The following is a 41,954-nucleotide window of genomic DNA, read 5'->3' as shown; positions in this document are numbered from 1 at the left end:
ATCGTGGATAGCGTCAAAAAAATCTGGGCGGATGGTGGTTATAGAGGTGAAAAGTTTGTTCAATGGGTCAAGGAACAGTTTGACTGCATTTTTGAAGTTGTTGAAAAAAAAGAAAACGGATAAGGGATTTCAGGTTTTACCTCGGCGATGGGTTGTAGAGCGAACCTTTGCTTGGCTCGGGCGATCTCGCCGCTTAAGCAAAGATTACGAACGGAAACCCACATCGAGTACGGGCCATGTTTATATGGCCTCAATTCGACTCATGCTGCGAAGAATTTGTAAAGAACGAGTATTATTACAAGGGACTGCTTTAGAGGTAGCTTAGGTAATTGAGTTTTTGTACAGCTTCTTAGATTCGATATAAGCGATTTATTCCGTAAAGTTTCTCATGATAAGTTAATGGCAGATTTTACTGGCGGCGGATAGCGAAGGGATAGGGATAGAGACGATGCGAACAAACAACAAATCGAATGCAACCCGATGGGCGCTTCTGTACGTGATTTTGACTCTGGCGCTGGGCTGGGTAGGACCGTTGGCTGCGGCGCCAACGTATCAATCGAAAGCAGAGGCGTCTAGCACTACCAGTTCGCTCGCCATTGGCAAGCCGACCGGCACGGTCCAGAGCGATTTCTTGTTGGCGACTATATCTGCACGGGGCAACACAATCATCACCCCGCCAACTGGGTGGACCCAGGTTCTGCGTCAAAACAACGGGATAAACGTGACCCTCGCGGTCTTCTACCGCGTGGTCGGCGCCACCGACGGTTCCAGTTATTCGTTCGGCTTGAACCAGTCCGTTAAAGTGGCGGGAGCCATTCTGCGCTACACGGGCGCGGACCCGTCAGCGCCGATCAACGTATCAGGCTTCACTACCGGTGATAACAACTCGCCTACAGCCCCCGCCGTGACGACGACCGTAGCCGATACGATGGTCGTCCGGATTGCGGGGATCGACAATAACTCGCTCGCTTCGGTGCCGGGGACAGAGCTGGTTCTCGTCAATGTTGGTGGCAGTGGCGCCGATGTGGCCCTCGGTGTTGGCCAAGGCACGCAAACGGCCGCCGATACCACGGGAACAGCGGCGTTTGCATCTAACAATGACGCATGGGTCACCGCCACCATCGCACTTCGGTCACCAACCATCGCCGTCTGCGCCGTGCCCGGTCGCGATGGCAGCCCCACAAGCCTAAGCGGAGTTGTCAATACCTATTACCCTGGTACGGCCACCGCCAACGCCGGTGCTGCGAGTATCTCGGTTGGGGCCTCGCAGGGGGCCACGACTCCCATCGCCTCCGGCGATCTGCTGCTGGTGATTCAGATGCAGGACGCGGCAATCGACTACACCAATACCAGCAGCTATGGCAATGGTAGTTCTGGCAGCGGCGCCACCAACTACAACAGTGCTGGTCTGTATGAATTTGTCAGGGCCACCGGGCCAGTGAGCGGTGGTTCCGTGCCGATCCAGGGCACGGGTACGGGCTTGGGCTTGCGTAATACCTACACCAACGATAACGCCACCGCTATCCAGGGTCAGCGCCGCTTCCAGGTGGTGCGAGTGCCGCAGTACGACAGCGCTACGGTTACTGGCCAGATCACCGCCCAAGCCTGGAACGGCAGCACAGGCGGTATCGTCGTGATGGACGTGGCGGGTACGCTGACCTTCTCCGGTGGCGGCATCAATGTCGATGCCAAGGGCTTCCGGGGCGGCGGCGGACAACAACTCTCGGGCCAGACAGGCGGTTCGAACACCGCTTATCGCACCCGGGCTACGCCACCGTCGGGTACGCCTCTCTACAACGGCAACAAGGCCGAGGGTGTGGCCGGATCGCCCAACTATATGTACGACGGTACCGCAACGCTGGCTTCGGGCAGTGGTTATCCTGATGGGACCAATGCCGACGCCAGCCGCGCCCGCGGCGCGCCGGGTAACGCCGGTGGCGGTGGGACCGATGGCAATCCCAGTGCCAACGATCAAAACAGCGGCGGTGGCGGCGGTGCGGGCGGCAGCGTACTGGTGTTTGCCAGAACCGGCGTACTGACCAGTCTGACCATCAACGCCAAGGGTGCCAATGGCACGAATGCCGACCCGACTGGCTCCGCGCATGGCCCCGGTGGCGGCGGTGCGGGCGGCGTGATCTATCTTTCCAGCGCCGCCGTTTCCACCAGCGTCACTGGCGGCGCTAACGGTACCACGACGGCGGCAGCGAACGCTTATGGCGCCACCTCCGGCACGGCTGGTGTGACCAATACCAACCTCACCGAAAGCCAGATCCCCGGAGTTACGTCCGGCGCGACCTGCAAGGCCACTCTGGCCAGCGTCGCGGAATTTGGGGCGACGGTCGAAGGCGGGCGGGTGGTGCTGTACTGGGAAACCGCCTTCGAACTGGGCACGGCGGGTTTCCACATCGAACGGCTTGAACCCATCAGTGGCGATTACGACCGCCTTAACGATACGCTGTTGCCGGCGCTGATTACCTCGCCGCAGGGCGGTCGATATACCTTCGTGGATCTGGATGCTTGGCCCGACCAAAGTTATACCTACCGGTTGGTGGAGCAGGAAGTCTGGGGAAGTACACGCGTTCACGGTCCTTTTACCGTGACGCCGGTCGAATCGGCCCAGCAAGTCGCGAAGGTGGCATTCGTGGCCGAATCGTCAACGGATTCCGGCGCAGGCTACGACGACCCGGCGCAAGGCTATCAAGCCATTCCTCATGCGCTCGATAACCGAAACGTTGAGCGGAGCGCGCAAGTGGCCATTTCGACGGTGAGCAAGAAAAAGAAGGTGACGGACACGGCGCAAATCCCGGTGCGGCAGGATGGGCTGTTCTACGCTAGCGTCGCCCGGCTCGCCGAGGCGTTGGGTAACACGGAAGAGAACGTGCGCAAGTGGCTGCGCAACGAAAAATTGGAGTTGACCACGGCGGGCAAGGACGTGGCCTGGCTGCCGGCGGCGGACGAGGCCGGAATTCTGTTCTACGGCGAAGCCATCGATAGCCTCTATACGCTGGACAACATCTACCGGCTGCGGTCGAACCAGAAGGGTAAGGTAATGGAAGAGTCATCCGCCAAGGATAAAGCCCCGGACCCGGTGGCAGCGGGCGACTTCGACGACACGATCACGGCGGAGCAGGATATCTTTGCCGCCACCGTCGTTTCTACCGACCCCGAAAGCGACTACTGGTATTGGGAGGGTTTCATCGGCGGCGGCGATCCCATCTGCAGCAGCAAAAACTGGAACACCAAGTGCTTTACCGTTCGCCTGCCCGACGTGGCCGACGGCGGCAAGCTCAAGGTTTTCCTGAAAGGCGCTGTTTCTGGAACACACTCGGTGCAAGTGTCGATCAACGGTCAGACACTCGGCGAGGGAACGTGGAGCGATCTGGCGGACTACGAATTGCGGTTGTCGGTAACGGGCGCACAACTTCAAAGTGGCGACAACGATATAAAAATCCGTGCCTTGGGCGATTCTGCGAATATTTTCTACGTCGATCGCATCGAGATGAAATACCGCCGCTTGGCGCGAGCTACCGACGATCGGCTGACTTTGAAAGCCGAAAGCGACGGTCCGCTGGCGGTAGATGGCTTCAGCACGGCCGACATTTACGTCTTCGATATCGGCAACCTGAGAAAACCGGTCTACATCACCCACACGACCGTGACACCCGGCACGGTGGGCCAGAGCGTCACTTTCACCGCTGAGCAGGGCCGGCGCTACCTGGTGTTGACCGGCGCGGCGATTACGTCGGCCACGCCCGCGCCGATGACCGCCGCCGACCTCCAGTCTTCCAGCGACCCAGTGGATTATTTGATCATCGTTCCGCCTGCGTTGGTGGATGCAGCCCAAACGCTGGCCGACTATCGCCAAGGTAAGGGCCTGTCCAGCCGGGTAGTGGGTACTGACGAAATCTACGATAGTTATAATTGGGGCGTCGCCAGTCCTCACGCTGTGCGCGACTTCCTCCGTGATGCCTTCCACAACTGGGGCGTGCGCTACGTGGTGCTTGTGGGTATCGGCAGCTTCGATTATCGCGATCTGGGCGGTAAGGGCGAACCGCAGGCACCCACCCTCATGACGTCCACGCCTAACGGCCTATTCGGTTGCGACAACTGCTTGGTGGACTTCGATGGAGACGGTGCGCCCGACATGGCTATTGGTCGCATCCCGGCGGCAAGTGTGGTCGATCTTCAGACCTACTTGGCCAAGGTCGAAGCTTACGAAAAAGGGACGGTTTCGCTATACCAGGCCGGGGCGATGCTACTGGCCGACAAGCCAGACTCCGCCGCCGGTTATTTTCCCCAAGACAGCGACTGGGTAGCGGAGTTGCTGCCGTCCGGGATTGCCGTGACTCGGATCTATCTCGACCAGCAGGCCATTGGCGCCGCGCGGTCGCTGCTGTTCGAAGGTATGAACCGAGGCACGGGCTGGGTCAACTACCTTGGCCACGGTGGAGCGGATCGTTTCAGCGCGGCTGGCCTGCTCACCTGGGACGACATGGGTACGCTGAACAGCGTCGGCCCACTGCCGGTGGTCAGTGCCCTGACCTGCGCGGCAAACCGGTTCGAGGTTCCCCGCTATGCATCCCTGGGCGAGCAGTTGATCCTGGACGCTGACGGCGGTGCCATCGCTGTCTGGGCACCCACCGGAATGTCGCTGAACGAACCGGCATTGCGACTCAACCGGAGCTTGTTCGCGGCGGTGTTCCAGCAGCAGATGCCGACACTGGGCGAGGCGATCCAGCAGGCCTTGCAGGACAATATACGCCGTCAAGACATGCCGACGTATATGCTGCGTATCTACAGCTTGCTCGGTGACTCCGCCTTGCAGTTACACCATTGAGCGAAACCGGTATCCTCCGCCCCTCCGGTCGAGGAGTGGTAGGGGATGCCGGCGGGTACTATCCAGAGACCGACACAAGCGAGAACACCATGCCTGATCCAACCCAAGCTATCCGCGACACTGCCGACAAGCCAGCGAAGAAATCCTACGAGTCACCCCGCATCCTATCCCGCGAACGCCTGGAAGCTATCGCTGGCGGATGTAGTACGGGCAAGCAGCAAACAAATGGCTGCCCCGCCGATGGCCCATTTTCCTCCTAAAATGCCCATCCGGCGGTGCAGGAACTGGCGTTTTTGGCACGCCGACTTGTGGCGTAGTGGTGTCCCTCTTGTTGTAGGAGCCAGGCGATTCGCGGCTGAAGCGCCCGGATCGCCGATGCATTCGCAAACTTTTGAATCGCGATCGTGATCGATGGCCAGCTCATTGGCGAGCCGATAAAATGCCTCCATGGGCCAAAAAGACATCATCTCCAAGGGCATTCTCAAGCGTCTGCTGCTGGACATGGCGGTCTACTTGTTCCGGCTGGACCTAATCGACGCCGAGTTGCTCGCCACCGAGGAGCAGCGGATTGAAGACCGCCGCGCCGACTTGGTCGCCAAAGTCATCCCCGCACAGGGCGAGCCCTTCATCCTGCATCTGGAAATTCAGAACGCCAACGACGGTCAAATGGCGGTACGGATGCTGCGCTACCTGACCGACATCCACTTGGCGTATCCGGGTTACCGCATCCATCAATGTCTGGTCTACATCGGCGCCGAGCGACTGACCATGGCTACCGGGTTGGATAGCCCGCAACTGAGCTACCACTATGACGTGGTCGACATGCGGACGATCGACTACCGCACCCTGTACGCCAGCGACCAGCCTGACGCCCTGGTGTTGGCCATCCTGGGCGACTTTGGCGATGATGATCCGCAAACGGTATTGATGCGCTTATTGGAGAAACTGCGACGGCTGACCGACCCCGACGAAGGCCGGCTGCGCGAATACCTGTCCATGCTGGAGATTCTGGCGGACAATCGCCATCTCACCATCAACCTTCAGGAAGCCTACGCCATGTTGCAAATCAACCTCGAACGGCTGCCCAGCTATCAGAAGGGAATGGAAAAGGGAATGGAAAAGGGAATGGAAGAAGGTGCGCATCGCAAGGCGTTGGCGGTGGCTCGGGAACTCCTGGCGATGAATTTTTCACCGGAGCAGATCGCCGCCATCACCCAATTGCCCTTGGCCGAAATTCCAAGGAAGTAGGGTCCGCCGGTCTGGCCCGCGCCCAGCCCCGGCTCAACCCACGCGATCGCTCCGCCAACTGCGTCGTTTTGCCCGCATCTCGGCAGTCTCATCCGAAAAACCGATCTTGCAATACCCACAAGTGAAGTTTGGTAATCGGTCGTCAATAATCTCACAATGGGAGTGACCGGACGCTGATTGGAGGCCTCCCGTGGAAAAAGTGTGGTTGAAACGTTATCTACCCCAGGTGCCGGCGGACATCAACCCCGATGAATACCGCTCACTGGTCGAAGTATTCGATCGGAGTTGCTGTCAGTTCGGACGGCGCAATGCCTTCGTCAACATGGGTTGCGGCATGACCTATGCCGAACTGGAGCAGATGAGTCGGGCGTTCGCCGCCTGGTTGCAACAGGAATTGGGGCTGGAAAAGGGTGAGCGGGTGGCGATCATGCTGCCCAACCTGCTGCAATATCCGGTGGCGTTGTTCGGTGCGTTGCGCGCCGGATTGGTGGTGGTCAACGTCAATCCGCTGCATACCCCGCGCGAGCTGGAGCACCAACTCAGGGACTCCGGAGCCAAGGCGATTCTGATTCTCGCCAACTTCGCCCATGTGTTGGCCGAGGTCGTCGAGCGGACCGAGATCAGAACCGCCATCGTTACCGAGATCGGCGACCTGTTGTCGTTCTGGAAGGCCAAGGTGGTCAATCTGGTGGCCCGGCACATCAAGAAGAGGGTGCATTACGCGCTGCCGAATACGGTTGGGTTCAGGGAAGCGCTGGCTGGCGGTGCCCGCCTTGTCCTGCGGCCGGTCGCGGTCACCGGCGAGGATCTGGCCTTCCTGCAATACACCGGCGGTACCGCCGGACTGCCCATGGGTGTGATGCTGACCCACCGTAACCTGTTGGCCAACATACGGCAGATCGTTGCCTGGGTGGGTTCGACGATCCATGAGGGCGAGGAGATCGTCATCACCGCGCTGCCGCTGCACCACATCTTCTGCCTGACGGTGAATTGTCTGTGCTTTCTCTATTTTGGCGGCTTGAACGTGCTGGTCACCAACCCCCGCGACCTTCCGCTGTTCGTGCGGGAGATCCGTCCGTGGAAGTTCACGGTGATTACCGGAGTCAACGCGTTGTTCAACGCGCTGGTCAACAATGACAAGTTTGCCACGTTGGATTTTTCCTCGCTGCGGTTGACGGTCGGCGGCGGCGCACCGATGTGGCGGACCGTGGCCGATCGCTGGCGGACCCTGACCGGAGTGCCGATCCTGGCGGGCTACGGTTTGACCGAGGCCGCGCCGGCGATCTGCGTCAACCCGGTCGATATCGAGGATTTCACCGGTAGCATCGGTTTGCCGTTGCCGTCCACCGAGGTGCAGGTCCGCGACGAGGAAGGCAGGGAAGTACCGTCGGGGGCGCGCGGAGAATTGTGTGCCCGCGGCCCGCAGGTGATGCGCGGCTATTGGCGTCGGCCCGAGGAAACCGCCCGCATCCTCCGCGATGGCTGGTTGCTGACCGGCGACATCGCCACCATGGACAAACAGGGTTTCTTTTACATGGTGGATCACAAGAAGGACCGGATTCTGGTGTCCGGCTTCGACGTGTTCCCCAGTGAAATCGAGCAGGTGGTGGTGGCTTGTTCGGGGGTGCTGGAGGCGGCCTGTATCGGTGTGCCCGACGAGAAGAGCGGCTCGGCGGTCAAGGTGTGCGTCGTGCCCAAGCCGGGGATGGAATTGACCGTCGAAGCAATTCAGGCGCACTGCCGACGGTGTCTCCCCGCCTACAAGCGGCCGCGCCAGGTCGAGTTCCGCGATAGCCTGCCCAAATCCAACATCGGCACGATCCTGCGGCACGAGTTGTGCTGAGGCGCTGGTAGGGGATCGGCATCCCGCCGGCCAAGGCATTGATTCCCAACCGCCGGATATGAGCGATGCGATAAGGGCTCAAACCGGATCGGGCGGTCCGGCTTGCTGAAACAGCTCGTCCAGGTAAGCGTGAATTTCCTGCTCCAGCTTGTATTTCAGCGTCGCCAGGAGAAAGCCCAGGCGCACGTTGATCCGCAACTTGCCCGGCTCCAGTTCGATTTGGCCACCGACGCCGGAGCGTTCGAAGTACAGGGTGTCGTCCTGCCAGTGGTGGCTGAGGTCGTAACGCTCGGCCAGTTGGACGGCGAGAGTTTCCGCGGCTTGACGCGCCTCGTCGAGGGTGAGCGGATGGTCGCGGTGAATGACGATATGAGACATGGGAGTATGTTCCGTTGACCAAATCGTCATTCTCCCACCAACCGGCGCCGATGACGATGTGGTCCGACCTCGTCGCGATCATGGGCGCCGATGAGCGGATGCAAGGTGGTGGAGCTTTACGCCGGCGTGGAGGGCCGATCGCCGATGGACATACGGATGATTGCGCTAAGGTTTATGGGAGAAGTCGTCGTTGGCGAGACACGCGGGCGTTGAATCGGCATGGCAATCCAAGGGAGCGTGCATGGACCGAATCAAGGGTACTCTGGAGATGCTGGCGAACCGGCTGACTTTGAACGTGGCGGGTGGGTTGCCGGGCTGGATCAAGCGGCAGGCGCCGGGTTGACGGGACGATCAATCCCAACGGTGGTTTCATTTGGTCCAGTTTCGAATCAATAGATTAACCGACGATACGAAAAAGCGCTATGGAGATGGATGCTGGAGCTTTAGAATGCTGGCAGAGGTAGTGTCGAGGAGGGGGAGGGTATGTATACCACCTATTTCGGTTTCGAAAACAAACCCTTCAAACCGAAAGATAGCAAAGATTATTATCGCAACGATAATTTCGACAGCGCTTGCGCCGATATCCTGAGTGGTATCCGGGAACAGCGCGGGTTCATTCTGCTGACTGGCGAGGCCGGGTTTGGCAAGACGCTGGTATTGCGCCGCTGCATGGCGGAAGCCGCCGATATTTTTTTTCATTCTGCTGAATAACGCCAACCTCGATTTTCCCGACATCCTTAACTATCTATGCATCAGCCTGCAACTGCCGGCCGAAGGTCTGAACATCGAGCAACAGAGTCACTTGTTGCTGGATACCGTGGCCGCGCACGCACGCCGCAACCAACCGGTTGCCCTGCTGATCGACGACGCACAGCATCTGCGTATTGGCGTGTTGAGCCGCTTGCTGGATTTCGTGGAAACGGCGGTGGAACCCGATCAGCGCCTGCGGATCGTACTGGCGGGCCTACCGGAGATCGAAGGCAAGCTGCGCCAACCTGAGTTGCGGCGGTTGCACGAGCAGGTTCAGGTTCGTTGCCACCTCGAACGGCTGAGCGGCATGGAAACCGAACTGTTCATCAACCATCAGTTCAAGGCTGCCGGCTATGCGGGCGAGGGGCTGTTTTCTCCCGCCGTTATCGAGCGCATCGACCACTATAGCCAAGGAGTCCCGCGCGCCGTCGCCATGCTGTGCGACGCCATGTTCCTGTTCGCCAGCCTGGAATCGGAGCGTGAGATCACGCCGGGTCTGGTGGATGAGGCCGCCCGCAATTGCTTTCTCGGCGAGCGGGCTCAATCGGGGTCCGGGACGGTTGGCCCGCTCTGGCAGGATGCCGTTGGCGAAACAGGGTCGGCGCCCACTGACGGTGACGGGTTTGACCTGCGTCTGGATCTGGATCTGGATCTACCGTTGGATTTCGATCTTGATCCCGATCGGACCTCGGTGGCCGAGCGGCCGGTGGTCGCGGCTGGGGGAGAATTGAGACTGGCGCCGATACCGCCGCGCGAATCCGCGTCCATGCCGCCAGTCGCCGAAAGTCCGGTGGCGGTCGATCCGGCGCCATCGATGGGGTTGGCCAGCGTCGCTCCGCCCGCCGAGCCGGCGCCGCCGCGCGAATCCATGCCCGTGCCGCCAGTCGCCGAGAGCCCGGTGGCGGTCGATCCGGCGCCAGCGATGGGGTGGGCCAGTACCGCGCCACCCGCCGAGCCGGTGCCGCCCGCTGTCGAGTCGACGACGTCGGTCCTGCGCGAATTTGCCCAGTTACTGGGCGAACTCGCCGCCAAACAGGAATACCGAGAACCACGGGATCGGGAGGCGGTGGATTATTTTCGGAACCGGTATCTGCGCTGGGCACGTGGCGGCCCGGTGCAGGCGGACGAGTACCAGCGACGCATCGCCCGGTTGACGGAAACCCAGCAGCCGGTACTGGTGAGTCTGGCGGTCACCATGAGCCCAACCTCGGAACGGGAAAACACGCTTTGCGCGCTGCTGGTCAATCCCAGTTGGTGGTTGTATCGGGAAATCCGCCTGCGGCTGCGCAGTCCCGATCTGGTATTTGTCGATGAAGGGCGAGTCCCGCCGCTGCGGCTGCTGGACGGCCGGGAAGCACAACCGGTGTACATCGGTTATCGGTGTCCCCACGCTGGCCCGGTGCAAACCACCTTGTGGCTGGAACTCGACCTCTGCGACCATCGAGGGGAATGGCACGCCTACGACAACCGCTGCGAGATCCGGCTGGATTTTACCCGGCCGATTGAGAGCAAGCAGGAGCCGGTAGCGGGTGCCGCGTCGCGATCCGATCGCTTCTGGCCCGACCCGTTGCTGGACAAGACCGCTTCCAGCGGATGGCTGCTGAACGAGCCGGTCGCCGAGCGCGAGGAAACCGAGGCTGACACCCTGGCCTGCACCTTGCCGCTCGAACTGGAAGCCGATCCCGAGCGTAGCTACAGTCTGCGGGCGACCAGTCCCGCCAGCGGTCAGGCGCTCAGTCGCGGTACGCCGCTGACGCGGGCGTTGCTGCTGCCGGAAAATTCAGCCCATGCGGTGGCGCGCATCGAACTGGTATCGCGTCCGCTGATGATCTTTGGCCGCCACAGCGCCGCCGCCGGCACCGGGTTCGGCGATTTCACCTTGGGTTTCGTGCCCAAGTACAATCGGATTTCCCGGCTCCATAGCGTGATCTGTGCGTTGGGCGATCAACTGGCGCTGATGTCGGCCAGCGATGAGGGATATACCTACACCGGTCGAAACGGCCAGCGGTTGGAGCGCGGGAGCTGGCAGTTGCTGGAAGTCGACGACGTGCTGGATGTATGCGATCTGTATCGATTGAAGCTGTTTTTGGCCTGGGATCATAAGGGTGAACACGCACCACTGGATTGGGACAGCCAGGAACCGCGCGACAAGTTCGGCCGCTATCTGCTTGAGCTGGTCGATGTGCTGCATCAGCGCGACCGGCAAGCCAACGCCGATGCGCTGCGGGACAAGCTCAAGACTCGCTATCTCAAGCTGCTGCACATGCAGGAACGGGTGGCTCGCTTGAATGGAGTCGGCAACCCCGGCGCCCTGCTGTATGCCCGGTTCGAACGCGAGGACGCGGCTCGCCGACAGATCGTCCACTACTACGTCCCCAAGTGGCTGTCGCTGGGCAGTTCCCCGCAGGCTGGCCTACGTGTCAGTGCTCCGGGCGTGGTGCCGCGGCACGCCGAACTGTTGTTCCGGGACGGTATGTACTGGATTCAGAATCTGGCCGAGCCGGGTTCGGTTCGGGTGGGTTGTCATTCTCTGGCCACCAACGAGGTGCTGGCCTTGGAGGCGGGCGACATGCTGAGGATCGGTACAGCGCGCTTTAGCTTCGAGGCGTACTGATTTCGAATTGGCGGGTGGTGGTGGGTTGCGGCAATGCCACCTCCGCCATCAGGCCGCCCAGCGCCGCTGAGCGCTCCAGCCGTAGCGCGCCACCATACTGCTGGACGATGTCGCCGACGATGGCCAACCCCAAGCCGTGTCCGGCACGGGATTCGTCGATGCGCGCTCCCCGCAGTCGCAGCAGCTCCATTTGTTCCGGTGGGCAACCCGCCCCGTCGTCCTCAATCCGCAGACACAGTTCCCGTTCAGTCACGCTGGCGGTCAACCGTACCGTGGTCGCCGCCCACTGCCAGGCGTTGTCGAGCAGGTTGCCCAGTAGTTCCAGCAAGTCGTCCCGGTCGCAGGGGAAGGTGCTGGCGGGCGGGATGCGCAGCTCGACCCGCAAGCATCGGTCGCGATGGATGCGACGCAAGGTTTCGATCAGATCGGCGACCTCCCGTTCCAGCAGTACCCGCTGGCCGGGTGCGCCGCCGCCAGCGATTCGCGCCCGCTTGAGTTCGCGTTCGGTCAGGGCACGGATCTGCTGGATCTGCTGGCGCAGCGCTTGCCAGCCAGCGCTATCCTCGGGTGGGAGCGGTTGTTCGGCGAGTTGGGCCAGCACGGTGAGCGGGGTTTTCACGGCGTGCGCCAGATTGCCGAGCGCATGACGAGCCCGCTGCTGGCGCTGGTCCAGCAGGACCAGCAAGCGATTCAGTTCGTCCACCAATGGTCTTACTTCGTCCGGGACGTCGGTCGGTAGTTGCGCGATCTCGCCGCAGGCCAGTCGCGGCAGGTTCCGACGGATCTGCTCTAGTGGCGCCAGGCCGCGTCGCACCATTTGTCGCTGAAACAATAGCAGCGCGACGAGAAGCAGCAGTGCGACCAGGATAAATTCAATTAGTATCCGATAGATACCTTGGCGTACCGATGTGAAATCCTCGGTTACGGCCATGGCGACGGGGTGACCCTGGACTCGGAAGACGCGTCCGACCAGCAGCAATTGCTGGCCCTGTGGGCCGGCGACGAAATGACGAGTGACGTGGTCGGTCACGAGCGGCGGCAAGGACAACTCGGTGTCCCACAGGGAGCGGGAAGAGAGTACGCCGCCGGGAGTTTCGATCCGGTAATAATGCCCTGAGTAAGGTTGGCGGAAAGGAGCGTTGATCCGATCGGCGGCCAGATGCGGGTGACCGGCGGCGTCGAATGTCAAGGCCGCCAATAGGGTTTCCAGATCGTGTTCCAGTCGGCCGGCGACGAAGTCCTCGGCCAGTTGTCGCAGCGAGTAGCCGCCGAGAGCCACCGCCAGCGCCATCAACAGTGTCAGCGCTAGGATCAGACCGGCCGAGAGCCGGGCCTGTAGCGAAGTCATGTGTCGTCGGTTCCGAAAACATAGCCCTGACCGCGACGCGTGGCAATCAGGTCGCGGCCAAGTTTACGGCGCAGTCGGTTGATGTAGACCTCCAGCACATTGCTGTCGCGCTCGGCGTCGAAATCGTAGACATGCTCGACCAGCCGGCTTTTCGACAGCACCCGGCCAGGGTGCAGCATGAGGTAGCGCAGCAGGCGGAATTCGGTGCCGGTCAGCTCGACGGTGGCATCGCTGGCGGTCATCCGGACGGTTTGGGCGTTTTCGTCCAGCTCTAGGCCGGCGGCTTGCAGCGGGCCGGGCGGCCGGGCGATACCGCGCCGTAGCAATGCCTGCAAGCGAGCGATCAGTTCGGCGGTATGAAACGGTTTGCTCAGATAGTCGTCGGCGCCAGCTTGAAGCCATCCACTTTTTCGTGCCAGGCGTCGCGGGCGGTCAGGATCAGCACCGGCATCGGATTGCCGGCCGCGCGCCAGTCGCGCAGCACGTCTAGCCCGGAGCGGCCGGGCAGCCCGATATCCAGCACCACCATGTCGTAGGGTTCGGACTCACCCAGGAAACCGGCATCCACGCCATTGTCCGCCACATCCACGGCGAAACCGGCCCGTTGCAGTTCGCCGCGTAGCCGGCCGCTCAGTAATGCATCGTCCTCGACCAGCAGCAGGCGCATCGCTCATCCTTATTCTTTAGAGTCTTCATGCTCGGAATGCCACAGTGCGCCGGTGCGGGCATCGTACTCGAACTCCCTCACCACACCATCGTCACCCAAGAATTTGAGATCGTAGACATAGCGGCCATGCTCGGATTCCAGGCCTGCTTCCAGTAATTGGCCTCCGGGATGCCGGGTGCGATGATTGGCGATGATGGTTTCCAGCGACAAGATTTGTCCGGTGCCGCGCAAGCGGCGGATTTCGTCATGGTCGTGCCCGGCCATGAGCGGACCCGCCACCAGCAGGTTTACGGCCAGCAGAAGGGTGGTGATGGGTCTGGCGGGATGGGGCATGGGCACGATTTCGTGGATGATATGAGGGTGGTCAGGCGCGCTTGCGTCCGGTCACCATGGCGCGGGCCAGATTTTCCCGGTGCAGCAGACTTTCCCAGATGACCCCGAGCAAATGTCCAGCGACCAGCGCGAGGGTGAGGTTGGCGAAAAACTCATGGATCTCCTTGATGGAGTGAATGGTGTCTTCGTTGCCGCCAGCCAGCCAGCCGGCCAACGGACCCAGGCCCTTGTCGGCGCCGTACAGCAGCAAGCCGGCGGTAACGGCGGTGGTCAGGCTCAGCAGCAGGACCACGATCATGGCGCCGCCGGCTGGATTATGGCCCAGATGGCGGGGCGCGCGCAGGGTCAGCACTTGCTTGAGGTAGGACAGCGTGGCGCGGGGTCCATGCACGAAGTCGGCGAACCGGGCGTACCGTGGTCCGGCAAAGCCCCAGAGCAGGCGAAACAGCAACAGTCCGGCGATGGTGTAACCGGCCCAGACATGGACGGTTTGCAGCCACTCGCCGTCCAGGCGGTCCTGGAAATTCTCGAACCACTCGCTCTGGGTGAAATAGGCGGCGCAGAACGCGGCCACCAGGACCCAATGAAACAAGCGGACCAGCGGGTCCCAAACGGCGATTTCGGTGGAACGAGGGTCAGTCATGGCCATAAGCTCGCGGTGTGTGGTCGGCGCCTCCGCCGCGCGGTGACGCGAGGGAGGCGCGATGACGGGTTTGCGATTTCGGGACGTCAACCTGGGTCATTCGACCTCAGTCGCCTTCCTCGGCGACCAGATCTCCGGTCTTCATGTCGTAATACACTTCCCATTTCTTGCCGTCGTCGCCCTTGATTTTCACTTCCCAGGTCTCCTTGCCGTTCTTCCGGTCCTTGTAGGCTTTGGTCACTTTACCCGGATGCGCCTTCAATGCCATGTCGACGGCCTGTTCCTTGGTAATGCCGGCGGTCGCCGTGGCGGCTGGCGGGTTGACGCCTGGCGTGGCATCCTTGGTTTCGGCGGCCAAGGTGGCGGTGGCCAAGGTGGTGGCAAGCACGAAAGCGACGGTGCCGAGCAGGGATGTGCGAGCGATCATGGAGCAATACCTCATCAATTAACGGATGGAGTTGGCGACGACGGTCCGAGTCGTCGATGCGGATCGACGCGTCCTTGCGAGCTGAGGCGCACTGTACGGAACGTGCCTGAAACCAACCTTAAAATGTTCTGGATGCCGTGCTCGGGGATCGACGAAATCGTCATGGGCACGGCATGGGGTCCGCTCGATCGCGATGCGCCAAGAGCCGGGACTCGGATCGAAAGCCTGCGATCGGTGCGGGCAAAGCGGGTTCGATATTGGTTTTTTCGGCGCCGCCATAATAGACTTGCCCGCCCATCGAACCCATCTTTCAATCACCATCACCAGGAGTTCTACCCGTGGAGATGAAAAAACATCGCGCAACTGCTCCAGTCGTTCCGGAGCGATCTGCCCGATGGCAGCAAGACTGCCGCCGCCATCGACCGTAACGCCAGTCTGGAGGAGATTTCCGAACTGGCCGAGGGAGAAGGCTTGCATAAGTTGGCCTCGGTATTGTTCGAGGCCGAGCAGGAAGCGCTGCGGAGTGGCTCGGCGACGTTGGAAGATGCCGAGGTGGCCACCGATACCTTCATTCGGGAGGCTCGTCAGGATTTGCCGGCGGGCAGTAAGACCGCCGCCGCCATCGACCGCAGTGCTTCGTGGGAGGAGATTTCCGAATTGGCCGAGGAAGAAGGACTGCATCAGATCGCGTCGGTGTTGTTCGAAGCCGAGCAAGAGCGCTTGCGTAGCCCTTCCTGACATTGTTTGAACCGCCGGTTTCGACCGGCGGTTGCCGTGCCGATCCATCTGTCCCCCGCTCTCCGAGCATTCCTCCACCGCTTGCATATCCTGTCGGCGGCGCTGTCGAACCGGGTTTCGGTATGTCGCCTCGCCATCATCGATATCCCGTTATTCTCGCTATTAAAGTGCCGGATATCGATTAAAATGCCTGCGGTCATCCAACTGTCACATCTGTTACCGGTATGCTGGTGTTTTCCGCCGGCTGGATGCTCCGGTCGCCATCGCGCAACAGGCAACTTTCCGATCGATGAGCGGTTCTCTGGATTTTACGACTAGGTAGGGTATGAAACGTTTGGTGAAGGTGTTGATGCAAAACCCCGGCGCCGCGTCACTGGCGTTGTTCACTCGGGAAATCTGGGCCAACCCACGCGCCATGGGGGCGGCTTGTCCCAGCGCGCCGGCGCTGGCGAGTTGCATGGCCTCGCGGGTGCCGCTGGATCGAGACGGGCTGGTGGTGGAACTGGGCGGAGGAACCGGCGCGGTCACCGCCGCGCTGCTCAAGCACGGCGTGCCGCCGTGGAAACTGGTGGTGATCGAGCGTTCGCCGACGCTGGTCAACCACCTGCGCCGGCGTTTTCCACAACTGCGGGTCGTACAGGGAGATGCCGCGCAACTGGCGCAATTGCTGAGCCACGACCGTTCGCGAGGAGTCGGTGGCATCGTGTCCAGCCTGCCTTTGCGTTCGCTGCCTCCCGCCGTCACCCGCGCCATCGGTCACCAGTTCGAGACCCTGCTCGATGCCGGCGGCCTACTGGTGCAATACACCTACGACCTGCGCGGCACCCAGTCCGGGCTGCTCCCCCACTTTCGGCGGCGGTCCAGCAAGATCATCTGGAGCAATCTGCCGCCGGCTCGGGTGGAGGTGTTCGAGCGGGAGTGAAAGTTCAGCGCCGGGCGGCGCGCTCCCGTTCCGCCGCCTGCTCGGCCTGAATCGCGGTTAGGGCGATGGTGAACACGATGTCTTCCACCAGCGCGCCGCGCGACAGGTCGTTCACCGGCTTGCCCAAGCCTTGCAGCATCGGGCCAATGCTGATCACGTCGGCGCTGCGCTGCACCGCCTTGTAAGTGGTATTGCCGGCGTTGAGATCGGGAAAGATGAACACCGTGGCCCGGCCGGCGACCCGACTGTCGGGCGCTTTGCTTTGGGCCACCGCCTTGATGGCCGCCGCGTCGTACTGCAAGGGGCCGTCGATCAGCAAATCCGGTCGCCGTTCGCGGGCGATGCGGGTCGCTTCCTTGACTTTCTCCACGTTGCTACCGGTGCCGGAGGTGCCGGTGCTGTAGCTGAGCATTGCCACCCGGGGCGTGATGCCGAAGGCCTGGGCCGACTCGGCGCTCTGAATGGCGATATCGGCCAGCTCGTCGGCGTTGGGGTCGATGTTGATGGCGCAGTCGCCGTAGACCAGCACCTGTTCCGGCAGGCACATGAAAAAGATCGACGACACCAGTTTGACTCCGGGCGCGGTCTTGATCAGTTGCAGGGCCGGACGGATGGTGTTGGCGGTGGTATGCACCGCGCCGGACACCAGACCGTCCACTTCGCCCAGTTGCAGCATCATGGTGCCCAGCACGACCGGGTCGTGCAGTTGCTCCTCGGCCAGTCCAGGGCTCAGTTCCTTGTCCTGGCGCAATTTCACCATTGCATCGATGTAGCGCGGATCGACTTGGGTGGGATCGATGATTTCGATACCCGGCGGGATGGTCATGCCGCGGCGGGCCGACAGCCGATGCATGCGACCGGCGTCGCCCATCAGCACGCAGCGGGCGATATTGCGCTGGTGGCAGATGATCGCTGCCTCGATGGTGCGTGGTTCGTTGCCCTCGGGCAGGATGATGCGTTTGTTGGCCCGGTGGGCGCGTTCCACCAGCATGTGGCGGAAGGCCGGCGGGCTGAGCCGCCGTTCCTCGATCGCGGTCAGTAGCGGTTCCTGCCATTCCAGGGTGATGTGCGAGGCGACCGTTTCCACCGCTCGCTGCATCCGGTCGTGATCGTCGAGCGGGATCTCCAGGTTGATGTAAGGCAGGTACAGCACCGATTGCATGGAGCTATAGGGGATGGTCAGCACCGGCAGGCCGGTGGCGAGCGCCGGGTCGCACAGCTTCCAGACTCGTGGGTCGGGCTTGATGCCGCCGGTGAGCAGCACGGCCGCGACGTGGGTGCCACCGATCGCCGCCATGCAGGTGGCCAGCAGCAGGTCGTCACGGTCGCCGGGCATGATCACCATCGCGCCGGCCCGCAGATCCTGACAACTGTTGGTCAGGGTGCGGGCGCCCAGCGCGACATGGGTGACGCGGCGCTCCAACTGGCCTTCGTTGAGGACTTGCGCGCCGATCATGTGCCTAATGTCCTGCACTCGCGGCGCGATCAGGTCGCGTTGCCAGGGGATGCAGCCCAGCAGCTTGAAGGTTTCCGGCCAGCGCCGAGCGCATTCGGCTTGCAGCTCGGCCGCGTGGCCTTGGTCGGGGATATCCTCGGCGCGACTGAAATCGAAGCGGATATGACCCGTGGGATCCACCGGCGCGTCCAGCAGGTTGACGATGCAGCCGATCATCCGTTCGTGGCGGATGCCGCCGTAGGCCTGGGCCACCACTTCCACCAGTTCGGCAACCTGGCGCGGATTGTCGCGGCCGGGAGCGGCGACGATGATGATCCGGGCATCCAGGCTTTGCGCCATCTTGGCATTGAGATGGGTACCGTAAGATCGTTCCTCGGTATCCACCAAGCCTTCGACCACCACCACGCTGGCTTTCTGGGCCGCGCGCTCGTAGCGGGCGATGACTTCCTCCAGCAGGATGTTTTCCCGATCGTGGCCGAGCAGGTTTTCCGCTTCGGCGGCCGACATCGGTTCAGGCGGGTTCAGGCTGGTGACGGCGCGGGCCAGCCGGGTCGAGCGTTCCGGTCCGGTGTCGGTGGCGTGCGGTTGGCCGATGGGTTTGCAGAAACCGACCGGAATGCCCTTGCGATCGAGCGCATGCACCAGGCCCAGGGCGACGGTGGTCAGCCCGACGCGTGGTTCGGTGGGGACGACAAGAATTGCGATGGCCATGACCATTCCCTCGTGGGCGTAGCGATGTTGCGATGCAGCATAGCATGGATCGGCCTAGCCGTGAGGGTCTGGCGCGGTTTGAAGAAAACAGGATCGAAGCGTGGGCGCGCTCGGACCCATGCGCCGCGAGGGGGGGCGGGGGTCAGTGGGTTTTTTGGTCCAGCCGAGCGGCCAGTTCGCGCAGTTCCGGGGCGATTTCGACCGGATAGGGCGGTTCGCCGCGACCGGCGCGCAGGACGGGCGGTAGCGCCGCCAGTTGCATGCGTACCCGATCGCGAATGATGTCCAGCGGTTCCGACGGTGCCAGTCGGTGACCGTTTTCCATCACCTTGACCAACAAGGGTTCGCCCGTTCGCGGCATATCCTCCAGCCCCAGGCAGTCGCCGGTCAGCGCGCCGTTCGCCGTGCGTTGCCGGTAGATCTGTTTGCGGCCGGGCCAGGTGGCCTTGCCTTCGGAACGTTTGCGTCGGGGCAGGCCGGCATATTCCTGGAGTTTGTAAACCAGGTCCAGCGTCGGGGCGTCGGTGGAGGCGTCCAACCGGGTACCGATGCCGAAGCCGTCGATCGGCGCCCCTGCGGCCAGCAGCTCGCGCAGGCGGTATTCGTCGAGATCGCCGCTGGCCAGAATGGTGACTTGTGCCAGGTCACCGGCATTGAGGATGCCTCTGACCCGGCGGGCATGTTCGGCCAGGTCGCCGCTGTCGATGCGCACGCCCCTGATCTGGATGCCGCGCTCGCGCAGGTGGGGGGCCAACGCGACCAGCTTGCGGGCGGCGGTCTCGGTATCGTAGGTGTCGAGCAGCAGCACCACGTTGCCGGGCTGCGCGGCGGCGAAATGTTCGAAGGCGTCTTCCTCCCGGTCATGGGCCTGGATCAGGGAATGCGCCATGGTGCCGAACACGGGAATATCGAAACGCATACCGGCCAACACGGTGGCGCTGCCGGCAAAACCGGCCAGATAGGCTGCTCGGGCGGCGAACAGGGCCGCCTCGGCGCCGTGGGCGCGGCGCATGCCGAAATCCACCAGCAGTTTACCGGGCGCGGCCAACACGCAGCGGGCGGCCTTGGACGCGATCAGCGTCTGATAATGGAGCAGGTTGATGAGCCGACTTTCCACCAGTTGCGCCTCGGGCAGCGGAGCGACGACCCGCAGGATCGGCTCGTTGGCGAAGAACGCCGTGCCCTCCGGCAGCGCATGTACCGAGCCGGTGAAGCGAAAATCTTCCAGCGAAGCCACGAATTGCGGGCTGAAGCCGCCGTGGCCGGCCAGCCAGTCCAGTTCCTCGGTGGCGAACCGCAGGTTTTCCAGATAATCCAATGCCTGTTCCAGGCCGGCGGCGAGCAGGAATTCCCGCTCGGGGGGTAGCCGGCGGGCGAACAGTTCGAACACGGCCGTCTCTTGCATGCGTTCGGCATGGTAGGTCTGGAGCATGGTCAGTTGGTAGAGATCGGTCAGCAGTGCGCTGTTTGCGAGGTTCATGAGCTTGTCAATGGTCGTGGTCGTGGTCGATGCCGCTGTCCGGCCGAACGATCGCCGGCTCTGGGGTTGACGGGGCTATGATCCTCCTTCGTTCAATAGCGCCAGGGTTCGAATCAGGTTGGAGAGAGAGTCCGCCTCCAGTTTCTCCATGACCCGCTTGCGATGGATTTCCACCGTGGACAGGCTGATGCCGAGTTCGGCGGCGATCACCTTGTTGTACTGACCGGCCGCCACCCGTTCCAGGACCTCCCGCTCGCGCGGCGATAGCCGCGCCAGCCGCCTCGCCGCCTCGCTGCGTTGGGCTTGGCGGCGAAGCTCGCGGGCATCGCGTTCCAGTGCCTCCCGGACTCGCGCCAGCAGCGTTTGCCCTTGAAACGGCTTTTCGATGAAGTCGAACGCGCCGGCTTTCATCGCCCGAGTCGCCATGGGTATGTCGCCGTGGCCGGTCATGAAGATGATCGGAATGTGATGCCCCTGTTCCTGCAACTGTTTTTGCAGATCCAGGCCGCTCATGCCCGGCATGCGCACGTCCAGCAGCAGGCAGCCGGGTCGACGAATGCCGTCGGATTTGAGGAAGTCGGTGGCGCTGGCGAAGGATTCCACGATCAGCCCGGTTGCCCGCAACAGCAGGCCGACCGCGTCGCGTACTGCCTGGTCGTCGTCGATGAGAAAAACGGTGGGAGCGATTTCGTTCATGCGGGCACGGGCGATTGTCGGTAGTGAGTGTACACCGGCAGGCTGAAATGGAAGGAGACCCCACGGTCGGGCTGATTGGGGGGTGGCCCATAACTGTCCGCCCTGGGATTCGATTAGCGAGCGACTGACCGACAGCCCCAGTCCCATGCCTCCGGACTTGGTGGTGAAAAAGGGTTGGAACAATCGTTCGAGCGCTTCCGGGCTGAAGCCTGGTCCGGTGTCGTGAACGGTGGCGAGTACGGTACCCGTGTCGAGCGGCGCCGTCCGTAGCAGTAGCTCGCGTGGCGCGTCGTCCGCGTCTTGCATGGCCTCGATGGCGTTGCGCACCAGATAGAGCACCACCAACTGGATTTGCATGTCGTCGGCCAGGATGGCTGGCAGCGGTTCCGTCAGTTCCAGTCGCACCGTGATATCGGCCTGGCGCAGCTCCAGTTGCGCGTAGTGCATCACCGCGCGGATCAGGGCATTGAGATCGACTTCGGTCTGAGCGGCCGGGTGTTTCTGCACCAGCCCGCGCAGGTGGCGGATGATGCCGCCGGCTCGCAACCCCTGATTGACCACTTCCTCCAGCGTACCGGTCAACTCGCGGGGGTCGGCGGTGTCCTCTCGCAGCAAGGTCAGGCATGCCTGGGTGTAAGCCACGATGGCCGCCAGCGGTTGGTTGAGTTCGTGAGCCAGGTTGGAGGCCAACTCGACCGCCAGGCTGAGCCGCGACATCTTGGCCAGTTCCACTTGCTGCCGTCGCAATTGGTCCTCGGCCAGTTTGCGGGTGGTGATGTCCTCGGCCAAGCCGGCGATGCGGTACACATGACCGGTCGCGTCGTGGATCGGAAAGCCGCGATCCCAGATCCAGCGGACCGCGCCGTCCGGGCGCACGATGCGGTACTCTTCGTCGAACCGGCCCGATTCCAGCTTGGCAGCGTGCGCCGCCTGAATGCGCAGGCGATCGTCGGGGTGGACGGCTTCCAGCCAGTCCAGGGGGCGTTCCTGAAAATTGCGTACGGCGCGTCCCCAGATCTCCGCGTAGGCCGGGCTGACGTACAGCAGCCGTTCTTCCACGATACCGTACACCCAAAATACCTCGCGGATGTGCTCGGCGAGCTGGCGAAAGCGTTCCTCGCTGTCGCGCAGGGCGATTTCGGTTTGCACGCGGGCGGCGATCAGCCGTTCCAAGGTCCGATTGGCGGTCACCAATTCGGCGGTGCGCACCCGCACCCGGCTTTCCAGCTCGTCGCGGGTGCGCCACGCCTGTTCCTCGGCTTGCTTTTGCGCGGTGATGTCGCGGGCGATGCCGATCACGCCGATGATGCGATCGTCGGTGTCCCGATAGGGCCATTGGGTCGATTGCAAGATACGCCGGTCGCCGCCGATGTCGAAGGTATCTTCGCGGTTCAACAGGTGGCCGTTGGCGATAACTTGACGGTCCGATTCCATCAGTTTCAAGGCCATGTCGGCGGGGAACAACGCGCGATCGTCCTGACCCAGACATTCGGTCAGCGGTTTCCCGACCAGGCGCGCGCCCGCCGAGTTGAACAGCAGGTAGCGGCCGTCGCAATCCTTGATGAAGGCCACGTCGGCGATCGTCTCGATGAATTCCGCCAGCCGCGTGTCCTGGACCAGATGAGCGTGGTGCGCCGTTGCGACATGGACGCTCAGCAGGCGGTACAGCAAGCTGCCGCTGGCGGCGATCACCAGGGCGTTCGCGAGCGGCCCCAGCACGGGCGACAACTCCGCGCCGGCCAACCAGGCGCTTAGCAGCGGGTCGCCGCCCAGCACCCAAAGCAAGCCGCCGCCGATGTAGATGGCGGTCATGAGCGCGGGATCGGCGATGAAACGGCGCCAGCATATACGCCGCGAGTCCGACGACGGCGCGGCCGGATCTTCCGGGGCCGGCAAGGCGTGGGGCCGGTCTTGGAAGCTGCCGCGGGGAGCGGCTTTGTTGGAATGCGCCATGGTGCGGTTTTCCGGCGGGACTCCCGTGGGTTAGAGGGTCACTTCCACCCGTTCGGGGCGATGGAGCCGGGTGGCGGCGGGCAAGGTAAAGTGGAAGGTGGCGCCGGCGCCTCGATTGGGCGTGGCCCATAGCCGGCCGCCGTGAGCTTCGACGATGGATTGACTGATCGACAGCCCCAGACCCAGGCCGTCGGGCTTGGTGGTGAAAAAGGGGTGCGGTAACTGTCTGAGCAGGTTTGGATCCAGGCCGGGACCGTTGTCCTGAATCGCAAGCTCGACGCCATCCGGGCCGAGGTGGGCGGAAAGGAGGATGGCGCGTGGGCCGTCGACCGTGCCCGTGGCGTCCACCGCGTTGCGCACCAGATTGAGAATTACCTGCTGGATTTGCAGGGGGTCGGCCAGTACGGGCGGCAAATCCGGGCCGATGTCTTGACGGAGATGGACATGATGGCGGCGGGTTTCCATGTCCAGGAAGTCGGCGATATCGTCGAGCAGGGCACTGACCCGCACCGTGAGGTATTGCGGTTTGCTCTGGCGGGCGAAATGGCGGACCTGCTGGATGATGGCGTGGGTCCGGGTGCTTTGCGCGGCGATTTTTTCCAGCGTTTCCCGCAGTTCGGCCGGATCGATCGGGCCGTTGCGCAAGCGGGCCAGGCCGGTCTCGGCATACAGGGAAATGGCGGTGATCGGTTGATTGATCTCGTGCGCCAGCCCGGAGGCCATTTCGCCCAGGGTGTTGAGGCGCGAAGCGTGGGCCAAGAGGGTTTGTTGCCGCTGGGCGGTCGCCGTCATCCGCTCCTGTTCGAGGGCGCTGCCCACCCAGCGGGCCATGAGCTGGATCAACTCGCGGTCCACGGTGGTGAACGGCGCCGACCGGGGCCGGAAGCTGGAGAAGTTGAGCGTGCCGTAGACGTGCTCGCCGACCCGGACCGGTGCGCCCAGATAGGCTTCCAGCTTGAGTTTCAGGTAGCAGGGATGCCGGCGCCGGTCGCTGGCCGAGGCGTGTTCGAAGCCCAACGGTTCCTTGGCGCGCAGGGTATCGCGGCAGTAGGTGTCGTCGAGAGCGAAGATATCTCCTGGGCCGATTTCGCCGCCGGGCGTGATGGCCTGGACGATTTCGTAGCGATCGGCTTCGACATGCGACAGGATACCGATCGCCAGCCCGAAGCGCTGGCAGCCCATCGCCAGCATGGCTTGGACCTGGTCGATGGGGTGGCGGCGTGGGGTGGAAATGACCTCGTACAGCTCGCGCATGGCCTCCACGCTGCCCCGTAGCGCCGCCTGCTGCTCGGCCAATTGCTGGTTGCCGGCCTCGGCCTGTTCCTTGGCGGCGGCGAACGATTGAGCCAGCCCGGCGTTTTCCAGCGCCAGCCGTAGCGAACGGACCAGCGTCTGATGGTAGTGCTGGGCGGTGCCCAGCGCCAGCAGCAGGTACAGGATGCCGGTGGCGCCCATGGTGGCGCGCAGCGGGTTGTCTTGCAGCAGCAGCCAGAGTACCGGCGGCAGGCTCAGCGGCAGGGCGTAGGCCACGTAGGTGACCAGCACCGGCGTCATGGTCAGCACGCCGCCCATCAGCACGCCGCCCAGCACCAGCGCGGTGAAGCTTTGGTACACCAGGGATGGCGTGAGGATCAGCAGGACGATGCAACCGCCCCAGCAGGCGCCGCTGGCGGCGCAGGCCCAGGTATAGCGCCTGGCCCAGCGCTCGGTGTCGACGTCGGTGTCCGCATCTCGGCGGCGGAAGGCGGCGATCAGCGCCAGCCGAGCTAGAACGGTCGCTTCCAGCAAGCCCAGCCAGCCCAGCAGTATCGCGTGTGGCACGATGTCCCAATGGACGAGCGCCAGCAGGGGCGCGATCAGCAGACTGGCGATCGTGCCGAGCGGAGCCTGGACGTAGAGTAGCCGAACCTGCTCGGTGAAGATGCGCCGGGCCAGCGGCTTGGCCGTGGGAGCGGCGTTCACGGCGCGCGGCGCGACGCGGCGGCGGATCGCTCCGCGGCTTCGACCGGCGCTGTCCGGCGATCCTCCAGCAAGGGTCGATCCGGTTCCACCGTGTATTCCCCGTCGATGAAATCCGGGGCGGCTTGCTGCGCCTGACGCGCCAGTCGGCGGAGTTGCCACCACAGCCAGCTACCGGCCACCAGCCCCGCCGCCAGCAGGACGACGAACAGCACCGAGGCAACGGCAAAACCGACCGCGATCACCAGCACCGAGGTCGCGGCCAGTCCCAAGCGGCTCAGCCAGGAGGGTTTGGCAAGTGGCGACGGCTTCATGGGCGAACCAACCAGAACCACCAGACGATGAGGGCGATCAGCCCCAGTCCGGCCAGATTGACGAGGAGTGCGGTCATGTCGATTTACCTCGCGGCTGGAAACCGCGCAGCCGGTTGGCGTTGCTGACGACGGTGAACGACGACAACGCCATGGCCGCGCCGGCCAGCATCGGGTTGAGCAACAATCCGGTCGCGGGGTAGAGCGCGCCCGCCGCGAGCGGAATTCCCAGAGTATTGTAAAGGAAAGCGCCGAACAGATTTTGTCTGATGTTGCGCAAGGTGGCGCGCGAGAGCGCCACGGCGTCGGCAATGCCATGCAGGGAGCCGCGCACCAGGGTGATGCCGGCACTTTCAATGGCGATGTCGGTGCCGGTGCCTATCGCCAAGCCTACATCGGCTTGGGCCAGCGCCGGGGCGTCGTTGATGCCGTCGCCGACCATGCCGACCACTTCGCCGCGCGCTTGCAAGCCGGCGATGACGTCGGCCTTCCCGGTCGGGGGCACCTCGGCGTGAATTTCCTCGATGCCGGCCTGCGCGGCGATGGCATGGGCGGTAGCGGTGTGATCGCCGGTCAGCAGCACCACGTTCAGACCCAGTTCCCGCAGACGGCGAACGGCGGCGGCGGAGTCCGGCTTGATGGGATCGGCCACCGCGACGATACCGGCCGGCCGGCCGTCGACGGCGACGAACACCGGCGTCTGTCCCTGGGTGGCCAATCGTTCGGCTTCGGCCTGGAGTAGGGTGGTGTCGATGCCGTGGGTTTCCAGCAAGCGGCGGTTACCGGCCAGTACCGCCCGACCATTTGCTTCGCCGCTGGCGCCGTGACCGGCGATGGCTTCGAAGCGCTCCACGGGAGGGATACTTAGCCCACGGTCGCGGGCGGCGTTCAGAATCGCCTGGGCCAATGGATGCTCGGAGCCGGCTTCCAGGCCGGCGGCCAAGGCGAAGATCTCGTCCTCCTGAAAGCCGGGCAGGACGGTCACGCTGGTCACCGTCGGCCGTCCGGCGGTGACGGTGCCGGTCTTGTCCAGCACCACGGCGGTGAGTTGGCCGACCCGCTGCAAGGCTTCGCCGTCGCGGATCAGGATGCCGTGCTCGGCGGCCTTGCCGACCCCGACCATGATCGAAATCGGCGTGGCCAGCCCCAGCGCGCAGGGGCAGGCGATGATCAGCACGGTCAGGCTGGTGACCAGGATATAGCCGATCCGGGGTTCGGGGCCGAAATTGAACCAGGCCAACGCGGTGAGGACGGCCACGATCAACACCGAGGGGACGAACACGGCGGCGACCCGGTCGGCCAGTCGGCCGATCGGCGGCTTGCTGTTTTGCGCCTGCCGCACGCTGGCAACGATGTGGGCCAGCACCGTGTCCTCGCCGACCCGGGCGGCGCGGAACACGAAGGTGCCGGTCTGATTCACCGTGCCGCCGGTCACGGCATCGCCGGCTTGCTTGACCACCGGCAGCGGTTCGCCGGTCAGCATCGACTCGTCCACGGTCGAGTGGCCGTGAACGATGTCGCCGTCCACCGGGATTTTTTCGCCCGGCCGGACTCGGATCGAATCACCGATCCGCAGGGTTTCGATAGGGACATCCCGTTCTTGATCGCCCATGACCAAGCGGGCGGTTTTCGGTCGCAGGCCGAGCAGGCGCTGGATGGCGGTCGAGGCTTTGCCACGCGCGCGGCTTTCCAGCGCGGAGCCGAGATTGATCAGGGCGATGATGGTGACCGCCGCTTCGAAGTAGGCGTGTTGAGCCAGGCTAGGCACGCTGTTGGGAAACAGGGCCACCAGCATCGAATACGACCAGGCGGCGCCGGTACCCAGGGCGATCAGGGTATCCATGTTGGCGTTGTGATGACGAAACTGGCGCCAAGCGCCGCCGAAGAAGTGACCGCCGCTGTAGACCATCGCCGCCAGGGTCAGCAGGCCGGTCGCGATCCAGAACCCGCGACCGTCAGGACTGGTCAACGTAGGCAGCCAGCCGGCCAGTTCGGCCAACATCAGGGGCGCGGCCAAGGCGCCGGCAACGACGGTGTTGCGAATCAGACGGCGATAATGAGCCTGTTCGGCGGCGTCGTGCTCGGCTTCGGCGGCGGCGTCGCGTAGTTCGGCGGCATCGTAACCGGCCGCCCGCACCGCCTGGATCAGCGTCGCGGCTTCGGTGTCGCCGGCCACCTGAGCGGTGCGCTCGGCGAAATTGACGTTGGCCTCGGCGACGCCGGGCGTCCCGCGCAGGGCGGTTTCCACGGCGGCGACGCAACCGGCGCAACTCATGCCGGTGATGGCCAGGCGCAAGGGTTGAACGGGCGATCCAGGTGTCATTGCGTGAGTTCTCCCGACACGTTTGAAGTATAAAAATGTATTCATGCCGGCGATGGCATGCTCCGATGGAATACGAAGAGCAGGTCCTAAAGTTGCCATGTTATGACTTTCGGCGACCACGCTCCGTTCGCGTTCGGACCATCGATGGCATGGCCGACCCGCCGTGTTGATCGGCAACCGGTACGATATCCGCATCAAGCTCAAGGGCCGGGCGTATAATCGATTTTCGAATTTGCTTTAGCCTCCTGAAACTCGAATTGGTTGATTGTAAACATGCAAAGCTCCGAGGCTGCTCCAAAATCCGAGATCCCAGACCCCTCGGTACCGCTTTTCTATGTCGGCATTGGCGCCTCGGCCGGCGGCCTGGAGGCGCTGGAATCGTTCTTCTCGCAAATGGTGGCCGATAGTGGCATGGCCTTCATCGTCATCCAGCATCTCTCGCCCCACTACAAGAGCATGATGGTCGAGCTGCTCTCCAAGCGCACCGCCATGCCGGTGCGACGGGCCGAGGAAGGCATGCGGGTCGAGGCCAACTCGGTCTATCTGATCCCGCCCAAGAAGAACCTGTCCATCTTCCACGGCAAGCTGCTGCTGAGCGAATCGGACCACGCGCGCGGACTGAATCTACCCATCGACGTATTCCTGCGCTCGCTGGCCGACGATCAGGCGGAAAAGTCGATCGGCGTGATCCTCTCGGGTACCGGCAGCGACGGCATGCGCGGCATCCGGACGATCAAGGGAGCCGGCGGGATGGTGATGGTGCAAAGCGAGGAGTCGGCCAAGTTCGATGGCATGCCGCGCGCCGCCATTTCCACCGGGCTGGCGGATTTCACCCTGCCTCCCGAGGAAATGCCCCAGAAGTTGCTGTCCTTCGCCCGCCATCCCTATGCGGCCAAGGCGGATCGCCCGCAAACCCTACTGCTCGACGAGGACAATCTGGCCCGAATTTTCGCCCTGTTGCGGGAGCGTGCCCGGGTGGATTTCACCTTCTACAAACCCAGCACGGTGATCCGGCGCATCGAGCGGCGCATGACGGTGAACCAGGTTCACGATTTGCGTGAGTACGTCCGCTTCATGGAGGACTACTCCGGGGAGGCGATGACCCTCTATCGGGAATTGCTGATCGGGGTGACCAGCTTCTTCCGGGATCGGGAAGTGTTCGAAGCCCTGGAAACCCAATACTTGCCGGCGTTGTTCAAGCGGGTCACGGACTGGGAAATTCGATTTTGGATCGCGGCCTGTTCCACCGGCGAGGAAGCCTATTCGTTGGCCATGCTGAGCCGCGAAGTCCTGGAACAAATGGACAAGCGGCTGGAAATCAAGATCTTCGCCACCGATATCGATCACGATGCCATCCTGCGCGCCAGCAGCGGTCTCTATCCCGAAAGCATCGCCGCCGACCTGTCCCCCAAGCTATTGGCCAAATATTTCCACCGCCGGGACGATCATTATCAAATCGACCGTTCGATCCGCGAAATGGTGGTGTTCGCCCAGCACAACCTGGTCAAGGACCCTCCCTTCACCAACATTGAGCTGGTCAGTTGCCGCAATCTATTAATCTACCTGCAACCGGTGTTGCAGCGCAAGGCGATGGAATCGATCAACTTTTCGCTCAATCCGCAGGGGTTGCTGGTGCTGGGGAGCAGCGAGACCACCGGCGAACTGGCCGATCTCTATGAACCGCTGAACCAAGGTTGCCGGATTTACGCTTCCAAGGGCAAGCGCCATCAGAGCGGCGGATCGGATTTTTCCACCATGCCGGAGACGGTACCTTGGCAGCATCGCACTCGGTCGATCCACGGCGTTTGGCCGCGCGGGCAAGACGAGGATCGGTTCCTGAATCGCATACTGCAATCGTTGGCCGGTGACTACATTCCCTTGATGGTGGTGGTCAACGAGCAGATGGAGCCATTACATATCCTGGGGAATTCGGATGGTTATTTTCAGCGCCCTTCGGGTTTGCAGACCAACGATGTCACCAAGAACGTGGTGAAGGACTTGGCCATTCCGCTGGCGACCGGTTTGCAAAAGGTGTTCAAGACGGGCGAGGAACTGAAATACACCAACATTCGCATCCACTGGCGCGATGAATTGAAAACCGTGCAGATGCGGATTTGTTCGTTGCCCGGCAAGAAAGGACAGGAACCCCTGGCAGCGGTGTTCATCGAGGAAGTCAGCCCGCCGCAGGAAGCCACCACCTTGAGCGGAACGCCCGTTTACGATGTCGGTTTGGTGGCGGAACAACGCATCAACGATCTGGAGCAGGAACTGCAATTCTCACGGGAAAACCTACAAGCGACCATCGAGGAGCTGGAAACCTCGAACGAGGAATTGCAGGCGACCAATGAAGAATTGCTGGCTGGCAACGAGGAATTGCAAAGCACCAACGAGGAGCTGCAATCGGTCAACGAGGAACTGCATACGGTCAATACCGAATATCAGAGCAAGATCCTGGAGTTAACCGAACTCAATAACGACTTGGACAACCTGATCGCCAGCACCCGGATCGCCACGCTGTTTCTCGACGAGGATCTGACCGTGCGCCGCTTTACCCCGGAAATCCGCCGCGTCTTCAAGATCCTGGATGGTGATATCGGTCGTCCGATCAACCACATGACGCATGAGTTGGTGGATAACGATTTCCTGGATCTGGTGCGGGACGTGGTCCAGCACGGCCAGGAACAAGCACGGGAAGTGCGCACCCGCAACGGCGATTGGTTTCAGATGCGCATCCTGCCTTACCACATCAGCGTGACTTCCGTTTCCGGCGTGGTGTTGACCTTCATCGATATCGGCTTGTTCAAGGCCGTGCAAGACATGCTGTCCGACCGCGAGACCTTGATTTCCAGCCTGTATCGCGCCGCGCCGGTGGGGATTAGCCGCATCGTCAATCGGACCTTCCTGGAAGTCAACGACCAACTCTGCCAGACGTTGGGCTATGCACGAGAGGAATTGATTGGGCAAAGCGCGCGTCTGCTGTATCCCTCGACCGCCGAGTTCGAGGCGGTAGGCAAGGATCTTTACCAACAGATCCGCAAAAATAGCGTTGGCACGATGGAAACCCGTTGGCGCCGCAAGGACGGCACGGTGTTTCCCGTGCTGCTGAGCGCCTCGTCCCTGCATCCGGCCAATCCCGATGACGGCACGACCTTCACCGCCCTGGACCTGTCCAGCCATGAACGGGAAGCCGCTCGGACTCAGACCAGCGAGGCGCGTTATCGGCAACTGGCGGACAGCTTGGAGGAAGGGGTGGTATACCAAAATGTCCACGGGGTGATTACCTTCGCCAATGCCGCCGCTGAGCGGATCTTGATGCTCGCCAAGGACCCGGCAAACGGGCGAATCGTCACCCATCCGCATTGGAGCGTGCTCCGTGAAAACGGAGTGGAATGGCCCGCCGACCAACATCCGGCGATGATCGCCTTGCGCACCCGACTGCCGGTCAAGGCGATGATCATGGGCCTGCGCAATGCACGGTCCGGTCAAACTCGCTGGCTACGTCTCAGTGCCATGCCGTTACTGGAAGCGGATACGGAACAGCCGGTCCTCCAAGTGTGTTCGATTTTCCACGAGATCACCGAAACCGTGGAAACCGCGCGGCAACTGAGCCATGTTCAGGAGGATCTGCGGCAAGTGACGGCGCTGGCGCAACCGAGCTTGGCCGCGCTGGCCGCGCGGATCAACGCCTTGGAAGAGAGCGGCACGGCGGATGAGGATTCGCATGCTTGGCGAGACCGCGCCCACGAAAGCCTGAAGATGTTGCAGCGCCTGGTCGGGAAAATCGCGACCCTGTCACCCTCTGGGGAACCGTCATCGTCGTCGTCCCATTAGGACGAGGCAGCGGTTGCGGTCTGGGCGAATTCGCCTTCCCAACCGCCGCCCAGCGCCTTGAACAAATCCACCGCCGCGGTCAGCCGGGTTTGGCGGGTCGCGATATAGCTGAGTAGCGCCTCGTTGACCGTACGTTCGGAGTCCAACACCTCCAGGTAACTGGAGTAACCGGCGTCGTAGCGTATCTTGGCCAAATCCAGGGCTTTCTTGGCTGCCGCCACCTGCTCGGCCTCGGCCTGTTCACCGTTGGCGCTCTCACGCAGACTCACCAGCGCATCGTTCACTTCCTGGAACGCGGTCTGTACCGTTTTTCGGTAATTGGCCACCACCTGCTGGCGATGGGCCGTGACCTGATCGACCTGCGCGGAGATCCGCCCACCCTCGAACACCGGCGTTACCAGACCCCAACCCAAGGACCAGAGATTGGCGGGACTGGTAAAGAGGTTGGAAAGCTCCGGGCTTTGCGTGCCCAGAGTGCCGGTCAGGGAGATGGTCGGATAATAAGCGGCCTTGGCGACGCCGATTTCGGCATTGGCGGCCACCAGTTCCTGTTCGGCCTGCTGGATGTCGGGACGCGCCTCCAGCAATTGCGAGGGTAATCCTGGTGGTGGCACCGGCGGTACCGGCAGATGACTCAGATCGCCCGGTGCAATCGTCAGTCCCGGATCGCCGGTCAATACCCCCAATTGGTGCTCCACCAAGGCACGTTGTCGGCGCAGGGTGGCCAATTGCGCTTTGGCCGCCGCCAACGAACCTTCCGCTTGATGTAAATCCAGCGGCGACGTCAGCCCCGCATCCACCCGATTGCGGACGATATCCAGAGAGCCTTCCCGGCTCTCGATCGTCGCCATGGTCACCGCCAACTGCGCATCGTAAGTCCGCAAGGCCAGATAGCTGTTGCTCACCAGACCGGCGATCGACAGTTGCACGGTGTCGCGGGCGTAGCGAGTCGCCAAAGCTTGGGCCAAGGCCGCTTCGTTGGCGCGGCGCAACTTGCCCCAAACGTCTAACTCGAACGCAGTGCTCAACATCAGCAGGTTTGTGTTTTGCACGGATGAGGAACTGGTTGTGGTCTTGGCGCTGCGCGACCGGGTCTCACCCGCCTCCAGATTGACGCTCGGGTAGAAAGCGGACTGGGCTTCACGCACCAGGGCTTCCGCTTCCGCAACCCGGCTGATGGCCATCTGCAAGTCCTGGTTCTCGCTCAGCGCCTGCTCCATCAACCTATCCAGGGTGCTGTCGTGGAACAAACGCCACCAGTCTCTCTGCACCGGAGCGGTGGTCGTTACGGCCTCGTTGGACGCTTCCGAATAATCAGGTGGTAACGATACCTCCGGGCGTTGGTAATTCGGACCTACGGCGGCGCAGCCGCTCAGCAGCACCAGACCCAGAATCACCGGGGTCCGATAACGCAGCAGATCGAATTGTGGGAGCTGTTTCACGGCGCGGCCTCCTCCGGGGAAGCATGGGGATGACTGGGGGACGGGTTGGTGACTGGACGCGAAACCTTGTGCCCGGACAGCCAGGTGAAGAACATGGGGATGAAAATGGTGGCGACGAAAGTTGCCGCCAGCATGCCTCCGAATACGCCGGTACCCATGGAACGCCGCGCGGCGGAACCCGCGCCAGTGGAAATCACCAGGGGGAATACCCCCAGAATGAAGGCCAGCGAAGTCATGACGATAGGCCGCAACCGCAAGCGGGCGCCTTCCAGGGCCGCCTCCAAAATCCCCAAGCCTTCGGCCTGTTTCTGGGCGGCAAACTCCACGATCAGGATGGCGTTCTTGGAGGCCAGCCCGATCAACACCACCAGACCGATCTGGAAGTAAATGTCGTTGGGCATGCCCCGAATCAGCACCGCCGCCAAGGCCCCACACAACGCGAACGGCACGGCCAGAATCACCGCCAGCGGCAAGGACCACTTCTCGTACTGCGCCGCCAGGATCAGGAACACCATGACGATGCCGAAGCCGAAGGCCACGGCGGAGGTGGTGCCGGTGCGCTTTTCCTGGAAGGCTTGGCCGGTCCAGGCCAGTTCGTAGCCAGTGGGCAGCGTCGCTTGGGCCACGTTTTCCACGATCTGGATGGCATCGCCCGAACTGATGCTCGGCAGCGAGTTGCCCATCACCTTGGCAGCCAGGAAGCCGTTGAAACGCTCCAACTGCTCTGGACCCACGATGGATTTGACCGTGATCAACGCCGAGATCGGAATCATACCGCCGGTGCTGGAACGCACATACACCTGACCGAAATCGTCCGGCGAGGCCCGATACAGCGCGTCGGCTTGCAATTGCACTCGGTAGGTACGGCTATTGAAATTGAAGTCGTTGACGTACAACGCCCCCATCGTGGTTTGCAAACTCTGATACACATCCGCCACCGGCACGTTCAACGACAGGGCCTTGGCCTCATCCACTTCCACATAGAGCTGCGGCGAGGTGGGCCGGAAAAAGGTGTTGATGCCAGTCAATTCCGGACGCTGTTTCAAGGCATCCATGAACTGCTGCATCACCTTGGCCAAGGCTTGCGGATCGCTGTCGCCGCGGGCCTGGATATAAACCTCGAAACCGCCGGCAGCGCCCAGACCCCGGATCGCCGGCGGATTGAACACCAGCCCCAGGCCGTCGGGTAGCATCATGCCCATCCCCATGAATTTCTTGGCCAGATCGTCGGCGACGGCGGTGCGTTCGTCCCAGTCCTTGAGCGGGATGAACACCGTGCCGGAGTTGGTTTTCTGACCGCCGCCGATGATGTCCCTACCGGCGATCACGAATACCCGGTCCACCGCTGGGTCGGCGGCGAGCCGTTCCTGAAATTGCTCGCCGGTGACCCGGGTGCGTTGCAGGCTGGCGCCGTCGGGCAGCATCAAGGCGCTGATCAGATAGCCTTGATCCTCGGCTGGCACGAAGCCGCCGGGCACGGCGCGGAACATGTAGACGCAACCGCCGATCACCAGGGCGAACACCACGGTGCCGATGATCCGGTGATGCAGGGTCACGTTCACCGTGCGGGTGTAGGACCAGGTAAACGCCTCGAACAAGCGGTTGAAAGGCTTGAACAACGGCGCTTCCTCGTGCTGGACCTTGAGCAGCAAGGCGCATAGCGCCGGCGTCAGGGTCAGGGCGACGATGCCTGAAAGCACGACGGAAATCGCGACCGTAACGGCGAATTGCTGGTACAGCTTGCCGGCGATGCCGCCGAGGAACGCCACCGGGATGAACACCGCGCACAGCACCAGCACGATGGCCACCACCGCGCTGGAGACTTCGCGCATGGCCTCGATGGCGGCATCCATGGGTTGCATCTTCTGCTCGGACATCAGCCGTTCGACGTTTTCCAGCACCACGATGGCGTCGTCCACCACGATGCCGATGGCCAGCACCATGGCGAACAGGGTCAGGGTGTTGATGGAAAAACCGAAGATCCAGAGGCCGGCGAAGGTGCCGATCAGGGACACCGGCACCGCCACCATGGGAATGAGGGTTGCGCGCCAGCTTTGCAGGAACAGATAGACCACCGCCACCACCAACAGCAACGCTTCCGCCAGGGTTTGGACGACCTCGCGAATGGAAGCGTCCACGAATTTGGTGGTATCGAAGGGCACCACGTAATCCACGCCGCTCGGAAACTTCTGTTTCAGCTCTTCCAGCTTCGTCCGAATCGATTGGGCGACTTCCAGGGCATTGGCGCCGGACTGGAGAAAGATGCCGATGCCGATCACCGGCTTGCCCAACAGGGTGGTGGACGAGTCGTAGTTCTGGGCGCCCAGTTCTAGGCGGGCGATATCCCGGACGCGCAAGACGCCGTTGGGACCTTGGGCGCGCACCACGATGTCGCCGAACTGTTCCGGGGTAATGAGTCGGCCCTTGGCGGTCACCGTGTAGACCAGTTGCTGGCCGTCGGGAGCCGGTTCCTGACCGATCTTACCGGCGGCGTTCTGCTTGTTTTGCGCCGCGATGGCATTCGCGACGTCGGTGGTGGTCACCCCCAGTTGCGCCATGCGATCGGGCTTGAGCCAGACCCGCATGGAGTAGTCCAGGGCGCCGAAGATCTGGGCATCGCCCACGCCGGAAATACGCTTGAGATCGTCCAGGATGTTCGCCAGGGCGTAGTTGGACAGATAGAGGGCGCTGCGGCTGCTGTCCGGCGAGGTGATGGTGGCCACCATCAGGATCTCGTTGGAGCGCTTCTGTACGTTGACACCGTACTGGCGCACCACGTCCGGCAGACGCGGCTCGGCGATTTTCACACGATTGTTCACGTTCACCGTGGCCATATCGATATCGGTGCCCACCTCGAAGGTGGCGGTGATGGCGACCTGACCGTCGGAAGCCGCCGTGGAGTTGAAATAGATCAACCCTTCCACCCCGGAAAGCTGTTCCTCGATCGGGGCGGCCACGGTCTTGGTCAAGGTTTCGGCGGAAGCGCCGGGATAACTGGCGGAGATGATGACCGTCGGAGGCGCGATTTCCGGGTATTGGGCTATCGGCAGCACGCGGGCCGCCATGATCCCGGCAATGACGATGATGATGGAAATCACCGAGGCGAAAATCGGGCGATGGATGAAGAATCGAGACATGGCGAACTCCGCTTAGCCGTGGGGCTGAGTGGTCGCGGACGCCGAGGGCGCGTCCTGAGGCGGATGCGGAGCAACGACCGCGCCGGGCCGCAATTTCATGAGGTTATCGACGATGACCTGATCGCCGGCCTTCAGGCCACCGAGGATGACCCAATCCTGACCCTGCCAATCGCCGGTCTGCACCGGACGCGGCGTGACCTTGTTCTCGGCATCGACGACAAAGACCAAATAACCCTGGGCGTTCTGGACCACCGCCGCCTGCGGCACCAGGAATACGCTCTGCCGTTCACCGGCCAAGACACGAACCCGCACGAACTGACCGGGTAGCAAAAACCGATCGGGATTATCGAAAGTGGCCCGAAACTGTTGCGTACCCAGATTCGGATCGATGCTGGACGCGAGGAAATTCAGCCGGCCACGATGGGGATAGAGGGAGCCATCCGGTAAGACCAGCTCGACACCGGTCACGACTTTTTGGGTCAGACGACCACCCGGTACCCGCGCCATATCGCTGTCGGATAGGCTGAACCGGACCCAGATCGGGTCGGACTGATGGATGGACGTCAATAGATTGTCGCTGGTGGTGATCAGGTTACCGACCGACTTTGCCGCCCGCCCCGAGATGCCCGCCACCGGCGCGGTGACCGTGGTGTAGGACAGATCCAATTCCGCCTGACGCACGGCCGCCTCGGTCACATTGACCGCCGCTTGGGATAGGGCCTGGGTGGAGGTCGCATCGTCGTATTCCTTACGACTGATGGATTTCCGGTCCAGCAATCCCTTCAAGCGATTGGCTTCGCGCACCGCTTGTTCCAGTTTGGCCTTGGCCTCGGCCCGATTGCCCCGCGCCCGCGCCAATGCGATTTCGTAAGGCACGCGATCGATCTGGAACAGCGGCTGATCGCGTTTGACCGGTTCGCCTTCCTCATACAACTGCTTGATCAGGATGCCGCCGACCCGGGCGCGGACTTCCGTTTCCTTGGCGCCTTCGGTTTGCGCCATGACTTCGACAACGATGGGAACCTGAGTCGGCTGCATTGCCGCCACCGTGACCGGCAACGGCGGCGGAGCAGCGGCTTGATTGGCAGGGGCTGATCCGGACTTCGAACAGCCGGTAACCAGCGCCACCAGGAGGACAGCGCCATATAGAGCGGGGCGCAAGCCGCTGGAACGGCCAGGCGGGATTCGAGTGCGGAGCACGGTTGATCTCCAATGATTGGCAAGATGGAGGTAATTATATACAATCGTGTATGTATGTAAATAGTCGAACGAATGAGAATTGCGATTCCTATCATTTGGATGGAACGTATCCGATCCTCGTCCAGCCCGAGATTCTTGCAAGATTCAGCCGATGACCTGGCGTGCCGGTGGATCTGTTCAAGTACGAGAGACATTTTGATGGCCCGAAAAACGAAGGAAGAAGCGGAACGTACCCGTCAACAGATCATCGATGCGGCCCGTCGGGTCTTTCACGAATGCGGGGTCAGTCGCACCTCGCTGGAGAAAGTGGCGGAAGCCGCCGGCGTGACCCGTGGTGCTGTCTATTGGCACTTCGCCAACAAGGCGGATCTGTTCTTCGCCATACGGGAGCAGATATCGCCCCCACTATTGGCTAGGACCGGTAGTTTTCTGCTGGCGGAAGATCTCGATGATCCGCTGGAGGGGGTCGAGAAGGCGTTGCAGGAATTCTTTCACGCCCTGGAAAGTTGCCAGGAAGTGCGGCAACTGTTCGAGATCATGGCTTCGCGCTGTGAGTACGTCGGTGAGTTCGCTGCGGTACAGGCCGAACTCAACAAGCCCGCGCTGGATTTTCTCGACCAGGTGGAAGTGGCGTACCGCCGGGCTCGGGAACGAGGTACCTTGCGCCTTGGTCTCGAACCCCACATGGTGGCCTTGGATACCTGGGCCTTTGCCGGTGGTTTATTCCACCAGTTGCTTGCGGCCTGCCACGATGAGGAATGGCGACGGCGGGTTCCCGAGCTGATTACCGCCCATGTCGCGCTGAGGCGCCGCACTTGATCGATGCGATGTCCTGACGGGCGCGATGCTGATCGAGCGCCCGGTTGCACCGGTTGTCCTGGGGTGCATGGCGGCCCGCAACTTTCCGACGGCGCCATCATGACCATTCCGATGAGCATCCAGTGACGCAAAGCGGTCCGCCCGGGTCAGGAATGGACTTTTTGTGACATCTGAAGCCAATCGCCTTGGCGCTCGCTTTGGCTGACTGTGCTCCCGGTCCGCCAAGCGACGAACTCGGCAGCCCGCGCGCCGTCGTGTCCGGTGCGATCGAAAGGCCCCCACAGCTTTGATGCTAGCTGTTTTTCGCGGGCTAGGCATCGTTATTGCTTTTCGATTCCATCTTGCTGGGATTTAAACTGGGTCTGGACGAGAGAAAAAGCTGAACTATTCGCTGGCGTCGTTCGGTCAGGTGTTGTGCTTTGTTTACACCACGCGCGTTCTCGTGTCGTCGGCGTTGAGAGGGGGGCGGCTGTCCGATGGCGGTCGAGAGGGCGATGCGGATCGTTGCTTCCTTCCGTGGCGCGCGCGGTGTATCGCGTCGTCGTCATGGATTACCAACTTTACAGGGCGCCATGTCTGCATCCCGCGTAAGCGTCGTCGGTTCGGTTAGAATCGTTCTTAACGTGAGGAAATCCTGCTAATCTGCATGAAAAAAAAACCAGGGGGGTCTCTATGCCAGTCCGACATGTCCTTGTTGTAGATGACTCCAAGTCGGCGCGGCTGATGTTGCGCAAGATGTTGCAGGGTTTCGGCATGACCGTGGATACCGTGGATTCGGCGGAAGAAGCGCTGAGCTATCTGCGTGACCAGCATCCGGATGCGATCTTCATGGACCATACCATGCCCTGCATGGATGGCCTTACGGCGGTGCGCCAGATCAAGAACAGCCCCGCCACCGCCTCAATTCCGGTGGCTATGTATACCTCGAAGGACGAGCCTTCCTATCAGGATGAAGCCCAGGCGGCCGGCGCTGTCGGTGTGCTGAGCAAGCCGGCGATACCCGAGACCCTCGGGGCGATTCTCGAACGGTTTAACGTGCTGTTCGATGCCGCCAATCTCCCTCCGCCCAGCTCGCCGGAACCGGTTACGGCAACGCCGACCGCCGAAGGCATGACGGCCGACCAGGTCGGCGCGATTGCTCTCGAAAAAGCCGAGCAGGTTTTCTACGAGGCGATCGAGACGCAGGTGCTGCCGCTGATCAACGATGTGGTTGCCAAACTGCGGCAGGATGTGGAAACCAGCCAGCAGGAAACCTGCGCTCGGATCGCCGGCCGTATTTGCGCGGAACAACTAGCGGCATGGCAGCCGCCGGAACCGCGCGAGGTCCAACCCAGCGAAGCCGCGTTGCGAACGCAGATGCTGCCGTTGATGGAGCAGCGGTTGGAGACCTACCGACGCGAAGCACGGGCCGATTTCGAAGAGCTGGCGCGGGAAGTGGCGGGTCAGGTATGCCAACATCAACTGCACGATCTGTCCAACCGGTTGGTGCGGCAGTTGAGCCTGCGGTTTGCCGAAGCCACGCAAAAAGCCGGCCTGGATGCTCGTGAAGCGGCGGAGAACGTGGCGCGGGAGATGGTGTCGCGGGCAACCACGGCTGCGGAAGCGGCGGCTACCCAGGCGGCCGTCAGTCAAGCCGACGCGGCGGCGGCGGCGGCCGAACAAACGACACGCCAGTTGTGGGCGGACGCCCAGCGCGACCTGCAACGACGCATTCATTTGGCGGCGGGGTGGGCGGCGGCGGCCGGCGTTGGCGCGTCGGTACTGGCGTATGTGCTGCGCTGAAAGGGTGGGTACCCCGCGCCGAAACCAGCGGGGAATGTGTCCATGCACACCATGGCGAGCGAAGCAGTGATGGCGGACATCATGATATATCTGATTATTGGAGTGATCGGCTTGGTGGCCGGTGGCATGATGATCTACCTGTTGCCCTACCGAAGCTTGCGGCGGGATCTAGCGCAGGCTCAAACGGAACTCACCGACGACCAGATAAAATACAGCGAACTGCAAGGTACCTTGCAGGATGAGCGGACGGCACTTTATCAGGTTCGCCAGCAGCAGCAGCAGCAGCAGCAGCGGTTCGAAGGCGATCTGGAGCAGGAGCGCGCGCGTTATGCCGCGCTGGAGCAACAATGCGCCGATCTGCAAACCGCTGGCGACCAGCAACAGCAAGCCCATCTGCGCGAGGTCGCCAAGCTGCGCGATACCATCGAACGTCTCGAACGGGAGCAAGTGGCACTGCAGGACCGTTTCGCGCGGGACAGCGAGCAATGGGAGCGCGAACGGCACAGCTTGTTGCTGCATAACAGTCAGTTCGAGGAACAGTTGCGGGTGCTGCGGCAGGATAAGGCGGCGCTGGACGAGCGCTTGGAGCAGCAACAGGAGTCGTGGGAGCGCGAGCGACTGGCTTTGCAGATCCAGATGAATACCTTGGAAGACAATCTGTCGCTGCAGAAAGCACGAGCCAGTCACAGCGGTTACGGCCCGTCGCCGGACAGCCAGCGTTTGGCGGAACAGATCAAGTCGGCGGCGGCGCGGGAATTGGACCAGCAGCGGTTGGCTTGGGAAGAAGAATGTCAGGCGATGCGGGAGCAGTTGGAGCGGTTGCAGGCCGAGCGCCGGGTATTGCGGGAACAGGCGACGATTGCGAGCGTCGAGATTCCCTCGTCCGAGTTGGCCGAGCTTGTGGATCAGGAGACGCACGAGTTGCGTCGACAAGTGGAACAAGCCCAGCGGGAACGCCAGCAGTTGGAAGAAAAGCTGGCGGCGCGCGATCGTCAGGCGGAACAGGAGAAGATCGCGCTGGAAGTCGAGATCGAACAGTTGATGGAGCGCTTGCTGCGCCTGCACCGCGAGCGAAGTGCCTAGACCGTCGACGGCGAGCCGGATTGCCGGAAAAATGCCGGATGCGAACTTGATTCCGGTTACCTTGCGGGGCTGGTTTGAGCGAACCTACCGCAGTGCTTGAAGCAGGGCCGCTTATTCGTCGTCGTTCGGGTTGCGAGACCGATCGTGCTCGTTCGCGGCCCTGACCCTGTTCGGGCGCCAAGTATCGCAGGATGCGCCGCAGCGATGTTTCATGCCGCTTTTCTCCCGATCCTCCTGCCGATGAACCTGTCCAGAGTGTGCCGCGATTGGTGATCCAAGTGATTCCATGTATCCCAGTCACAGGGTGGTCGGTATGGGAACGCCACATTGATTAACCTGTAAGTATCGAAAATAGAGGAAAAATCCCCATGCGTGTGCTCGTGGTCGGCGGAGCGGGTTATATCGGTTCCCACATGGTCAAGCTGCTCTGCCAGCGGGGGTTCGAGGTGACGGTGTTGGACAATCTGTCCGCCGGCCACCGTGACGCGGTCAAGGGCGGACGCTTCGTATTGGGGGATCTGGGCGAACGGGACCTGCTGGATGAGTTGCTCAGAACCTCGCGCTTCGACGGCGTGCTGCATTTCGCCTCCCATATCCAAGTCGGCGAATCGGTGCGCGAGCCGGCCAAGTACTATCTCAACAACGTGTTCAAGACTCAGTATTTGCTGGATGCGATGGTCGCGCATCGGATCAACCACTTCATCTTTTCGTCCACGGCGGCGATTTTCGGCGAACCGCTGCGGACACCCATCGACGAGGATCATCCCAAGAATCCCATCAACCCCTTCGGACGCGGCAAGTGGATGGTCGAGCAGATGCTGTCGGATTACGAGGTGGCTTACGGGTTGAAAGCGGTGTGCCTGCGTTACTTCAACGCCGCCGGTGCCGATCCCGACGGCGAACTGGGTGAGCGCCATGAGCCGGAGACCCATTTGATTCCGCTGGTGTTGCAAGCCGCCGCCGGCCGCCGGCCGAACATCACCGTATTCGGCACCGACTACGACACGCCGGACGGCACCTGTG

Annotated in this window: 28 protein-coding genes and 2 pseudogenes (1 of these 30 only partly in view); 13 read left to right on the top strand and 17 right to left on the bottom strand. The window is 62.3% G+C overall.

Features of this window, described 5'->3' with window-relative positions:
• Nucleotides 1-127 precede the first annotated feature (127 nt).
• Both E4P82_RS23650 and E4P82_RS23175 read left to right on the top strand, forming a co-directional pair.
• Nucleotides 128-215: pseudogene (locus E4P82_RS23650) on the top strand (transposase); the annotation flags it as partial.
• A 506-nt stretch (nt 216-721) separates the two neighbouring features.
• Nucleotides 722-4,837, top strand: coding sequence for a C25 family cysteine peptidase (locus E4P82_RS23175; protein WP_169248727.1), 4,116 nt, complete (start codon nt 722-724; stop codon nt 4,835-4,837).
• Nucleotides 4,838-5,001: 164 nt separating this feature from the next.
• Here E4P82_RS23175 and E4P82_RS09905 read toward each other — a convergent pair whose 3' ends face one another.
• The gene (locus tag E4P82_RS09905) at nt 5,002-5,286 is read right to left on the bottom strand and encodes a hypothetical protein (RefSeq protein WP_169248726.1); all 285 of its coding nucleotides are present in this window, start codon (nt 5,284-5,286) and stop codon (nt 5,002-5,004) included.
• Between E4P82_RS09905 and E4P82_RS09900 the strand changes: the two genes are divergently transcribed.
• Both E4P82_RS09900 and E4P82_RS09895 read left to right on the top strand, forming a co-directional pair.
• Nucleotides 5,285-6,085: an RpnC/YadD family protein gene (locus E4P82_RS09900; protein ID WP_169248725.1), complete on the top strand. Its 801-nt coding sequence runs from the start codon at nt 5,285-5,287 to the stop codon at nt 6,083-6,085. The two genes, E4P82_RS09905 and E4P82_RS09900, sit on opposite strands and share 2 nt — an antisense overlap.
• 190 nt (nt 6,086-6,275) lie before the next feature.
• Entirely contained in the window at nt 6,276-7,928 is a 1,653-nt protein-coding gene (locus E4P82_RS09895; protein WP_169248724.1) for an AMP-binding protein, read from the top strand.
• A gap of 78 nt (nt 7,929-8,006) precedes the next feature.
• Here E4P82_RS09895 and E4P82_RS09890 read toward each other — a convergent pair whose 3' ends face one another.
• A complete protein-coding gene (locus E4P82_RS09890; RefSeq protein ID WP_169248723.1) occupies nt 8,007-8,306 on the bottom strand; it encodes a polyhydroxyalkanoic acid system family protein in 300 nt (99 codons plus the stop codon).
• Nucleotides 8,307-8,789: 483 nt separating this feature from the next.
• Here E4P82_RS09890 and E4P82_RS09885 point away from each other — a divergent pair, with 483 nt between their 5' ends.
• Nucleotides 8,790-9,017, top strand: a complete 228-nt coding sequence (locus E4P82_RS09885) for a hypothetical protein (RefSeq protein ID WP_169248722.1) — start codon at nt 8,790-8,792, stop codon at nt 9,015-9,017.
• A complete protein-coding gene (locus E4P82_RS09880) occupies nt 8,947-11,670 on the top strand; it encodes an AAA family ATPase (protein WP_169248721.1) in 2,724 nt (907 codons plus the stop codon). The genes E4P82_RS09885 and E4P82_RS09880 overlap by 71 nt, the downstream gene beginning before the upstream one ends.
• Here E4P82_RS09880 and E4P82_RS09875 read toward each other — a convergent pair.
• From E4P82_RS09875 to E4P82_RS21490, 6 genes and pseudogenes are all read right to left on the bottom strand, one after another.
• Nucleotides 11,651-13,018: a sensor histidine kinase gene (locus E4P82_RS09875; protein ID WP_169248720.1), complete on the bottom strand. Its 1,368-nt coding sequence runs from the start codon at nt 13,016-13,018 to the stop codon at nt 11,651-11,653. The genes E4P82_RS09880 and E4P82_RS09875 overlap by 20 nt on opposite strands.
• Nucleotides 13,015-13,685: pseudogene (locus tag E4P82_RS09870) on the bottom strand (response regulator transcription factor). Before E4P82_RS09870 ends, E4P82_RS09875 begins: the two are co-directional and overlap by 4 nt.
• A 9-nt stretch (nt 13,686-13,694) precedes the next feature.
• Nucleotides 13,695-14,018 (bottom strand): PepSY domain-containing protein, encoded by a 324-nt coding sequence (locus tag E4P82_RS09865; RefSeq protein ID WP_246327485.1) that lies wholly within the window; start codon nt 14,016-14,018, stop codon nt 13,695-13,697.
• 31 nt (nt 14,019-14,049) lie between these two features.
• Nucleotides 14,050-14,661, bottom strand: coding sequence for a cytochrome b/b6 domain-containing protein (locus E4P82_RS09860; protein WP_169248719.1), 612 nt, complete (start codon nt 14,659-14,661; stop codon nt 14,050-14,052).
• Between the two features lie 106 nt (nt 14,662-14,767).
• Nucleotides 14,768-15,088: a PepSY domain-containing protein gene (locus E4P82_RS09855; RefSeq protein ID WP_169248718.1), complete on the bottom strand. Its 321-nt coding sequence runs from the start codon at nt 15,086-15,088 to the stop codon at nt 14,768-14,770.
• A gap of 18 nt (nt 15,089-15,106) precedes the next feature.
• Nucleotides 15,107-15,565: a hypothetical protein gene (locus E4P82_RS21490; RefSeq protein ID WP_211203096.1), complete on the bottom strand. Its 459-nt coding sequence runs from the start codon at nt 15,563-15,565 to the stop codon at nt 15,107-15,109.
• Here E4P82_RS21490 and E4P82_RS09850 point away from each other — a divergent pair.
• Both E4P82_RS09850 and E4P82_RS09845 read left to right on the top strand, forming a co-directional pair.
• A complete protein-coding gene (locus tag E4P82_RS09850) occupies nt 15,560-15,826 on the top strand; it encodes a hypothetical protein (protein ID WP_246327484.1) in 267 nt (88 codons plus the stop codon). The two genes, E4P82_RS21490 and E4P82_RS09850, sit on opposite strands and share 6 nt — an antisense overlap.
• A gap of 325 nt (nt 15,827-16,151) precedes the next feature.
• The gene (locus E4P82_RS09845) at nt 16,152-16,748 is read left to right on the top strand and encodes a class I SAM-dependent methyltransferase (protein ID WP_420887088.1); all 597 of its coding nucleotides are present in this window, start codon (nt 16,152-16,154) and stop codon (nt 16,746-16,748) included.
• Between the two features lie 4 nt (nt 16,749-16,752).
• Here the strand turns inward: E4P82_RS09845 and pta are convergent, their stop codons facing one another.
• The 6 genes from pta to E4P82_RS09815 form a co-directional block, all read right to left on the bottom strand.
• On the bottom strand, nt 16,753-18,915 hold the full coding sequence (gene pta, locus E4P82_RS09840; protein WP_169248717.1) for a phosphate acetyltransferase: 2,163 nt from the start codon (nt 18,913-18,915) through the stop codon (nt 16,753-16,755).
• A 142-nt stretch (nt 18,916-19,057) separates the two neighbouring features.
• Nucleotides 19,058-20,395 carry a nicotinate phosphoribosyltransferase gene (locus E4P82_RS09835; RefSeq protein WP_169248716.1) on the bottom strand — a complete coding sequence of 446 codons (1,338 nt, stop codon included), beginning with the start codon at nt 20,393-20,395 and terminating at the stop codon, nt 19,058-19,060.
• 75 nt (nt 20,396-20,470) lie between these two features.
• Complete coding sequence (locus E4P82_RS09830; protein WP_169248715.1) at nt 20,471-23,044, bottom strand: response regulator; 2,574 nt, start codon at nt 23,042-23,044, stop codon at nt 20,471-20,473.
• Between the two features lie 30 nt (nt 23,045-23,074).
• A complete protein-coding gene (locus E4P82_RS23170) occupies nt 23,075-25,006 on the bottom strand; it encodes an ATP-binding protein (protein WP_169248714.1) in 1,932 nt (643 codons plus the stop codon).
• Nucleotides 25,003-25,317, bottom strand: a complete 315-nt coding sequence (locus E4P82_RS09820; RefSeq protein WP_169248713.1) for a hypothetical protein — start codon at nt 25,315-25,317, stop codon at nt 25,003-25,005. Before E4P82_RS09820 ends, E4P82_RS23170 begins: the two co-directional genes overlap by 4 nt.
• 73 nt (nt 25,318-25,390) lie before the next feature.
• The gene (locus E4P82_RS09815) at nt 25,391-27,637 is read right to left on the bottom strand and encodes a heavy metal translocating P-type ATPase (RefSeq protein ID WP_211203095.1); all 2,247 of its coding nucleotides are present in this window, start codon (nt 27,635-27,637) and stop codon (nt 25,391-25,393) included.
• A gap of 273 nt (nt 27,638-27,910) precedes the next feature.
• On the opposite strand from E4P82_RS09815, the gene E4P82_RS09810 reads away from it, so the two are divergent.
• Nucleotides 27,911-31,468 (top strand): chemotaxis protein CheB, encoded by a 3,558-nt coding sequence (locus E4P82_RS09810; RefSeq protein WP_169248712.1) that lies wholly within the window; start codon nt 27,911-27,913, stop codon nt 31,466-31,468.
• Here E4P82_RS09810 and E4P82_RS09805 read toward each other — a convergent pair.
• The 3 genes from E4P82_RS09805 to E4P82_RS09795 are packed head-to-tail and all read right to left on the bottom strand — an operon-like array spanning nt 31,465 to nt 37,247.
• Nucleotides 31,465-32,910, bottom strand: a complete 1,446-nt coding sequence (locus tag E4P82_RS09805; RefSeq protein ID WP_312914612.1) for an efflux transporter outer membrane subunit — start codon at nt 32,908-32,910, stop codon at nt 31,465-31,467. The two genes, E4P82_RS09810 and E4P82_RS09805, sit on opposite strands and share 4 nt — an antisense overlap.
• A complete protein-coding gene (locus E4P82_RS09800) occupies nt 32,907-36,047 on the bottom strand; it encodes an efflux RND transporter permease subunit (protein WP_169248711.1) in 3,141 nt (1,046 codons plus the stop codon). Before E4P82_RS09800 ends, E4P82_RS09805 begins: the two co-directional genes overlap by 4 nt.
• Before the next feature lie 12 nt (nt 36,048-36,059).
• Nucleotides 36,060-37,247, bottom strand: a complete 1,188-nt coding sequence (locus E4P82_RS09795) for an efflux RND transporter periplasmic adaptor subunit (RefSeq protein ID WP_169248710.1) — start codon at nt 37,245-37,247, stop codon at nt 36,060-36,062.
• A 198-nt stretch (nt 37,248-37,445) separates the two neighbouring features.
• On the opposite strand from E4P82_RS09795, the gene E4P82_RS09790 reads away from it, so the two are divergent.
• The 4 genes from E4P82_RS09790 to galE all read left to right on the top strand — a co-directional run.
• Complete coding sequence (locus tag E4P82_RS09790; RefSeq protein WP_169248709.1) at nt 37,446-38,066, top strand: TetR family transcriptional regulator; 621 nt, start codon at nt 37,446-37,448, stop codon at nt 38,064-38,066.
• Nucleotides 38,067-38,738: 672 nt separating this feature from the next.
• Complete coding sequence (locus E4P82_RS09785; RefSeq protein WP_169248708.1) at nt 38,739-39,848, top strand: response regulator; 1,110 nt, start codon at nt 38,739-38,741, stop codon at nt 39,846-39,848.
• Between the two features lie 42 nt (nt 39,849-39,890).
• Complete coding sequence (locus tag E4P82_RS09780) at nt 39,891-40,931, top strand: coiled-coil domain-containing protein (RefSeq protein WP_169248707.1); 1,041 nt, start codon at nt 39,891-39,893, stop codon at nt 40,929-40,931.
• A 368-nt stretch (nt 40,932-41,299) separates the two neighbouring features.
• Nucleotides 41,300-41,954, top strand: the 5' portion of a protein-coding gene (gene galE, locus E4P82_RS09775) for a UDP-glucose 4-epimerase GalE (protein ID WP_169248706.1). Its footprint extends 320 nt past the window's final position; only the first 655 of its 975 coding nucleotides appear in the window; the start codon lies at nt 41,300-41,302; its stop codon lies beyond the right edge, outside the window.

This window comes from Candidatus Competibacter phosphatis, assembly GCF_012939995.1.
Taxonomy (GTDB): Bacteria; Pseudomonadota; Gammaproteobacteria; order Competibacterales; family Competibacteraceae; genus Competibacter; species Competibacter phosphatis.
The sequence above is the reverse complement of the archived record's forward strand: the minus strand, read 5'-3'. Positions and strand labels throughout refer to the sequence as shown.

Excerpts from the sequence above, each read along its gene's own strand:
- E4P82_RS09900 (WP_169248725.1), top strand. The coding sequence starts at position 5,285 with ATGGGCCAAAAAGACATCATCTCCAAGGGCATTCTCAAGCGTCTGCTG.
- E4P82_RS09905 (WP_169248726.1), bottom strand. The coding sequence starts at position 5,286 with ATGGAGGCATTTTATCGGCTCGCCAATGAGCTGGCCATCGATCACGAT.
- E4P82_RS09890 (WP_169248723.1), bottom strand. The coding sequence starts at position 8,306 with ATGTCTCATATCGTCATTCACCGCGACCATCCGCTCACCCTCGACGAG.
- E4P82_RS09885 (WP_169248722.1), top strand. The coding sequence starts at position 8,790 with ATGTATACCACCTATTTCGGTTTCGAAAACAAACCCTTCAAACCGAAA.
- E4P82_RS09875 (WP_169248720.1), bottom strand. The coding sequence starts at position 13,018 with ATGACTTCGCTACAGGCCCGGCTCTCGGCCGGTCTGATCCTAGCGCTG.
- E4P82_RS09865 (WP_246327485.1), bottom strand. The coding sequence starts at position 14,018 with ATGCCCCATCCCGCCAGACCCATCACCACCCTTCTGCTGGCCGTAAAC.
- E4P82_RS09860 (WP_169248719.1), bottom strand. The coding sequence starts at position 14,661 with ATGACTGACCCTCGTTCCACCGAAATCGCCGTTTGGGACCCGCTGGTC.
- E4P82_RS09855 (WP_169248718.1), bottom strand. The coding sequence starts at position 15,088 with ATGATCGCTCGCACATCCCTGCTCGGCACCGTCGCTTTCGTGCTTGCC.
- E4P82_RS21490 (WP_211203096.1), bottom strand. The coding sequence starts at position 15,565 with ATGCAAGCCTTCTCCCTCGGCCAGTTCGGAAATCTCCTCCAGACTGGC.
- E4P82_RS09845 (WP_420887088.1), top strand. The coding sequence starts at position 16,152 with ATGAAACGTTTGGTGAAGGTGTTGATGCAAAACCCCGGCGCCGCGTCA.
- pta (WP_169248717.1), bottom strand. The coding sequence starts at position 18,915 with ATGGCCATCGCAATTCTTGTCGTCCCCACCGAACCACGCGTCGGGCTG.
- E4P82_RS09835 (WP_169248716.1), bottom strand. The coding sequence starts at position 20,395 with ATGAACCTCGCAAACAGCGCACTGCTGACCGATCTCTACCAACTGACC.
- E4P82_RS09830 (WP_169248715.1), bottom strand. The coding sequence starts at position 23,044 with ATGGCGCATTCCAACAAAGCCGCTCCCCGCGGCAGCTTCCAAGACCGG.
- E4P82_RS09820 (WP_169248713.1), bottom strand. The coding sequence starts at position 25,317 with ATGAAGCCGTCGCCACTTGCCAAACCCTCCTGGCTGAGCCGCTTGGGA.
- E4P82_RS09815 (WP_211203095.1), bottom strand. The coding sequence starts at position 27,637 with ATGACACCTGGATCGCCCGTTCAACCCTTGCGCCTGGCCATCACCGGC.
- E4P82_RS09810 (WP_169248712.1), top strand. The coding sequence starts at position 27,911 with ATGCAAAGCTCCGAGGCTGCTCCAAAATCCGAGATCCCAGACCCCTCG.
- E4P82_RS09800 (WP_169248711.1), bottom strand. The coding sequence starts at position 36,047 with ATGTCTCGATTCTTCATCCATCGCCCGATTTTCGCCTCGGTGATTTCC.
- E4P82_RS09790 (WP_169248709.1), top strand. The coding sequence starts at position 37,446 with ATGGCCCGAAAAACGAAGGAAGAAGCGGAACGTACCCGTCAACAGATC.
- E4P82_RS09785 (WP_169248708.1), top strand. The coding sequence starts at position 38,739 with ATGCCAGTCCGACATGTCCTTGTTGTAGATGACTCCAAGTCGGCGCGG.
- E4P82_RS09780 (WP_169248707.1), top strand. The coding sequence starts at position 39,891 with ATGCACACCATGGCGAGCGAAGCAGTGATGGCGGACATCATGATATAT.